The 57,671-nt window shown below is 45.4% G+C and carries 53 protein-coding genes and 1 pseudogene (2 of these 54 only partly in view); 27 read left to right on the top strand and 27 right to left on the bottom strand.

Annotation, left to right across the window (positions count from 1 at the left end; translation table 11 throughout):
• Positions 1–57: the 5' end (the start) of a D-TA family PLP-dependent enzyme gene (locus K339_RS0131335; protein ID WP_028527121.1), read on the bottom strand. It extends 1,053 nt beyond the left edge of the window; the window shows 57 of its 1,110 coding nt (coding positions 1–57); it begins with the start codon at positions 55–57; the stop codon falls past the left edge of the window.
• 262 nt (positions 58–319) lie between these two features.
• Between K339_RS0131335 and K339_RS0131330 the strand changes: the two genes are divergently transcribed.
• Complete coding sequence (locus tag K339_RS0131330; RefSeq protein WP_028527120.1) at positions 320–1,318, top strand: ribonucleoside-diphosphate reductase small subunit; 999 nt, start codon at positions 320–322, stop codon at positions 1,316–1,318.
• Between the two features lie 136 nt (positions 1,319–1,454).
• Here the strand turns inward: K339_RS0131330 and K339_RS0131325 are convergent, their stop codons facing one another.
• Positions 1,455–2,069 (bottom strand): deoxynucleoside kinase, encoded by a 615-nt coding sequence (locus tag K339_RS0131325; RefSeq protein ID WP_028527119.1) that lies wholly within the window; start codon positions 2,067–2,069, stop codon positions 1,455–1,457.
• 250 nt (positions 2,070–2,319) lie between these two features.
• Between K339_RS0131325 and trhO the strand changes: the two genes are divergently transcribed.
• The 13 genes from trhO (at position 2,320) to K339_RS0131260 (ending at position 12,466) form a co-directional block, all read left to right on the top strand.
• Complete coding sequence (trhO, locus tag K339_RS0131320) at positions 2,320–3,294, top strand: oxygen-dependent tRNA uridine(34) hydroxylase TrhO (RefSeq protein WP_028527118.1); 975 nt, start codon at positions 2,320–2,322, stop codon at positions 3,292–3,294.
• 124 nt (positions 3,295–3,418) lie between these two features.
• Complete coding sequence (locus K339_RS0131315) at positions 3,419–3,739, top strand: nucleotidyltransferase domain-containing protein (RefSeq protein ID WP_028527117.1); 321 nt, start codon at positions 3,419–3,421, stop codon at positions 3,737–3,739.
• Positions 3,740–3,791: 52 nt separating this feature from the next.
• Complete coding sequence (locus tag K339_RS0131310; protein ID WP_028527116.1) at positions 3,792–4,499, top strand: SIMPL domain-containing protein; 708 nt, start codon at positions 3,792–3,794, stop codon at positions 4,497–4,499.
• Positions 4,500–4,622: 123 nt separating this feature from the next.
• Positions 4,623–4,967: a protein-tyrosine-phosphatase gene (locus K339_RS0131305; protein WP_028527115.1), complete on the top strand. Its 345-nt coding sequence runs from the start codon at positions 4,623–4,625 to the stop codon at positions 4,965–4,967.
• 24 nt (positions 4,968–4,991) lie between these two features.
• Positions 4,992–6,089 carry a helix-turn-helix domain-containing protein gene (locus K339_RS0131300; RefSeq protein ID WP_028527114.1) on the top strand — a complete coding sequence of 366 codons (1,098 nt, stop codon included), beginning with the start codon at positions 4,992–4,994 and terminating at the stop codon, positions 6,087–6,089.
• A 101-nt stretch (positions 6,090–6,190) separates the two neighbouring features.
• Positions 6,191–6,631, top strand: a complete 441-nt coding sequence (locus tag K339_RS0131295) for a hypothetical protein (protein WP_028527113.1) — start codon at positions 6,191–6,193, stop codon at positions 6,629–6,631.
• Positions 6,632–6,642: 11 nt separating this feature from the next.
• Positions 6,643–7,407 carry a helix-turn-helix domain-containing protein gene (locus K339_RS0131290; RefSeq protein ID WP_028527112.1) on the top strand — a complete coding sequence of 255 codons (765 nt, stop codon included), beginning with the start codon at positions 6,643–6,645 and terminating at the stop codon, positions 7,405–7,407.
• 40 nt (positions 7,408–7,447) lie between these two features.
• Positions 7,448–8,971, top strand: a complete 1,524-nt coding sequence (locus K339_RS35525; RefSeq protein WP_051398394.1) for a capsule assembly Wzi family protein — start codon at positions 7,448–7,450, stop codon at positions 8,969–8,971.
• A gap of 73 nt (positions 8,972–9,044) precedes the next feature.
• Entirely contained in the window at positions 9,045–9,485 is a 441-nt protein-coding gene (locus K339_RS0131280) for a DinB family protein (protein WP_028527111.1), read from the top strand.
• A 56-nt stretch (positions 9,486–9,541) separates the two neighbouring features.
• A complete protein-coding gene (locus K339_RS0131275) occupies positions 9,542–10,429 on the top strand; it encodes a heme-dependent oxidative N-demethylase family protein (protein ID WP_229598855.1) in 888 nt (295 codons plus the stop codon).
• Positions 10,430–10,453: 24 nt separating this feature from the next.
• Entirely contained in the window at positions 10,454–10,891 is a 438-nt protein-coding gene (locus K339_RS0131270; protein ID WP_028527109.1) for a hypothetical protein, read from the top strand.
• Positions 10,892–10,966: 75 nt separating this feature from the next.
• Positions 10,967–12,070, top strand: coding sequence for an agenet domain-containing protein (locus K339_RS0131265; RefSeq protein WP_028527108.1), 1,104 nt, complete (start codon positions 10,967–10,969; stop codon positions 12,068–12,070).
• A 21-nt stretch (positions 12,071–12,091) separates the two neighbouring features.
• Complete coding sequence (locus K339_RS0131260; RefSeq protein ID WP_051398393.1) at positions 12,092–12,466, top strand: hypothetical protein; 375 nt, start codon at positions 12,092–12,094, stop codon at positions 12,464–12,466.
• 20 nt (positions 12,467–12,486) lie between these two features.
• Here the strand turns inward: K339_RS0131260 and K339_RS37975 are convergent.
• From K339_RS37975 to K339_RS0131195, 13 genes and pseudogenes are all read right to left on the bottom strand, one after another.
• A pseudogene (locus K339_RS37975) lies at positions 12,487–12,618 on the bottom strand (tRNA 2-methylthio-N6-isopentenyl adenosine(37) hydroxylase MiaE); the annotation flags it as partial.
• Positions 12,614–16,168, bottom strand: a complete 3,555-nt coding sequence (locus K339_RS0131250) for a carboxypeptidase-like regulatory domain-containing protein (protein WP_028527106.1) — start codon at positions 16,166–16,168, stop codon at positions 12,614–12,616. The pseudogene K339_RS37975 and the gene K339_RS0131250, both read right to left, overlap by 5 nt.
• Positions 16,169–16,244: 76 nt before the next feature.
• Positions 16,245–17,186, bottom strand: coding sequence for a threonine ammonia-lyase (locus K339_RS0131245; RefSeq protein ID WP_037302382.1), 942 nt, complete (start codon positions 17,184–17,186; stop codon positions 16,245–16,247).
• Between the two features lie 95 nt (positions 17,187–17,281).
• Positions 17,282–18,847 carry a GH3 family acyl-acid amido synthetase gene (locus K339_RS0131240; protein WP_028527104.1) on the bottom strand — a complete coding sequence of 522 codons (1,566 nt, stop codon included), beginning with the start codon at positions 18,845–18,847 and terminating at the stop codon, positions 17,282–17,284.
• A gap of 46 nt (positions 18,848–18,893) precedes the next feature.
• On the bottom strand, positions 18,894–19,670 hold the full coding sequence (gene surE / locus K339_RS0131235; RefSeq protein ID WP_028527103.1) for a 5'/3'-nucleotidase SurE: 777 nt from the start codon (positions 19,668–19,670) through the stop codon (positions 18,894–18,896).
• A gap of 65 nt (positions 19,671–19,735) precedes the next feature.
• Positions 19,736–22,024 (bottom strand): glycosyl hydrolase family 95 catalytic domain-containing protein, encoded by a 2,289-nt coding sequence (locus tag K339_RS0131230; RefSeq protein ID WP_028527102.1) that lies wholly within the window; start codon positions 22,022–22,024, stop codon positions 19,736–19,738.
• A 167-nt stretch (positions 22,025–22,191) separates the two neighbouring features.
• On the bottom strand, positions 22,192–22,713 hold the full coding sequence (locus tag K339_RS0131225; RefSeq protein WP_028527101.1) for a hypothetical protein: 522 nt from the start codon (positions 22,711–22,713) through the stop codon (positions 22,192–22,194).
• 41 nt (positions 22,714–22,754) lie between these two features.
• Positions 22,755–23,768, bottom strand: a complete 1,014-nt coding sequence (locus tag K339_RS0131220) for a hypothetical protein (protein WP_028527100.1) — start codon at positions 23,766–23,768, stop codon at positions 22,755–22,757.
• A 23-nt stretch (positions 23,769–23,791) separates the two neighbouring features.
• Positions 23,792–24,259, bottom strand: coding sequence for a hypothetical protein (locus K339_RS0131215; RefSeq protein WP_028527099.1), 468 nt, complete (start codon positions 24,257–24,259; stop codon positions 23,792–23,794).
• 23 nt (positions 24,260–24,282) lie between these two features.
• Positions 24,283–25,485, bottom strand: a complete 1,203-nt coding sequence (locus K339_RS0131210) for a hypothetical protein (protein WP_028527098.1) — start codon at positions 25,483–25,485, stop codon at positions 24,283–24,285.
• A 144-nt stretch (positions 25,486–25,629) separates the two neighbouring features.
• Positions 25,630–26,268 (bottom strand): response regulator, encoded by a 639-nt coding sequence (locus tag K339_RS0131205; RefSeq protein ID WP_028527097.1) that lies wholly within the window; start codon positions 26,266–26,268, stop codon positions 25,630–25,632.
• Between the two features lie 63 nt (positions 26,269–26,331).
• On the bottom strand, positions 26,332–28,536 hold the full coding sequence (locus K339_RS0131200) for an ATP-binding protein (RefSeq protein WP_028527096.1): 2,205 nt from the start codon (positions 28,534–28,536) through the stop codon (positions 26,332–26,334).
• Positions 28,537–28,601: 65 nt separating this feature from the next.
• On the bottom strand, positions 28,602–30,047 hold the full coding sequence (locus tag K339_RS0131195; RefSeq protein WP_028527095.1) for a sulfatase: 1,446 nt from the start codon (positions 30,045–30,047) through the stop codon (positions 28,602–28,604).
• 174 nt (positions 30,048–30,221) lie between these two features.
• On the opposite strand from K339_RS0131195, the gene K339_RS0131190 reads away from it, so the two are divergent.
• Positions 30,222–32,339, top strand: coding sequence for an alpha-amylase family protein (locus K339_RS0131190; RefSeq protein WP_028527094.1), 2,118 nt, complete (start codon positions 30,222–30,224; stop codon positions 32,337–32,339).
• 410 nt (positions 32,340–32,749) lie between these two features.
• Entirely contained in the window at positions 32,750–34,267 is a 1,518-nt protein-coding gene (locus tag K339_RS0131185; protein ID WP_037302380.1) for a sulfatase family protein, read from the top strand.
• A gap of 143 nt (positions 34,268–34,410) precedes the next feature.
• Here K339_RS0131185 and K339_RS0131180 read toward each other — a convergent pair whose 3' ends face one another.
• From K339_RS0131180 to K339_RS0131160, 5 genes are all read right to left on the bottom strand, one after another.
• Complete coding sequence (locus K339_RS0131180; protein WP_028527092.1) at positions 34,411–35,817, bottom strand: NAD(P)(+) transhydrogenase (Re/Si-specific) subunit beta; 1,407 nt, start codon at positions 35,815–35,817, stop codon at positions 34,411–34,413.
• A gap of 120 nt (positions 35,818–35,937) precedes the next feature.
• Positions 35,938–36,246 carry an NAD(P) transhydrogenase subunit alpha part 2 gene (locus K339_RS0131175; RefSeq protein ID WP_028527091.1) on the bottom strand — a complete coding sequence of 103 codons (309 nt, stop codon included), beginning with the start codon at positions 36,244–36,246 and terminating at the stop codon, positions 35,938–35,940.
• Between the two features lie 15 nt (positions 36,247–36,261).
• The gene (locus K339_RS0131170; RefSeq protein ID WP_028527090.1) at positions 36,262–37,389 is read right to left on the bottom strand and encodes a Re/Si-specific NAD(P)(+) transhydrogenase subunit alpha; all 1,128 of its coding nucleotides are present in this window, start codon (positions 37,387–37,389) and stop codon (positions 36,262–36,264) included.
• A 183-nt stretch (positions 37,390–37,572) separates the two neighbouring features.
• Positions 37,573–40,005, bottom strand: a complete 2,433-nt coding sequence (locus K339_RS0131165; RefSeq protein WP_028527089.1) for an outer membrane beta-barrel family protein — start codon at positions 40,003–40,005, stop codon at positions 37,573–37,575.
• 27 nt (positions 40,006–40,032) lie between these two features.
• On the bottom strand, positions 40,033–41,451 hold the full coding sequence (locus tag K339_RS0131160) for a S41 family peptidase (protein WP_028527088.1): 1,419 nt from the start codon (positions 41,449–41,451) through the stop codon (positions 40,033–40,035).
• Positions 41,452–41,474: 23 nt separating this feature from the next.
• Between K339_RS0131160 and K339_RS37405 the strand changes: the two genes are divergently transcribed.
• The 4 genes from K339_RS37405 to K339_RS0131145 all read left to right on the top strand — a co-directional run bounded on the left by K339_RS37405 (position 41,475) and on the right by K339_RS0131145 (position 44,732).
• A complete protein-coding gene (locus tag K339_RS37405; protein ID WP_157607838.1) occupies positions 41,475–41,669 on the top strand; it encodes a hypothetical protein in 195 nt (64 codons plus the stop codon).
• Between the two features lie 120 nt (positions 41,670–41,789).
• Positions 41,790–42,935: a sensor histidine kinase gene (locus K339_RS0131155; protein WP_028527087.1), complete on the top strand. Its 1,146-nt coding sequence runs from the start codon at positions 41,790–41,792 to the stop codon at positions 42,933–42,935.
• The gene (locus K339_RS0131150) at positions 42,907–43,959 is read left to right on the top strand and encodes a sensor histidine kinase (protein ID WP_028527086.1); all 1,053 of its coding nucleotides are present in this window, start codon (positions 42,907–42,909) and stop codon (positions 43,957–43,959) included. The genes K339_RS0131155 and K339_RS0131150 overlap by 29 nt, the downstream gene beginning before the upstream one ends.
• On the top strand, positions 43,956–44,732 hold the full coding sequence (locus K339_RS0131145) for a LytR/AlgR family response regulator transcription factor (RefSeq protein WP_028527085.1): 777 nt from the start codon (positions 43,956–43,958) through the stop codon (positions 44,730–44,732). Before K339_RS0131150 ends, K339_RS0131145 begins: the two co-directional genes overlap by 4 nt.
• Positions 44,733–44,791: 59 nt before the next feature.
• Here the strand turns inward: K339_RS0131145 and hslU are convergent, their stop codons facing one another.
• A complete protein-coding gene (hslU, locus tag K339_RS0131140; protein WP_028527084.1) occupies positions 44,792–46,228 on the bottom strand; it encodes an ATP-dependent protease ATPase subunit HslU in 1,437 nt (478 codons plus the stop codon).
• Between the two features lie 138 nt (positions 46,229–46,366).
• Between hslU and K339_RS0131135 the strand changes: the two genes are divergently transcribed.
• From K339_RS0131135 to K339_RS0131120, 4 genes are all read left to right on the top strand, one after another.
• Positions 46,367–46,657 (top strand): hypothetical protein, encoded by a 291-nt coding sequence (locus K339_RS0131135; protein WP_028527083.1) that lies wholly within the window; start codon positions 46,367–46,369, stop codon positions 46,655–46,657.
• Between the two features lie 83 nt (positions 46,658–46,740).
• Positions 46,741–47,193, top strand: coding sequence for a hypothetical protein (locus K339_RS0131130; RefSeq protein ID WP_028527082.1), 453 nt, complete (start codon positions 46,741–46,743; stop codon positions 47,191–47,193).
• 25 nt (positions 47,194–47,218) lie between these two features.
• Entirely contained in the window at positions 47,219–47,476 is a 258-nt protein-coding gene (locus K339_RS0131125; protein WP_028527081.1) for a hypothetical protein, read from the top strand.
• Between the two features lie 28 nt (positions 47,477–47,504).
• Positions 47,505–47,690 carry a hypothetical protein gene (locus tag K339_RS0131120; protein WP_028527080.1) on the top strand — a complete coding sequence of 62 codons (186 nt, stop codon included), beginning with the start codon at positions 47,505–47,507 and terminating at the stop codon, positions 47,688–47,690.
• Between the two features lie 12 nt (positions 47,691–47,702).
• Here the strand turns inward: K339_RS0131120 and cdaA are convergent, their stop codons facing one another.
• Both cdaA and K339_RS0131110 read right to left on the bottom strand, forming a co-directional pair.
• A complete protein-coding gene (gene cdaA, locus K339_RS0131115) occupies positions 47,703–48,503 on the bottom strand; it encodes a diadenylate cyclase CdaA (RefSeq protein WP_028527079.1) in 801 nt (266 codons plus the stop codon).
• 31 nt (positions 48,504–48,534) lie between these two features.
• Positions 48,535–49,170, bottom strand: a complete 636-nt coding sequence (locus K339_RS0131110) for a DedA family protein (RefSeq protein ID WP_028527078.1) — start codon at positions 49,168–49,170, stop codon at positions 48,535–48,537.
• Positions 49,171–49,285: 115 nt separating this feature from the next.
• Here K339_RS0131110 and K339_RS0131105 point away from each other — a divergent pair, with 115 nt between their 5' ends.
• Positions 49,286–50,515 (top strand): voltage-gated chloride channel family protein, encoded by a 1,230-nt coding sequence (locus K339_RS0131105; protein WP_051398392.1) that lies wholly within the window; start codon positions 49,286–49,288, stop codon positions 50,513–50,515.
• 154 nt (positions 50,516–50,669) lie between these two features.
• Here the strand turns inward: K339_RS0131105 and K339_RS0131100 are convergent, their stop codons facing one another.
• The 4 genes from K339_RS0131100 to K339_RS35520 form a co-directional block, all read right to left on the bottom strand.
• Complete coding sequence (locus K339_RS0131100; protein ID WP_169731922.1) at positions 50,670–51,551, bottom strand: DUF4249 family protein; 882 nt, start codon at positions 51,549–51,551, stop codon at positions 50,670–50,672.
• A gap of 49 nt (positions 51,552–51,600) precedes the next feature.
• A complete protein-coding gene (locus K339_RS0131095; protein ID WP_028527075.1) occupies positions 51,601–54,351 on the bottom strand; it encodes a carboxypeptidase-like regulatory domain-containing protein in 2,751 nt (916 codons plus the stop codon).
• Between the two features lie 143 nt (positions 54,352–54,494).
• A complete protein-coding gene (locus tag K339_RS0131090) occupies positions 54,495–54,986 on the bottom strand; it encodes a hypothetical protein (protein WP_157607835.1) in 492 nt (163 codons plus the stop codon).
• Positions 54,987–55,080: 94 nt separating this feature from the next.
• Complete coding sequence (locus K339_RS35520) at positions 55,081–55,731, bottom strand: PepSY-like domain-containing protein (RefSeq protein WP_051398390.1); 651 nt, start codon at positions 55,729–55,731, stop codon at positions 55,081–55,083.
• Positions 55,732–55,946: 215 nt separating this feature from the next.
• Between K339_RS35520 and K339_RS0131080 the strand changes: the two genes are divergently transcribed.
• A complete protein-coding gene (locus K339_RS0131080) occupies positions 55,947–56,543 on the top strand; it encodes an RNA polymerase sigma factor (protein ID WP_028527073.1) in 597 nt (198 codons plus the stop codon).
• An 80-nt stretch (positions 56,544–56,623) separates the two neighbouring features.
• On the top strand, positions 56,624–57,671 hold the 5' portion of the coding sequence (locus K339_RS0131075; RefSeq protein WP_028527072.1) for a hypothetical protein. Its footprint extends 656 nt past the window's final position; only the first 1,048 of its 1,704 coding nucleotides appear in the window; it begins with the start codon at positions 56,624–56,626; its stop codon lies beyond the right edge, outside the window.

Here is a 57,671-nt window from a genome sequence, read left to right as displayed (position 1 = left end):
CAACAACGACGGCGAATCTGCTTGCTCCTCGTTTTGGAGCTTATACCATGGAGACATAAAGGTTAATTTGGGTGAATTGTCCAAAAATACGATGGTTCGTTCAGACTTTCCAAACGCTTATACGTAGGTCGCATAAAAATATCAAGAATTTACTTTTCGGAACTATCTCAAATGAAACAAGTTAGCACCAACAGAGGTTGTATTTTTTTACTTACTTGAAAAGGAGGTGCGCTACGTCAATGACACAGTCCGTCAAAGTTGGTAAATTTGTTACGCTAAAATCCCCCAATACACTTTAACATCTAGCTATATTAATATTATGTCACAATCCGAAGTCACCAACGCTGTAGAGCCCCTGTTGGTTGAAGACCCCCACCGCTTTGTACTTTTTCCTATCAAACACCACGATATTTGGCAATTTTACAAAAACCACGTAGCAACGTTTTGGGTGGCCGAAGAGATTGACCTTGCCTCTGACCTTCAACACTGGGAAAACCTCAACGACGGCGAGAGACACTTCATTTCGCACGTTTTGGCTTTCTTTGCGGCATCCGATGGTATCGTTAACGAAAACTTGGCCGTCAACTTCCTAAGTGAGGTACAATACGCTGAGGCTAAGTGCTTTTATGGATTCCAAATTGCGATGGAAAACATCCACTCCGAAACGTATTCATTACTCATCGACAGCTATATCAAAGACCCCGCCGAAAAAGACCGTATGCTCCGCGCCATTGACACGATTCCGTGCGTGCAGAAAAAAGCCGACTGGGCTTTGCGTTGGATTTCTAACGGTTCGTTTGCCGAGCGCCTTATTGCTTTTGCAGCCGTAGAAGGTATCTTTTTCTCAGGTTCTTTTTGCTCGATTTTCTGGCTTAAAAAACGTGGTTTGATGCCTGGTTTGACGTTCTCAAACGAACTTATCTCACGGGACGAAGGCTTACACCGCGACTTTGCCTGCTTGCTCTATACCGACCACATTGTCAACAAGTTACCCGAAGAAAATATTTACAGCATCATCCGCGATGCCGTAGCGATTGAGCAAGAATTCGTTACAGACGCCTTGCCTGTATCGCTCATTGGGATGAACGCGACCTTGATGAATCAGTACATCGAATTTGTGGCCGACCACCTTTTGGTATCGTTGGGATTGAAGAAAATCTATAATTCAACCAATCCATTTGACTTCATGGACATGATTTCGCTCCAAGGGAAAACCAACTTCTTTGAGAAGAAAGTAGGCGAATACCAAAAACCTGGCGTGAAAAACTCTAGCAAAGAGCGTGATGTTCAAACCATTAGCTTCGATGCTGATTTCTAGTTTGAAAACCTCCTGACACTGCAACAAAAAAGGAAGCCTAGGCTTCCTTTTTTGTTTACTGAGTATGTCGTCGGTCGGGTTGTGAGCAACCCGACTCACCCGTGCAGAGGGTTGCTCACAACCCGATCGACCTGCTCTACCTATACCCTAGTGTACGGTTCATTTGAGAGATAATGTACTCAAAATCCTCGGGGTTACTTTCAAAATCTAGGTCATTGACGTCGATCGTCAGTAAGGTTCCGTCGATGTAAGTATCGGCAAAATTTTCGTACAATCCGTTAAGATTGAGCAAGTATTCATCGCTGATGGTTTGTTCAAATTCGCGTCCACGCTTCTGAATCTGACGGCGGAGTTTGGGCAAATCAGCCTTCAAATACACAATAATATCGGGGGCTTTGATGGCGTTGGTGATGGTTTCGTACATCATCAAATAGTTCTGATAATCACGGGTTTCCATCAAGCCAGAATCGGCCAAATTTTTCGCAAAAATAAATGCATCTTCGTAAATCGTACGGTCTTGAATCACCGTCTGATAGTGCATCGAGCGAATCTTTTGGGCTTGCGAAAAACGACTGTTAAGAAAAAACACCTGAAGATTGAACGACCAGCGCGCCATGTCTTCATAAAAATCGGCCAAGTAAGGGTTTCCTTCTACGGCTTCGTACAAAACTCCCCACTTATAGTGTTCTGAGAGCTTGCGAGCGAGCGTAGTTTTACCTGCTCCGATGTTTCCAGTAATTGCAATGTGCATGATAGGGTAGAGTTAAACCGTTATGATAAAGTTTTAAGGGGTGGTATCGATTTTTAGGCGAAAACTTTCATAAAAAGTATGCGAATATAGTCAGACTTTTATACTTTTTCTGACTCATGCTCTTACTTCTCGGCCAGCTCCTAAGTTTTTTGTAATTTTGCAGGAACGTTATTTGCTGATTTTCAATTTCTAACTATACCACAGAAAAAATAGAACTCAGCTTTATGTTGTACTTCTTATTATGAGTCAAATGAAACCTTACAGTGTTCTTTTATACTATCAATATGTGCCCATCGAAGACCCACAGGTCTATCGCGATGCGCAACACGAATTTTGTGTCAACAACAACCTCCTCGGACGCATCATCATCGCTCCTGAGGGGCTTAATGGTACGGTATCGGGCCTCATCGAAGATTGCGAAGCCTACATGCAGTGGGTGAAAGCCGACCCACGTTTTGCGAGTATCGACTTCAAAGTGGAATACCACGAAAATCATACGTTCCAAAAACTGCACGTACGCCTCAAAGAAGAGATTGTCAACTCTGACTTGCCCGTGGATCCACTCAAACAAACGGGGGTACACCTAGAGCCAGATGATTTTAAGCAAATGCTCAAAGAAGACCCTGATTTGGTGGTAATCGACATGCGCTCCAACTACGAGCACAGCGTTGGGAAGTTCAAAGGGGCGATTACGTTTGATATGGAAAACTTGCGCGAATTGCCGCAACATATTCAAGAAATTGAGCATTTGAAAGGTCAAGGTAAAAAGATTGTTACTTACTGTACGGGCGGTATCAAGTGCGAAAAAGCCAGCGCTTACCTCCTCGACCAAGGGTTTGACAACGTTTATCAGCTCCACGGCGGCATCATCAAATACGGACTAGAAGCAGGCGGGGAAGATTTTGAGGGAAAATGCTACGTGTTCGATAACCGCCTCACGGTGGATGTGAACCAAGTCAATCCAAAAGTAATTTCGACTTGCTACGTTTGTGGTACACCTTCCGACCGCATGATCAACTGCGCCAACAACGAGTGCAATATCCACGTACCGATGTGCGAAGACTGCGGTTGGAAAATGGAAGGGGCGTGTTCGGAGGCTTGTAAATGTGTGCCCAACAAACGAGTTTACGACGGTACAGGCTACTACCCCCGCAAAAGCGACCATTACACGCCACTTCAAGGGCTCAAAAGCTTTAAAAAGTCCACAAAAAAGGCCGAAGCTTAGGAGCTTGTTTATGTTGCTCGTCCCGACATCCAGCCATGCTCGTCCCGACATCCAGTCGGGACGCCCACGGCATAAAGTCTCCGACTTAAAACACAAATAGCTGATATACAACAGTTTTTATTCGATGACAACTACGGATGCAAACGTATTTGGGTTAACCGAGCGCGACCTACAAACACTACGCAATGTATTTGCGGCCTATCCTGAGGTAGAAGAAGTCCGGATTTTTGGAAGCAGGGCCAAAGGAAATTACCACAAAGGCAGTGATGTGGATTTGGCCGTGATGAATGAAGGTGTTAGTGTCAAAAGCATTCGTGCCATTACCGCTTTATTATCCGAAAGCTCATTGCCCTACCGAGTCGATTTAGTCAATTTTCCTGCACTTTCATATCCAGATTTCATTGAACATATCAATAGAGTTGGCAGGTTGATTTATAGAAAATGAAGAGCTAAAACGCATTTTTAATCAAATGAGGTTCCAATATAACTTACTCACCATGAAAAAATTACTATCACCTTTGTTGTGCTTATTGTCAGTCTGTACGCTTACATTAGCACAAACAAAAAATTTCATTGACCTTCCATACATTGAGGTGAGTGAGAGCAAAGACACATTGGTAACTCCCAATCTAATTTACTTAAAAGTTGTGATTTCTGAAAAAGATAGTCGCGACAAAATATCCCTCGAAGAACAAGAGAAAAAAATGGTTGCATCGTTAAAAGGACTGGGAATCAGTATTGAAAATGATTTAACAACAAGTGATATAATTAGTAATTACAAATCGTACCTTTTTAGACCAAAAGAGATTCTAAAACTCAAAGAATATCTATTAAAAGTTACCACTGCTGATATGGCCAGCAAAGTAATTATTAAGTTTGAAGAACTGGGAATTTCAAATATTTCTATCGACCAAGTAGAACACTCAGATATTGAAACCATAAAAAATATTTGTAGAATAAAAGCTATTGAAAAATCACGAATAAGAGCCACTTCTTTGACCAAAGCTATTTCACAGTCCATTGGAAACGCTATTCACATTACAGATAATGAAACAAATACCGACAACATACTTCAAGGAAGGGTAAACGGGATTAGCATACGTGGTTCTTCTGAACTCTATCAAGCTCAGTATAATGCTCCCAACATCGAATTTGAAAAAATAAAAATAAGTGCCTCTGTAACCGTGAAATATGTATTAAAGTAAACCTATGCAAAATTAAACGAAAACAATTATCACATCTTCTAACCCCATGCCTTTAGGCTGGGGATATCCACAATGAGAGTGCTTCGGGAGCTTCTTTTTTAGGCAAAATAAAAATTTTAAGCGATGACCGAAAAGCCCAACGTGCTCGTTATCTGTGGCAAAAATAAAAAACGGAGTAAAACCGCAGGGCATCTGTTTCTGAACGACAACCGTATTCGCATCCGTTCGGCAGGATTAAGTCCCAAAAGCAACCGAAAAATCTCCGAAAATGATTTACATTGGGCTGATTTAGTGTTAGTGATGGAATACGAACATAAATCAAAAATTAAGGAGCTTTACAGGCATTTGGAACTTCCTACCATCGAGGTGCTGGCCATTGCCGACGAATACGAGTACATGGACGAAGAACTCATAGAAATCCTGAGCGACAGAATCAATGATACCCTAAAGCGTATATATGCGATTTAGGCAAACAGCCATTTATGTCAACCAATGAAATTCAGCATAAGCGATTTTAGCATTTTGATGGGGGGTGGTATTGCGCTTTTGGTGGCCATAGGCGTTTGGTTGAGAAACAAACAGCAGTCGTCCGCCGCTAACTATTTTCTCATCGCTTTTTTGCTCAACTGTTTTATTAGCATTTTTCTCAAAAACCTGTATTTCAATCGGTTATTTGAGCACTTCCCTCATTTGCTCAAACTCAACCACCCGCTCGGATTACTGCGTCCCGTCACCTTTTACCTGTATTTTTACTTTTTATTTCGCCCGCAAGTGAGGTGGCAAAAAATCCAGTGGCTTCACTTTGCTCCTACGCTTCTGGTGCTGGTTTATACCTTGCCTTTTTATTCCCTAAATGCCCGCGACAAAGTGCTTGTTTTCCAGCAAGCCCTCCCCGACCCTGCCCCCAATTTTTGGGCATTTGCGGGCATTACTGTGTCGTTGGCCGTAGGTTATTTTTTTCTATCGGTATATGAGTGGTGGCGTTTTCGACCAATCTCCGCACAAATCTCTTTGCCCAAAATCGTTTCCACCCGACGTTGGCTACTACTGTTGCTCGTGGGTTATGCCCTTTATCTACTTTCGTCGGTGCTTATTTGGCTCCTACCCTATCCCCAATACGAATATTTTTCCTACCAAATCATCTCCCTTTTTTTGATGGCAGGTTGCATCAAACTCCTCAGTCAGTCCGACTTACCTACGTACCAAATAATTCCTCCGAAGTATGCTAAGTCTAACCTCGTTGGTTCCCAAAAAACACAATTACAACAGGAACTTCACCGATTAATGCGGGACGAAAAGCTGTTTTTGAACGAAAACCTGCGTCTAAAAGAAATGGCACAAAAAATGGGCATCAACGAAAACCAACTTTCTCAGCTTATAAACGAAGGCGAAGGAATGAGTTTCAACGATTTTGTCAATAAATTCCGCGTTGAAGCCGCCCAAGAGTTACTGGGTTCGGAGCAATTTTACAAAACGACGATTGAAGCCGTAGGGTACGATGTTGGGTTTGGGACGAGGGCTTCTTTTTACAACGCTTTTAAGAAATTTACGGGACAAAGCCCCAGCGAATTTCGTCGAAAAAGCAGCTAAATATTGTCCAATCTTACCATTTTTGACGATTATAGGCATTTTTAGACCTACTCTTGCCAAAAAATTCACCAAGTTTCAAAAACCAACAAGAGTAGTCTCCCATGAAACAATCACTTTATTTTTCGCTTAAAACAATCGTCGCTGCCTTTATCTTTGCAGTATTGAGTCCTTCAGCCAACGCCCAATCGGTCTGGATCATGGATTTTGTGGAAGTCAAAAATGGCAAAGAAGCCGAAGTGGCGTATTTTATTCGTCAAAATTGGCAGGTTTTCCGCGTAGAGGCCCTGAAACAAGGCATCATTACGTCTTATAAAGTGCTAAAAACTACTCCTGATTCGACGGCGGCATTTCGCTATATTCTGATGACAGAATACGCCGACAGTACTGCTGTAAGGCTCAGTGAAGAACGTTTTCGACCTATTTTGAAAGCATTACGCCCCAACGGCCCCCTGTTTTTAAACGAAAGCCGTCCCAAAGATTTTTGGCAAATTCCGATTTCAAAACAGGCAGTAACGTTTATTCATTCAAACGAAAAAAAGTAGCCAAGTAACCCATGAAATTCGACACACATGCCCCAACTGCCCGACTCCAGCCGTACATTAAGTATTTTGTGGTGTCGGAAAACGACCAAGAAAGCGACTACAAAGTCTTTCCGTCGTCGGGGCTTGTGATTGGATTTCAGTACCGAGGCCAGCTTACTTCTTACCAAAACGGCACTGTCCAATCGCTTGCTTCGGCGGGAATTACGGGGATGTCCGACAGTTACAAAATTTTCAAAAATTCCGCTCATATCGGCACTATTTTGGTTTATTTTACCGAGACGGGTTTTGCCCATTTTGCCTCTCAACCCACGCACGCACTTTTCAATTTGAGCCTGTCGTTGGAGCATATTTTTGACAAAAACACCATCCAAGAAGTTGAGGAAAAATTGGCAGCAGCCACCACCGACAAACAACGCCTCCGAGTCGTGGAGCAGTTCTTTCTTTCCCAACTCAAAGACATCGAAACCGATAAACTTATCGTGGAGGCGGTTAGGCTAATTTACGAAAGCAAAGGAAGCATTCGGGTAAAAGAACTCAACGAACGGCTGTTTATCAGCGCCAGTCCGTTTGAGAAACGTTTCCGAAAAGTTGTGGGTACGACGCCCAAAAAATTTGCGTCGATTGTACGTTTTAACACCGTTTTAGCTCAATTTGACCAACAAAAATCGCTGACCGATATTTGCTACGAAAACCATTTTTTTGACCAAGCTCACTTCATCAAAGACTTCAAACAATTTACGGGAGATACACCCGAAAACTTCAAACGCTTCTTGTAGAAAAACGATTTTTCACAATCACAGGCCCACCCATTATCGAATGAAAATTTTGTACATTTATGCTTTTGATTACACCAGCATCCTGCCTCAACTCAGTCGGTTTATGTATCATCGCTTTATCTGTACACTCTTTTCATTCCTCTGTTTTGGGTTAACTTCAAACGCCCAAGAAGACTCCACTCGTTTTTTTGTGGAAACAGGTGGAGTGGCCGCTACCTCACAGCACACACCGTTTTGGCTTCGTTCTAACCAATTTGGAAGCGTTCCTCTCTCTAATCCATTTGTGTTTGTGAAAACAGGGGCGCAAGCTTTTATCGGAACAAAACCCCGCAAAGCCCAACTTCACCTACAAGGCGAAATTATAGCCAATGTAGGGCGTACTTCTTCCGTCATTTTACCCGTGGCATCTGCCACCTTTCGTCATCGCCAATTTGAAGCCTATGTAGGTCGTCGCAAAGAATTTTTTGGGTTGGGAGACACCCTACTTTCCTCTGGTTCTTACGCTTGGTCGGGCAATGCCCTGCCCATCCCCAAAGTACATATTGGCACCAAGGGGTTTGTCTCAGTCCCTTTTACCAAAGACATACTGGCTTTTCATGCCACATTTTCTCACGGTTGGTTTGGTCGCCAAGATTCGGTTCATAATTACTACTTACATCAAAAAAGTTTTCACGGTCGAATCGGGAAACCCACATGGAAAGTCAACTTTTTCTTAGGGTTGCTCCATTATGTACAGTGGGGTGGTACGCCAGTTCATCCCATACAAGGAGTCCTTACCGATGGCAAATATCCTTCGTCTTTCAAAGACTACCTTTATTTGACCATTGCCAAATCGCCCGAAGGCACCAGTTACTCCGAATTTGAAACGTTCAATCAAATTGGTAACCATTTGGGTTCTATTGATCTTGCTTTTTCGTACAAACAAAGCAATTGGGACGTATTATTGTACCACCAACACCCCTATGAAGATAAATCTGGTCTAGCTTTTACCAATTTCCCCGACGGGTTGTATGGGCTACGTCTCAAAAACGCCAAAGCAAAAACAGGGCGTGGGCTTCATATTTCTCAGGTGACCCTCGAATACCTCACTACGCTTGATAAAGGCAATAGTATGAATCCTGATTTGCGCAATAGGTACGAACCCGACCCTTATTTTAGACATGCCCAATATACAACCGACTGGACTTATAACCATTTCATCATTGGAACGCCCTTTTTTACCCGCTACTTTGACATGAACCCCACACTCATTGCCCCAGCTTACGTCAATAAATTGACAAGGGGCTACTACGTGGCCAACAATAGCGTAGAACTATTTCATGCGGGATTAGATGGCACCATTGGGCAGGTCACACGCTTCTCTACTCGAATTTCATACAGCAAAAACTTCCCAGAATACTTTAAGGACGTGTTTGCCAAAGCGAACCAATTTTCATACCTAGCTACTTTTATTTTCCCTTGGAAAAAATACGGACTCGAAACCAAAGCAACAATTGCATTCGATTATGGTCAACTCTTTGACAAAAACCTTGGAATAATGTTTTCGGTGAAGAAAGGCTGGTAGCCTAGACGGTACAATAATAGGTTTCAAGCCCTTATCTAAGAATTATTATATTTGTGAAGTAAACCTTACAAATATGCCTAAACAACTCCTGAACGACCTACTCTTACAAAATCAATTGACATGCAGTTTTGCCTTTCAGCAAATTACGCCCGAAAATGCACATTTACGTCTCAACCCCCAAACTGCTTCTGTTGGGTTCATTTATCGACATGTAGCCGAAACCATGAACCTATTTGGGTATTTTCTAGGAATGCCTAGCGAAGTAACCAACACCACCATGGGGCACACTGACGAAGGCCAGGGCAATGATGTAGAAGCAAGCCATGTACTGCTCCAAAAGGGGTTTAATATGTTGCAAAATTGTATCAATTCAACCCCTGACGAGGCTTGGAACGCCCCCATTGATACGCCCTTTTTTGGTACGGTTTCGCGCATGAGAATCTTTTCTCACGTACTTTTTCACAATGCCCATCATGCGGGACAAATTGCTTTAACACTGTCCAAAGGGGCTTAGATATTACAATCATGCTGCTGCCTTATTTTCCTTTCGAGGAACGTTACTCTTTTACCATGGGCACTTTTCCCCTCAAAGAAACCGACCCACTGGTAGAAGTAGATGAGCACTATGTGGCCGAAATAACCGAAAAACGGCACCTACTTGCTGAAGATCACGGTTATTATTTCAACGCGCTGCCCGAAACACATTTGGCGCAATGGGAAGTGCTCGACAAGGTGCTTCGGGCATTGGTAGCTTTCTACCCTCAGCATTTTCAGTTGACGATCAAAGACGACCGTTGGCATTGGCATAATCACCTTTTGGACGAACAGCAGTCTTTTGTATTTGAGGACAATAGTAGCCTTCCTTTCTTGCCCCTCGATTGGGTAGGCCGCCAAGTACAGGAAGATTTACTCCTGATGGCCAACGATGAAGCCGTCACGCTCAATGCGGGGCAATTGTGCTTTCCCAACGACTGGGATTTGGGTGAAAAGTTTGGCAAATCGTTTTTGGACATTCATACGCACATTCCTAAAGTACTGAGTCCTATGATGATGACGGCACAAAAGCTGATGGAACGCATTCTCCCTCATCGACCCGTGTGGCGTCTCAATTGGAATTTCAAAATCCACAACGCGTTAGATATGTCGTCGAAGTATTTTGTGGCTTCGCGAAAAGAGCTGGCAGAAGTAGGCCCTACCCTCACCCTCGACACCCTCGGCGAACGGTTGTACTTACGCGTGGAACGCCAAACGTTGACTCGCCTACCTCGTTCGGGCTATATTTTGTTTGGGATTCATACCTACCAGAATACGCTCGCCAACGAAGCCAAAGATCCCGACCGCGCACGACGGATGTACCAAGTCCTGGAAAGCGCTCCGCGTGAAGTCATTCAGTACAAAGCCATTCCGTTTTTTGAAGAGGCATTGATGAAGTATTTAAAACGAAACGAAACCTTATAGGTTTCAAAAACCTATAAGGTTTATATGAAAGAATCTCATTACATTTTAGAAAAGGGCATCGCTGAACTCGATGCAGATACCCTCTTGATTGATGACAACGCCAAGCGTGAATGGAGCTATGAACTGGTCATCGTTGTTTCGTTGGGGGTCATGGGAACAGCCAAACTCCACAAAGGAATAGAAAGAAGCAACTATTTCGATATTGCTTTAGGAGTTATTTTTTTTGCAGTTACGGCCTTGACCTTGTGGAATTACCGATTTAGAACTACCTACCAGAAGGAAATCTTACTTTCGGAAATAAAAGAAGTAGTTTTTACTAAAAGAAAAACAAAATGGCTTGGTGCTAGTATTGTTTTAAAAACAGGTAAGTACCGCCTTATATCTCTCGATGAAAATTTTGACGGAGAACGCTTTATTCAAATGCTGCAACAGCGGGGAATAAAAGTAAGGCTTGGGCGTTAAAGCGAGCTGTATTAAACCATAAACGTAAACGAAACCTTATAGGTTTCAAAAACCTATAAGGTTTGGACCGACCCAATGAAAAAGCTTTTTTTTAACCTTTATTTCCTCTTTTTTCTACTAACACTCTCAAGCGCTGCCCAGCCTAAATCAAGTTTTGAGCCGCAACGTACGTGGGTATGTATGATTGGCGTTTTGGAATGGGCAGATGCCAATAGCTTTGCCTCTTTTGAGAAAAAAGGACGCGTCGATGCCAAAATCATTCAATTTTTCCAAAAGCAAGGCGTACCTTCCGAACAAATCCTCTACCTCAAAGACCAACAAGCTACCACCAAAGCCATTCGGGCAGCGATGGCACCGTTTTTACGTCAGGCCAAACCCAACGACGTTCTTTTTTTCTACTACTGCGGTCATGGCTATAAAAACGACGCCAAAAAAGTGTGCTTTGCTAGCTACCAAGGTACCGACTGGTCGGTCGAAGAAATGGTACGAACCGTTAACGATAATTTTGCGGGAAATACCGCCTTCTTTACCGCCGATTGTTGTAATTCAGGAGGATTATCGCAGGAGGTTCGTAAATTTCCCCAACGTAATTATGTCGCGCTCAACTCCGTCGTTCCCACCAATGTCTCGACGGGCAACTGGACTTTTTCCAATGCTTTGTTGTACGGTCTGAAAGGAGAATCGTTTGTGGATACCGACCAAAATGGTAACATTACGTTGGGTGAACTCGCCAACTACATCGACGAAGAAATGGCCGTCGTAGAAGGGCAAAAAGCCGCTTATTTTGTTCCCGAAACTTTGCGCACTTGGGCCATCAGCAGCAACGTCCCTCCCAAAAAAGACAAACGCATTGGTCAGCGCATCCAAGTGGATTATGACGGCACCGATTGGCTGGGATTTGTCGTGGATAGCGACGCGGGAAAGAAGTTCAACGTTCGTTTTTACAGTTATACCAACAACGAAACCGATTGGGTAGCATCCTCGCGTTTAAAACCATTTGTTTGTCCCAAAAGCTATCCCCTAGGTTCGTCCGTTGAGGTGTATTATGACGACGATAAAAAATGGTATCCCGCCAAAGTTTTAAAAACGTATTCGTGTTTACACTATATTCATTACAACGATTACGGCAGCGAATGGGACGAATGGGTGTCTCCTACCAATATCCGACTCAAAAAATAAACCAATTAACTATCACCTCTCATGTACAAATCCCTCTTTCTCGTCCTTATTTGTGCAGGTCTTTTGACCTCTTGCGGAAACTCTGAGGAGTTGGAACGCCTTCGCAAAGAAAACACCGACTTGAAGGCACAACTTGACTTGATCAATGCCGCTAAAAAGCCCAAGTACATCCTAAAGCTAAAATTGAAACAGGCTAGCTTTTCGTTGAGTGTAAAAAAACACATTCGTAATGCGGTGAATGCGATTGAGTTTGAACTACCAGTTGACAAAGATTTTTACGACAGCGTATCGGAAGGCACCGAAATCGTGGACAAGTTTCGCTTTGGCTCGCTGGTATTGTACGGTACCCTCGGCGACTGGGAAATGACCGTTCGGGGCAAAGAAATCCGCGAATAAAGTAGCAGCTATTTCTGATTTTTTTGAATGTCTGCCCACTCTTCGGCGACGACGGGGGGCATTACTTCGACCAGTTTTTCTTTTACGGGAAAATGAACAATCATCGAAATACAGGCCGAGGCGGCTTTTTGCTCACAATAGGCATGGTCAATATTGAACTCGAATTAACTGAACACCCACCACTGGACGACCGTCGGCCGTAATGCCCTGTATCACCACACGCACCGTCCGCACTACGTCTGACAGCGGAAAACGCAGCTGACTGCGTCCCTGCCCGTCGGTTTGCATGAGGGGTTTCCAGTATAAAACATCCCGATAATCAAGCTTAGACGTAGTGCCGATTGCTGCCTCTGCCTCGTAGCGAGGCACGTAAAATTCGCGCTGTACCGACGGATAACTGATGAATTCAATTGGCGTCATTCCTTCGTTCGTTTTAGAATTTTTCTGCATCGACCGAGCACGTTTGGTGTAAAAAGCAATGACCCCATTGCCCGCTCGAACCCCATAAGTACCAGTGGTACCCGCATTTTTTAACACTTCGATGCGTTCGATGTCTCCTGCATTATAGTACAGCAAAGCGGTTCCGTCGCGGTCCTCTATGGGCACGCCATCTATCAAGTACAAGGGTTGCATGCCGCTTTTGAAACTATTTACCCCCCGCATAAATACCTTGTAGCTACGCGCTTGGGATACCCCTTCTCGTTGAACGATCACACCTGTCAACCGACCCTGAATCATTTCGTACAGATTTTGAAAAACGGGTGATTTGTCGTCGAACACAACAACAGCATCGGCCGCATTGTGCAAACTGCGCAGTTGAACATCCTCGGGTCTTTCCTCATATTTACGCGCTCGAACCGTCACTTCCTGCAAGACTTGAGCTGTTTTATCACGGTAAAAGTCAGCGTTGGCCTCCTGTCGAATCCGAGCCGCTTTCGATTCCTCCCGCAACGCCAACCAATCGAGAGCCGCAGTTATGCGCCCAGATTCCCATTGATTATTCGACGTTTCCAAGACTAAAATGGCTTCTTTGGCAGAAAGTTTTCTTGACTTTTCATCCGTAATTTGTACCATTAACTGTAAAGTATCCGTCACCGCCATTCCTACGAGACGGAAGCGCCCCTGTTCGTCAGCACCTGCCGTTCCTACAAAGGATTTGCCAACACCTGTCGATACTACCGTGAGCTTCGCACCAGCTATAGGTTGATTTTTAGCGTTTAGGATGCGTCCTTTGAGCGATACGCCACCGAACTGTTCTGTTTCGGGCGTACCGCTAACACGTCGCCAGCCCTGCGTCAACAGTAAATCATCCAGTGCTTGAAGGGTTTCAGCGGAGCGATTCTTCAGGTACTGGTTGGGTGTTTCGATACGTCCTCGCAGCTCTCCCGTCAGCAACAAGTGGGTGTGAATGTTAGCTTCAGCGGTATCATCAAATACTTGGTCGGCGTCAGTAATCGAGGCTGATAAAGCGGCCAGCACTGGTGATCCATTATCACTCAAATTGATACTCAAGATGGCCTGCTCGCGTGGCTGATAGCGGTTTTTGTTAAAACTCATCACTACACGTACTGGCGCGGTGGATTCGGGGACAAATACCAATCGTTCGGCCTGGGCTTTACCGATAGCATCATACAGGGTGATTTGCGCAAGCCCTGCTGGCCAAGTCGTTATGGGCAAATTTATCTTCGCCACTCCGTTTTGCAAAAGAATTTTTCGCTGGTCAATCACCCGACCCTGCTGCTGAACCACCACATAGACAGAGTCGGTTACGGTCCGTTTTGAACTCCTTATGGTCAACATTAGACGGGTAGTGTCGCTGGTTGCATCAGCCGAAAGCAACAGCCCTTCCATTTCTGGCTTGGGCAATGATACACGCTGCGGCTGGTTGTTATATATTACATTGGCATAATAAGTCCGCTGTGCCTTGGGCTCCAGCAACACGCTTGTCATCCCCTGCTGATTGGTTTTAAACCCAACGACTTCAACGCCCAAATCGTCAACAATACGTCCCCCAATGGCCAAGCCGTGTCCGTTGGGTTGTAGAATTTTTACGCCCAAACGCGCTGGTAATCCCGCAATCCACCGACCACCTTCGGGCAAAATCTGAACGTCTAATAGCTTGGGAATAGAATCATTAGGCATGGATCCGTTGCTATTCCGAAGCAGGTTATAGACCGTCACCGACCGCTCAAACGCTGGGCGGTGTTGCGCATCATCTTCGTCGGTGTATGCGCGTAGGTGGTACGTCCCCGTCGTGAGGGTATCCGACAAGCGAAAATCGCCGCTGCCGCGCCCTTCCACGATGCGCACCCACTGGTGCTGCACCAGTTTTCCTGTGGGCGTAAGCAAGTCAACATGGATAGCCGTTTCGCCACTGGCCCGCTGATGATTGGCCGCGTCGAGTAAATACGTACTCATCCAGAGCCTATCTCCAGTGGCATAAAAGGGTTTGTCAATGTGTACAAACAAGGTAGGAGCCAGCAACTTAAACCGTTCACTGAAAGCCGCCGTAATGCGTTTTAGGCTGGAATCAGGCAGTGCAATTTTTCCCTGTATTGCCAACGGATCGTTTGTAAGCGACTCCTTCGCATTCGCATCGGGTTGCCAATCGGCGGGCAGCATCGTCGAAAGTCGATCATCTCCCATCGAACCTTGTGCCACCATTCCTTCAGGCTTCGTAATCACCCCATTGGTAGCCAGTTGTAGGTATCCGCTGGGGAGCGATATTTCGGTGTATTCGTAACGGGCATCGGGATAAGGTGAAAAGTTGGAAGAGGCATTCCTGTAAAACACAATGAGCTTCATGGACGAAACCAATCGGCGTTCGGTCGATAACTTTCCAGGTTGAATCAACGTAGCAGCCTTGACTGGAATCAAACGCTTGTATTCGCTAATGGCGGCGGCGAGCGTAATGGACTTACGATCTGCGGGCATTGGTTTAGTAACATCCTCCTGAAAAACCATAAAGCCCGACTGCTCAAACGTATTATCGACCAAACTGGCCATTAAATGCCGAATAGAGCCTTGGTAGGCCGCTAACCGATTGCGTCGAACCCGATTGGCTTGCCGTTCGCTTTCTGGTTTTAGTTCTTCAAAACGCGCAGTACCCGCCGAATACGTCTTTCCCGAGGCCGCAGCATCAAAATGTTGCAAATCATACACCAATCGGTAGTCAAGTGCCTGATTTTCAATAACTAACGGCTCGTTGGCCGTCGCATACAGGTGGTTATTCTCTTCGTTAAAATACAGTACATCACTGTTGACAAGCTGGCACTGCCCACCAAACGGCTCCCCAAGAAGCTCCTTTTTAAACTGACGTAGCTGTTGTTCTCGTTGCTTTTGGTTACCACGTACTATTACCGTTTCTAAGGTTTGCGCGCTTGCTTTTAGCCGAAAATCAGCTTTTTGGGGAGAGGCATTGTCAAATCTAAACGTCCGTTTTTCGGGTTCGTACCCAATAAAAGAAGCCACAATTTCAACCGTACCCAGCGGAATACCGACAAGGGTAAATGCTCCTTTTTCGTCAGTCACTGCCCCTCGCGTACTACCATTCACATAGACATTGGCAAAGGGCATGGGTTTGCCCGTCGTAGCATCTCCTACGTAGCCACTGAGTGTGGCGGTGGTTTGCCCGTGAGCAAAAAGGATTGATTTTAGAAGTAGGACAACAGTAGTCCAAACAACAAAGAGCGAGCAACGCATGGTGGTAAAATGGCTGGTTATTTATGAAAACCAGTGAAGTAGTGTAACTACTCGCTCTTTTTTGAAATCCCTTCTCTCAAAACGGTAATTTCCCCAAGTCAACGTTGCCACCCGTGAGGATAATGCCTACTTTTTTGCCCGCAAAGCGTTCTTTGTTACGAAGCAAGGCCGCAAAAGGTACGGCGCAAGAAGGTTCAATGACAATTTTCATCCGTTCCCAAATCAACCGCATGGCAGCGATGATTTCGGGGTCGGACGTAAGAAGAATATCTTTGACGTGTAAACGAATGATTTCTAACGTCTTATCGCCTAAGTTCGTCAATAAACCGTCGGCAATAGTATTGATGTACGGCGCTTTTTCAATTCTGCCCGATTTGAACGACAAAACGGCATCACCTGCCCCTTCGGGCTCACCCGCAACTACCTCCGCCGTGGGGCAAAGATAATGTGCCGCCAAAGCTGTACCACTGAGGAGCCCGCCGCCGCCCACGGGTGCCATCACGGTATCAAACGCCCCGTGGTCTTCGATAAGTTCTTTCGTAGCAGTGGCTTGTCCTGCAATAACGCGATAGTCGTTGAAGGGGTGAATCATTGTCGCACCGTATTTGGCAATCACTTCGTCCACGGTGCTTTCGCGGGCTTCGAGCGTGGGTTCACATTCGATTACTTCGGCACCGTAGCCACGTACGGCGTCTTTTTTGACTTGGGGAGCCGTGCGAGGCATCACAATGTACGCCTTCGTTCCTACCAGCCCTGCCGCATACGCAATCGCCTGGGCGTGATTGCCCGACGAATGCGTTGTCACCCCGTTTTTTAACTCCGTTGGACTTAATGATAATACCGCATTTACCCCTCCACGGGCTTTAAAGGCGCCAATTTTTTGAAAATTTTCGCACTTAAAATAAATCTCAGCCCCGCTCATTCGGTTAATCGTTTGGCACGTAAGCACGGGCGTGCGGTGTACGTGCGGACGAATGCGCTCGTGAGCGGCTTGGATAATGCTAAGGGTAGGTATCATGTTCAAATGGTGTATACTTAGGAGTTGCTATCTTTTTATATGTATTATTGGCAATACCTTAGGATAACAGGTCGGGTTGTAAGCAACCCTCCACACTATCCACTCACTGCTAATCCTTGCTTTTGGAGGTAGCTTTCCCAGTCGGTTAGTAAGTTTTTCTTCAATACGCGTGGGACTTTGTTTTGTCCTCCCATTTTCCCTTTGGCTTCGAGCCAACCGTAAAACGTACTGGAAGGAACGACCGTCACCAATACATCTTTCAACGCATGACGACGCTCTACCACGTAGTCATCGTTCAAAACTTTAAGGTGTCCATCTATTTTTTCGCGCAACACTTCGGGCGCTACGTGATCGTCGGTGCCGATGTACCAATGGTGCGCAAACAACGAATCGGAACGAACACCCGCCACCGTAAATTCTTTGATGGTAATGTCGAGTTCTTCGGCGGTGAGCTCAATGGCCTTGTTCATGTTTTCGACCGAAAGGTGTTCACCACAAAGGCTCAAGTAATGCTTTGTACGACCCGTTACGGCGATTTCGGCGCGTTCTTTGTTGACAAACTTTACCGTATCGCCAATCAAATAACGCCACGCCCCCGAGCAAGTAGAAAGCAAAAGTGCGTAGTCCACGCCCTCTTCCACTTCGTCAATCATCAGCGTTTCGGGGTTGCAGATAAGCTCACCGTCTTCGTTGAAGTTTTTATCGTTGAAAGGCACAAATTCGTAGAAAATGCCATTGTCGAGCACCAAGCGCATCCCATCTGCGTGCGGGCGGTTTTGGAAAGCGATAAAGCCTTCCGAAGCCAAATAGGTATCAATGTAAATCAACGGCCGAGCCAAAAGCTTCTCAAAACCAGCACGGTAAGGTTCAAACGATACCCCTCCGTGACCAAAAACGGTGAGATTGGGCCAAATATCGTGGATGGTATCGAGGTTATACCGCTCGATGATTTTTTCCATGATAATTTGAAGCCACGCGGGTACGCCTGCCATGAAGCCTATGTCCCAGCTCGGGGCTTCTTCCACAATCTTTTCGAGCTTGCGCGACCAATCGCGTTCACGGGCAATCTCCCGCCCTGGCTTGTAGTAGCGTTCAAACCAAAAAGGAATGTTTTTGGCGTTGATACCGCTTACATCTCCCTCAAAACGGCCTTCGTCGATGGCCGTCAGGTCGATGCTTCCGCCGACGAGGAAGAAACTTTTTTCGTACAAATCGCTCGGAATTTCTTCGTAGCGACCCAGCGAAAAAATTTGGCGCAAACTCGTATTACGAAACGACTTGGCCATGGCTTTCGTCACGGGAATGTATTTTGAAGCAGCTTCGGACGTTCCTGAGCTCAACGCAAAATACTTGACCCGTCCAGGCCAGCAAACGTTTTTCTCGCCTTCACGCGCTTTATCCCACCACTCACGGTAGATTTTCTCGTAGTTGTGAACGGGAACAAATTCCTTATATTTTTCGTAAAAAGTTTTGCTTTCGTCAAAAACGGCTGCGTTGAGAATGTCCTCAAACTGGTATTTTTCACCAAACTGCGTATAACGAGCCTTGGCAAGCAGCTTGCTGAGGGTTTTCCGCTGTATGTTAGCAAAATCTACATTTTCTTTCTGAATACGAGTTGAGAGCTTGATTCCTCCTTTTAACAAGTTTCCCAAAAGTGCCATGCTATCAGGGGTTTTTAGTGTTGTGTATCTTTCTTTATAGGTTAGACTAGAATTGCCATTGCTGCATGAGCTTCATGGTTTCGTAGGCTGTTAAATCATATTGGCACGGAACTACCGACACGTAGTTGTTTTCTAATGCCCACTCACAGGTATCTTCTTGACCTGCGTCGAAATTTACGAAATTGCCCGATAGCCAAAAATAGCTACGGCCGTGTGGGTCTTTTCTTTTGTCAAATTCTTCTTGCCATTTGCCGTTGGTTTGGCGACAAATACGCACTCCCTTCAATGTTTCTTCCGATTTTTTCGGGAAATTAACGTTGAGCGCTACCCCTTTTGGTAGTCCGTTTGTAAGGACGTTGCTCGCGATTTGCTTAATAAACGGCTTTACGTGAGAAAAATCAGCATCGGCCGCAAAGTCGCAAAGCGAAAAACCAATCGACGGGATTCCTTCGATGGCTCCTTCAATCGCCGCCGACATTGTCCCTGAGTACAAGACACTTATTGACGTATTTGAACCGTGATTGATACCACTTACGACCAAGTCAGGCGTACGATCTTTGAGGACATAGTGCTTGCCTAGTTTCACACAATCGGCAGGGGTGCCGCTGCATTCGTAGGCTTTTACGCCTTCAAAAATGGGAGTAGCATGTAGTCGAAGCGGCTCTCCGATGGTGATGGCGTGTCCCATGCCCGACTGAGGGCTATCGGGGGCTACAACCACCACTTCTCCTAACTCCTGCATTACTTCTACTAACGTCCTGATTCCTAATGAGGTAATACCGTCGTCATTGCTGACCAATATAAGTGGTTTTGGGGAATACATATTCAATAATCGCTCGTTTAAAGGCTGGCAAAGTTACGGACAAATCGTCATATTTTTATGCTGGCCTATTCGTAGCCATTTTTCAATACTATCTTTCCCCCTTTTTGTGCTACTATTTCAATTTCGGTTTCGTCAATTTGTTTCACAATCATTCCTTGTTGCATCTTGACAAGATGCGTTTTGAAAGGTAATTTCAGACGAGCCACCCCGCCTTTTTCTGAATACAGCTGAATTTCGTCCACATTTCCGCCCGTCCGAGTAGCACTTACCAAAAACGCCCCCTCCGCGCGTAGGTCACGAAAAGACGCTTCCGCCCAGTCGGCAGGAACGGCAGGAAAAACGTTGATGACTCCCGAATAACTCTGCAAAAGCATTTCTTGAACGCCCGCCGCAAACGCAAAATTCCCTTCCAACGTAAACGGACGATAGGTAAATTTGGACAAACCCGATTTGGTTTGATCACCATTGGCGTGAAACGAGTTGGGCAAACAAAAAGCCGAGGCAAACGTTCGGAGGGTTTTCGCCGCTCCTGCGCCGTCTTTGGCACGGGCTTTCAGGCTTCCTAGCCAAGCGTAAGAGTATCCACACCACCAATCGGGGCCAATGGAGTCGAGTAAGGCTATGCTTTTTTGGATGATTTTTTGGTCGCGTTCGCCCTTTTCCCACTGAATATCCCCCAACGGATGAATCGCCATCATGTGCGAAAAATGGCGGTGCGATTGCGAATACGGCATCGACGGCGACACCTTCAATTCCAAGCTATCTGACAAGGCATAATCGGCCATTTGTTTATTCAATTTTTTCCAACGGGCCATGTCCTGCGTCAAATTGAGCTCGGTAGCCAATTCTTCGGCTTTGCCAAACGCAAAGCGCATCAACGACAAATCGTAATTGGTATTTTCCGAAAACCAAGCCGTCACTCGGTTGTCGTTGATTTCGGGGCTAGAACCTATCGGCAGTTGGCGTTTCCAATCGTCGTTGAGAATGGTATTTTTTTCGAGGAAAGTGGCAACTTGTTTGAACCACGGATACGCCCGTTCTTGCAAAAAACGGCGATCCATGCTGTAGCGCCACTGAAGATAAAAATGCTGCGACAACCAAGCCGACACCGTTGGAGAAAACGAATACTGAATCCAACCTCCCATGGGCACGCCCGTAAGCGTGGTTACGCCTGGGACGTTGATACCATCCGTTTGAAAAAACCATTTGGTGTATTCACGGTACGCCGCGCGGTTAGCGTCGAGGTGGTCGAGGTAGCCCATCGCTTCATCGAGGTGGTTGGCGGCATAGCTTGGCCAGTAACTCAGCTGGGTGTTGAGGTCATGGTGAAAATCCCCTTTCCAGGGCGGAAGGCGACCATTGTCGGCCGTCCACACAGCTTGCAGCGAAATCGGTGGCGCTCCTTTGCGGGCTGTACTTCCAAACTTGTATTGTTCGAGGTAGTATTGTTTTTCGAGCAACGGGTCGGGCAATTTGAGGCTCGATTTTCCCCAAAAATTTTTCCACCAACTCAAGTGCGGAAGCATCGCTTTTTCGTATGGCATAGCGGTGGCCGTCAGCTCGTTGGCAGGTGTTTTGGGGTTGTTGGGGTAGTGCGCCGAAATACTCCACACACCTTCCCACGTATTAGCGGCTATTTCTTTCCAACGAACGCTCACTTCGTATTCAAATTCTCCCCAGCCCTTTTGACGGTACGTAGCCGACTTTGAGTTTTGTTTTACTTTTCCTTGCTTGTACCCCAAACGCGCCAAGTCATCACCCGCTACCGAACCGCCAGCTGTTTTGTCCACTTCGCCTTCGTATTTGGGAGCCAACAGCTGAATATCAACCTCTTTGACGCCCTCCAATCGAAAATACCCAAATGGTAAATTGGCATGAACGAAGGAGGTAAGGCGCGCTCCATTGGCCCATTTAACTTCTGCCACGGCGCGCTGAATGTCCACCCGTGCGCTTGTCACCGCTCCCCATTCTTTTGAAGCTATTTCGAGGGCTGCTCCAGGGATTTTGCTGGGAGCAGGTTCTTTTTCGTAGGGTACGTCCCCGTATTGTTGAACCGTTTTGTAGTTATTTTTTTTGATTTGCTCTTGCACCCACTTGTAAGTAAACTCGGGCTTTTTCATGCCTTCCATGGGGCGTAAATCCCAAAGTTCGGCATGGTCGAGTGAAAAACGTAGCTTATCGTCTTTTTGCCAAATCAGCTCTCCCACAAAGCCGTTACCCAACGGCAGTGCTTCGTCCCAACGCGTCGGAAGTTTATCAAAAACAAGGTCGTGACTGGCCGACACTTGCGCCGAAATAGTGGTGTGTAGGCTACCCATAAAGAACAGTAGCAGCCCTAAAAAGCGTTTGGACATGGGTCAGAGTTTATACTAAAAGTGACTTCAACGCCCCAATTTACCAAGCAATGCCCATATTTCTACATTAGAAAAATATTAAAGCCTCAAAAGCGCCTCCACGAGGTTTTGAGAAACCTCGGTTTTCGGTTAGGAGTAACCGAAAGCACACGCTTTACTACTACTGATCAATCTCTCGGATTTTTGGTCAAGCTATTATTGACAGCGTTTGAGTCGTCGTTTTTGGTGTTGTTATCACTCAATATATCGGGTTCGTACACAATCATAGCCTTGTAGTGGGGAGGGAACTCCTCACTGGGTTTAAAAACAGGCCGTTCGTACGAAAAACTAAAAGAAGCACTGGCATTGAGGTTTTGGAATGGAAATAATTTTACCATTTTTCGATTGGAGCCACTGTATTCCTCCCAGAGTTGAACGTTCTGCTGATTGATTCCACTTTCGTAATTCATCAAACCAAGGTTTTTGACCGTCACTACCACCTGTATTTTGTCACCCGTAGTAGGTTTTAGGTACCTAAAAGAAATATCGGTCACGGCAGGATCAATAGACCCCAATCTGCCTGTACTAGCCCCACGAACCACCGCCGCACTGGCATCAGCAAGCTTGGGCTGTATGCGTCCTGTTTGAGAAAATGTAGGAATTGAAAATGCAAAAAGCACTATGAGTACGTGAATGAATGAGGGTTTCATGGGAGTATGTAGTAAAAAGTTAAAAATAAATGAGTTAGTAATTATTTTGAGAGGTACATCGCCGCATCGGGATAACCATCGCTGTTGGCATCAAATCCTGTCACTTTTAGCCTGACTTTGAGGAAACCATTTGTGCCTGTTGTGCCAAGGTGTTCCACCACATACAGCAACCCATAGCAAGTGCGGTTTCCCATTTCGGTTTTGACTGCGAAGGTTTTTCCTGTGAGCTTGGTACGGCTCTCGAAGTAGCTTTTAAAGCCTTGGGTTTGCTGTACAATCGCTGCCAATTGATTGTTGTTTTGAATACGTTCAAACTGCACAGGCGAAATCGTCGTCAACGCAATTTCACTTTCATTGACTTTGGGCCATGTTTTAGGAGGGACATTGGCATCCTTGTAATTCGGGCCTCGAAAATAATAGTTGGCCGCCAGCTCATTTTTGACATAACTCGGCGTAAGTAACGCATACATAGGCAATTGACTATTGAAATAATCCGTAGCGGCAAAAATGAGATCGACCGACTGTGTTTCTGTAGCGACCGTTATACCGTCGAGAATTTGGCCACGCATCATATCCAGATAACATCCAAATTGTTCATGGTTTTGGTTACCCAAATTGGCCGACCCATCTGGATTGTAAAGATGATTTTCGGGGACAAAGGCAACTGCATTTACATTATCCAAAGCAGGCGACACAGCTTCCACCAAAGTGGGTGATTGAGCCATTGGAGTGGCCGTAGAAGTCACCAAAACCTCAACTGGTACGACTTCGGGCTCCAGTGTTGTGGTAGAATCACCCGTTTTTTTTCGCTTACGATGCAGCTGCCGTATGGGATCAAACAGTGCAATGATGGATTTGACGTTTGTGGCCGTTGCATAGACTTGCTGCCCAGCATTATGAAGCTGATTGCTAACTTCTTGGGCAACATACGCCGTTTTTGTGGCTTGTTGATTTACTTTTTCTGCCCCCAAAACAAGCTTATTGGGCGACTGCGTCTGGGCGAAAAGGGAGGTGCTAATCAATAACACCAAACCCGTTTGAACAATCGTTTTCATAGAAATTAAAAGCTAAGAGGTTGTTATGAACGAGGGACTAAGCTGCGTGGTTTGACCGTAAATCGAATAGAGCGACTGCAATTACCGTCACCTCCAGTAGCAGATTTTCCAGTGACAAGCAGTTGTACATTGTACGTTTCATTTCCATTCTGAAAAATGTACTTCTGGACATTCTGGGTGGAGGTAACGTTGTAAATTACCTTATTATGACTTGTAGTAATATACATGGTATAATACGCTTGACAGTCAGAACGTAGCGGCAGTATGGGCATACTAAACCTCACTACTTGGGTAGGACTGGGCGGCAATTCCATGTTGCGCGACACCATTATTCCTACAGACCCATAAATTGCTTTTGTTCCTGTCATCACGTCAGCAGAGACAGCATCGGAGAAGCAATTGCAAATACGACTGTCGGGCGACTGGGCCAAAGCCGTAGCTCCCAAAAAAACGTTTAAAAGCACACAGCTGAAAAATTGAAAGCGTTTCATTTGAATTGGGTCTTTAGGGTTAATTAGCGTAAAACAGCTTCAAATGGGCGGTTATTTCCGTCAAAACGTACCAGAGGGCTACCCGTTTGGGCAAACACAACCCGTTCTTGATCACTGCTTTTTGCCACAATACGAAGCAAGTCCACATTCCAGTTGTCGCCGCCAATTCCTCCTCCAAAGGTGGTTTGCAGCATCACACATTTAATTTGACCCAATGGAGCCGCTCGGCGCAACGAAAGCAAAACAGCTTCTTTGTAATTATCCATCCAACGAACACGTTTATTGACCGTAGGATATATATCCGTTGAGCCATCTGTGTATTTTACTATCACATTTACGTTGTCATTGCCACCGCGCAAATCGTCGCCTCCCGTCCCGATTTCAATGAGTAATTGACGTACCAGCCCATCATTGGCCAAAGGAGTGGAAGAAATAGCTGGTGGACGAGCAACGGTGTATTTTTTATCCACAAAATAGGTCAGCCATTTATTATCGGGGCGTTCTTGATAGTAGTAATTTTGTGCAGCAGGGTTTACCCGTAACGTCATGGTTTGGTTGGGGTAATTGGGGTCATAGATAAAGATTTTGAAGTCTTCTTTATAGTCCCCCAAATCTCCTTTGTAACGCCCTAAATCATACCCAATGGCCAATACTTGATGGTGCGGACCTACGCCACCGTTGCCATCTTTGAATAAGCCCAACGGCACAGGGCTGCCCGAACGCATCATTTCGACCAATTCTTGCACTCTTCCTCCGTTGCTTCCCTGCAATCCCCAATTAAAGAACTCATTGGTTCGCCAGCCAAACGGATTAAGAATCAACTCCGCCCATTTGTCGGCGTTAGAGCCTCCATTTGAGTTAAGCAGGGTAGAGTTGTTTTGGCGGGTTAGAATATACTGATGCAACGTCGTACCTGACGCGGGGCGGTGCGTTTGTGCAGGAATGGGTTCGTTTGTTTTGTAGTAATCAAGTGCCGAATAAACCATGCCACCGCATAGTCCGCCAAAACGAGGGCCATTGAGACCCGCAATTTGAATTTGGGTCTGAAATTCGTTGGAAAATTTGAAGCCGTGTTTGGTAGGATCGAATGTCGTACGTTTCATATTAGCAAACGTTCCAACGGGAAGTTTAAGGGCTGTCGATTGAATGACAGACTCTTGGGCAACAGCGGCCTCCGTGTTCATCAAAAGACCTAATGCGAGCGAAATGATTGTTAGCTTTTTCATGATAATCAATAAGTTGCGTTGAATTGTTGGGTCAAAGGTAGTGGGTCAACGCACGCTCGTCAATTACCTTTTCGGGTGATTTTTAAAAGCAAAAAGCCGTCAGGGATAGATACCCTGACGGCTTTTTGCGCCCATAAGCGTAGGCTATACCGCTACTATTTTTTCTTTTAGGGCCTTTGCCACCGCCTCAGTGCCACAAGAAACGTGGAGTTTGGTATAAATATTTTTCAAGTGTTTTTTAACCGTATCCAAAGAGATAAAGCATTCAGCAGCAATCATTTTGTAACCGTACCCTTTAATAAGCAATTGAAGAATTTCCTTTTCTCGTTCCGACAAATTATAATCGGGTGCGGGTTTGGCTTCTTTTCGGAAGTACTGAAAAATTTTACTCGCTACCTGCGGACTCATCGGCGAACCTCCTTCCATGGCTTCTTGCAAAGCCGCTATCAAACGGGCAGGTGGGGTATGTTTAAGCAAATATCCATCCGCCCCTGCACAGATACACTCAAAAATCTGCTCGTCGTCATCAAACACCGTAAACATAATGATTTTGGTATGTGGGCGGGTTGCCTTAATGGCTTTCAGCCCCTCTACACCACTCCGACCTGGCATGTCAATGTCCATAATCACCAAATCGGGCTGGCACAATTGTACCTCTTCAGCTGCGCGTAAGCAGTTGTCAAACGCCGCCTTGACGTTGAAAAACAACCCGTCGTTGAGCAGCAGTTGCAGCGACTGACGAAGTTGATTGTTGTCTTCAAAAATGAGTAAAGATGTTGCCATACACAAAAATAGTAAGCTTTGTTGGCTTTGTAAAGTACCCGTTTGGGTGATTTCCGCTGGAGGTTATACTTTCATCACCAGCTCAATGGTGGTCCCTTGCTGGGGCTGAGATTGAATTTTGAGGTTACTTTTGAGCAATTCGGCGCGGTAGTGCATGTTATTGATTCCATTTCCTTTCCGTACTGTCTGTCCATCAAACCCAATGCCATTGTCTTGTACCAACAAAGACAACTCGTTTTCCGCCAATGTAAGTCGCACCACGGCTTTTGTTGCCTTAGAATATTTGACCATGTTATTGATTGCTTCTTTGTACAGCAAATAAAAATCCCGTCGCTTATTCATGGGAAGTTTAAAATGGCTTGACTCGTCAGGAAACTCCAAGTGATAGAAAATATTGGCTCCATCGAGCATATCCGACGCATAGCGCCGCATACGAATCAGGATTTTTTGAAGGTCGTCGTATTCAGGATTAATATTCCACACAATATCCCCCAAACTTTCACTGATTTGCTGAATACTCTCGCCCGCTTGTTGCAAGTATTCTTGGGCTTGTAGGGGTGTTGAGAGGGTGCGTTTAGTGAGTTCATTCAAGATATTCACATTGGTCAGCGAAGAGCCTATCTCATCGTGTAAATCTTTCGAGATATTGTTCCGAATGGCCAACAATGCTTCTTTTTCTTGCAGTTGCTTTCGGAGTTGATACCTATTAAACAAAATCCAAGCCAGCAAAGCCATAAAAAGAAACGCCCCGCCCCCTACCAACTGAAACAGCCGCTGGCGCTGGAGTTGTCGCTCTTGTAGTTCTTTATCCTTTTGAGTAAGTTCCAACCGCTGACGTGCCAACTGGAGCTCTTGTTCTTTATTTTTGGTAATCAAGAGTTGTTTTTCAAACAACTCTTTTTGCTGGCGAAGCGCCGCCTCTCGAAGCTTTTGTTGCTGAATTAGTAGCTGTATTTGATCTTCTTTACGTTGTGCCTCCAGTCGATTTCCCGCAATCAGGGCTTTTTGTTTATCGATTTCTAATTGGCGAATGAGTTTTTCGGTACTAAGTTTCGCTATCTCAAAATCTTTCCGCTCCGACTCATACTTAATTTGCAATTCGGAGATATTGTTTTTCACCAACACCCCCTCTAAACTGTCTTTGAGAAAATGGTAGTTGAGCGAATAATCAAATGCCCTTTTAAAGTCGTTTGTACGGGCATAAAATGCTGACTTACTAAGATAAACATCTCGCAAAACCTCTTTTCGTTGAAGCAAATCAGCCAACTGGGTAGCTTCAACATAGTATTGGTTCATTTTTAGGGTGTCCCCCATTTTAGCCGAAATTTCGGCGGCAATACGGCTCTTGGCTGCCACACTGACTAGGTCATTTGTGCTACGACTAAGGTCAATAGCCCGTTGAATAGCCTTTAATGCCTCGGCGTATTTTTGTTGACGATCAAACAACAATGCCAAATTTTGATGCCCTTGAATCAGGTGTTTTGTTTGCCCATTGATTTCTGCATACTTCATGGCCTTCTGACGATACAGCACGGCCGAGTCGAGCTGATTATAAGAAGCATACATCGTACTCAAGTTTCCCGCTACCGTCGCAAGCCCCGAAACGTTGTTATTTTTGGTATGCACACGCAATGCCTCTTTAGCATATTTGATGGCATCGGTTTGGTTCCCAAGCCGAAAAAAGGTATTGGCTAAGTTGCCTGCAGAATTGGCCCATCCGTGCAAATTGCCCAAGTTTTCATGTAGTTTCATAGCTTTTAGGTACCAGCCAGCTTCTAGGTCGCGCTGATTTTGTTTTCCCGCCACCATACCTAAATCATTGTATAACACGGCTGTATATTGAGATTGCTCTTTTTCAAAATACGTAGAAAGCGCTTTTTGATAAAACTGCGCAGCCTTAACCAAGTCATTATTATACATCCAGTATTTCCCTTGTTGAACCTGGGCCATCCCAAACATAAATGGATCGTTGAGCTGAGTCGCAATACGGCTTCCGATGTCCCAATATTGGCGTACATCGGTATTCGGCGTATGCTCCACCAACAAAAAAGCGATTTTCAAATTAGCCCACCCCTCTCCGCGAAGCATCGTCGTTTTTTGGCTTAAATCCAAAGCCTGCTTTGCCAACTGTAACGCTTGTGACATTTCTTCGGAGGCATCCGCAGCAGCAAGCAACCGATAGATTTTGATTGAGTCGGCATTGGTATATGATTGCGCATTTAGCGCAAATGAGAACGCGAGCCACCAAACCAATAAAAGGTATTTCATAGTAGAAGAAGTTTTGATTTGAGCTCTAAACAAAGATACTAAAATCCATGCTTACTCTCCTACCTCTACAACCGATTCTCGCCTTTCCAAGCCGTGATTGAGTTGCGAAAGGGCTTCTCGGCGTCGTAGTTGGGATTCGGTGATGGAAACATCGCTCCTATCGCTGCCTGCCAGCGTTGGAGTTTTTGGCGTAACTGCTGAACTAGCTGTGGTTTTTCGTTTACTAAATTATGTTGTTCCGAAACATCCTCACGGACGTTGTACAACTCCCACCGATTTTCTCCCAAAAACTCAATCAATTTGTAGTCTCCTTCCATTGCAGCTCCCGTAGGTGGGCGTTGAGGCGTATGATAATGGGGATAATGCCAGTATAAAGTACGCGTTTCCTTGGGAGATTTCCCTTTCAAAGTGGACACAAAACTCCGTCCATCCACGTCTTTTTTCTTGGTCAACTGCGCCAATTCGAGGAGCGTAGGCACATAATCAATACTAGCCACAACGTCTTGCAGCGTAGAACGCGGCGCAGTCACTGCAGGATAACGCACTAGCAACGGCACTCGAATCCCCCCTTCGTAATAGAACCCTTTCCCTTCGCGTAGAGGCGCGTTTCCGTCCACTTCTACCAAACCCCCATTGTCCGACGTGAACACTACAATCGTATTTTCACGCATTCCCAACTCGTCCAGTTTTTTTAAGATTCGGCCTACACTTTCGTCCAAACTCTGAATCATGGCGGCATAGATTGGATTAGTCTTGCTGACACCCAACGTCTTTTTCTTTTCCTCGTATTTTTTAACGTAATCGGGTTTTCCTTGCAGAGGGGTATGTACTTGGTAGTAACTCATATTAAGGAAAAAAGGCTGTGTGCTATTGGCGTGTTTTTCAATCAACTTTAGCGCATGATCCGTCAAAAAATCGGTAAGATAGTCGCCTTCTTTTCCACCTTCTGGTAAAAACTTCACGGAATAATCGGCAGTGGGCGTCACGTTTTTGTAGGGATAAAAATACGACCCAGGTTGTCCTTTCGAATGCCCCCCGATATTGACATCAAAACCTCGATTATGGGGCCAAAACTCTTCGGTTTCGCCCAAATGCCACTTGCCCACGTGGTAAGTGGCATAGCCATTTTTGTGTAAAATTTCGGGTAAGATTTCCTCCTCTTTAGGAAGTTCGTAGCGCATTTTGGCCGTTTGAAACTTGGCGTAAGGATACACCACCCCAGGTATCCAATCGGTGATTTTGAGACGAGCGGGATATTTTCCTGTCATGATGGAGGCTCTCGTAGGCGAGCAAACCGCACAAGCCGCATAAGCTCGCTGAAACTGCGCTCCCTCGGCCGCCAACTGATTGAGATTAGGGGTTTCGTGAAACGTATTACCGTAACATCCCAAATCGGCCCAACCGAGGTCGTCAGCCAACATAAAAACAATATTGGGCGCTTTGCGCGGTGCTTGAAAGGCACACAAAGCTAGTAGCGAAAGGGAAATGCTTACAAAAAATAGCTTTTTCATAAAAGAATCTTAAAACGACTACTCGGTCTGACTATCGTCTGACCGAATACAGAAAAAGACCACTCGGTCAGACGATAGTCAGACCGAGTGTGCATACGACATGCAATACATAAGCAAGAGTTAGGTAAACGTTACCCATAAAATGCTTTGAGAAATGATTAACCCCTCCTTTCAATGTTGAAATCATTTACTTTTTGCCTGTTTTTTATTTTATGTAGTGGTCTAAGCTTTGCCCAAAAAGCGAGCGCATGGCCAGCCGATTTGCCTTGGTGGAAGCGAAATAACCTGCGCGTCATCCAGACCAACTTACCTGCCTACGAAGCCGCTACCCTCACTGCCGACTCACTGCTGAAAGATTTGGAAGCGTGCTCTGCCAATACATTACTTATTAATGCGGGCGGGATTATGGCGTTTTATCCCACCAAATTGCCGTTTCATTACACCAATCCCTACATGAAAGGCAACATGCTGGGCGATGTTGTTGCCCGTTGTCATCAAAAAGGCATCAAGGTCATTGTTCGATTTGACTTTAGTCGCGTTCACGAAAGCATTTTCAAAGCCCATCCCGACTGGTGTTATATTTCTCCCAAAGGCGACCGCATCATCAATACCGATATGTATGTAGTGTCCATCAACGCGCCTTACGTTCAGGAGTGTGCTTTTAAAATTATTGAAGAGGTCATTGACAACTACCCCATCGACGGTATTTTTCTCAATATGCCTGGGTACCAAGTCAATAATCCGTACGAAGGTAAATACCACGGCATCGACCAAAACGAAGCGGATAAAAAGCGATTTGCGCAATATAGCAATGGCCTCACCTTACCCACCGAGGAAAACAAAGCGGACCCCGTTTTTCAAAAATACCTCGCTTTTAAAAAATTCACGGTCGAAGATTGGTCGGAGCGGTTGCACAAGCTTGTCAAATCCAAAAATGAGCAGATTGCCATCTGCACGTACATGGATCGCTTTGTCGATATTATTCGCCACGAATCACAGACCAATAGTTTGCCGTATTGGCCTTACTCGGCCTCTGATAACGTCGGAAATGCGGCTAACTCTTTCCCCAACCACATCATTAGCAACAGCAGCATTCAGCAAATCTCGTTTCAGTCGCGCTATAACGCCGTGGAACCAGAGGAAGTATCCATTCGGTTGTACGAAAATATTGCCAATGGCTCGGGCCTCGACATTAGTATGATGGGAGACATGCGCGGCTACGAAGACGAACGCAATTACGAGGTGATTAAGAAAATCTATGCGCACCACAAAAAATTTGAGCCTTATTTTGGGAAGTATGGTTCGGTCGCCAAAATAGCGGTGGTCGCGCCCGGCGCATGGCCCAGCGGCAATCCGATGCAAGAATACCGTGGCATTCAGCTTATGTTACGTGAAGCACATTTGCCTTTTGACCTTGTCGAAGACGCTCAAATTGAACACCTAGCGACCAAAATCAAGAACTACAAAGTGGTGATTTTACCCGACATTACGTACTTGAGTAAAGCCGCTGTTGAGGTATTAAAAGAAGCAGCCCAACAAGGAGTTCACCTCATTGCCACCAACCAAACGATGTTTGATAACCCTGCGGCTTTGCAGGAGCTGTTTGGCGCAAAAATCATCAACAAAGACCACGAAGGCAGTGGCTTTTACCTTGCTCCCGACAACAAGCAAATATTCCGACGTTTTGCAAAGCAAAAGATGTTGTTTTGGAAGTTTAGCCTAGGGCTTTACGACCTTTCAGGCAGCGACCAGCGGTTGTTACCCATTCTTTCCAAAGGTCGCCCTGGCCCGCCCGAAATCATTGGAGGTCACGAACCTACGGGGTATTTTGCGATGGGACTAAAACAACACGCGCGGAGCAAAGCCGTGATTTTACCCATCAACCTGGGCAAGCTTTATTACCTACACGGGTACGAAGAACACAAAAACATTCTCCTCGATGCCCTCGACCTCGTTTATCCCGAAGCAGGTGAATTATTACAAACCAATGCCCACGAACGCGTAGAGGTGATTTTGAAAGAATATACCAAAAACACGCCCGAAAACAGGAATAAAAACGTTTCCGATGGCCTGATTTTGCATTTGGTGAATATTACTGGTTTTAGCGGAAATACGTATTTTGCTCCCCTGCCCATTGCTAACCTAAGCTTTCGGATTCAAACGCCGTTCAAACCTTCCAAGGTTTTTTCGATGGTCAGCAAAGAACCCGTCGTTTATTCATGGAAAAATGGCCAACTTGAGCTAAAACTTTCTAAATTGACTGACTTTGAAGGAATTGTGATTGATAAGTAGCAAAGAGTAAAACCTCTTCGCGGCTCTTAAGACTTTGCGAAAAAACAGGTTAATCGCACTAAAAAAGTAGCCTCAGCAAGGATAAATCTTAGTGAAAGATGCCACCCCGATGGGGCTTTGGTTCTAATCGAATCCATTCTTCCTACTAAGATGTAGCTCCTCTGGATCAATGAATATTGACTATGTATTTTAAGTAGATTAACAAAAATTTTAGAGTAATTCAAAGTAGCCTCGGTAGAGGCGTAACATTTGTAGTAGTAGCAGAAGCATATTTTTTTGATTTTTGCTTCGTAGAAGCATAACAAACTACTAATACCCTAAAATTTATACGCAACTACTTAATGCGTTCAACCTAGCAGGGAAACAAGGGGCAAACCGAAAAAATAGCAAACCATAAACTTCAAACAATAATGAAAAAGACCGCCCTAATCGTCATTGCCTTTGGGCTGACACTCGGCATGGGATTGTTGTCGTTTAAGCCCAAAGATAAACGCCCCAACATCCTGATTCTGTTTTCGGACGACCACGCCTTGCAAGCCATCAGCGCTTACGGAAGTCCCTACATCAAAACGCCTAACATCGACCGCTTGGCCAAAGAGGGGGCCGTGTACCAAAATATGTTTTGTACCAACTCCTTGTGCGCCCCCAGCCGTGCTACGTTGTTGACAGGAAAGTATAGCCACAAAAATGGCCACCGCGACAACCTCACAAAGTTTGATGCAAGCCAACCGATGTACCCTAAGTACCTCCAAGCCGCTGGTTATCAAATGGGCTGGATTGGCAAATGGCATTTAGAAGCTACCCCTCAGTACTTCGATTATTGGTCGGTATTGCCTGGGCAAGGCGCTTATTACAACCCTGATTTTATCGAAATGGGCGGTAAAACGGTTCGCCAAGAAGGATACGCCACCGACGTTATTACCGAAAAAGCACTACATTGGCTCGACCAAGACCGCGACCCTTCAAAGCCGTTTTGTCTGGTGATTGGTCACAAATGTCCGCACCGAAATTGGCAACCTGACACGACCGATTTGCGCGCATTCGACCACGTAAAATTCCCCCTTCCTAAGAGTTTTTACGATTCGTACGAAGGTCGGATTGCCGCCAAACGCCAAGACATGACCGTGACCAAAACCATGCGTTTGAAGGAAGACCTCAAAGTGGACGCGGGCAGTGACCCTTTTGTGAAACGCATGAACCCCGCCCAACGCAAGGCGTGGCTCGCCTACTACGACCAAGTGTCGGCTGATTTTAAGAAACAAAATTTGTCGGGACGGGCACTTGACGAATGGAAATACCAGCGCTACATGCAAGATTATTTGGGAACACTTCTTTCGCTCGACCGTAACGTGGGAAAAGTATTGGATTACTTGGACAAAAAAGGCTTGACCGAAAATACGTTGGTGGTGTATTCGTCCGACCAAGGGTTTTATTTGGGCGAACATGGTTGGTTCGACAAGCGATTTATGTACGAAGAGTCGCACCACATGCCGATGCTCATTCGCTATCCCAAACGCATCAAAGCAGGGACTATCGACCGAGCGATTCATAACAATACCGATTTTGCCCCCACTATTTTACAAGAAGCAGGACTGAGTGTTCCTGCTGATATGCAGGGACAGTCGTTTTTCAGCAAAAAAGCGCGCAAATCAACCTATTACCACTATTACGAATACCCCGCCGAGCACAGCGTACAAACGCACTTTGGCATCCGTACCGACCGCTATAAACTGATTCGTTTTTATAAAGATGGCGAGTTTTGGGAGTTGTACGACCTCCAAAAAGACCCCGAAGAAATGAATAATTTGTACGACAAACCTGCCTATCAGAAGATTCAAAAACAGCTTACGATCGATCTAAAACAACTCATTCGCCAATACGACGATACTGAAGCGGCTGCAATTTTGGCAAAGGAAGAGAAAAAGTGAGTGAAAACTCTCCTCCTCCCGCTGTAATCTGATTCATTCTTTCTACTAAGTCCAACCTAGTTTACCTACTAAAAGCAAAACGCTCAGGTTTCCCCAAGCGCTTTAACAATTTCGTATTTCGTCATTTTTTTATTCGACATTTGCTAATCCATGCCCTTCAATTCTGCTACTACTTTAGTAATTGAGTCTTTGGCATCCCCAAACAACATCATACAGTTGGGGTAATAAAACAATTCGTTGTCGATACCAGCGTAACCCGCCGCCATCGAACGCTTGCTGACAATCACCGTTTTGGCTTTGTCGGCGTTCAAAATCGGCATTCCGTAAATCGGACTGGCAGGATTGCTGCGGGCAGCGGGGTTTACTACGTCATTGGCTCCTACGACAAACACCACGTCGGTCGTCGAAAACTGGTCGTTGATTTCTTCCATTTCCACCAACTTATCGTAGGCCACGTTCGATTCCGCCAAAAGCACGTTCATGTGCCCAGGCATCCGTCCTGCCACGGGGTGAATCGCGTATTTTACCTCCACGCCACGCTGTTCGAGCAAAGCTTCCAATTCGTGAATCACGTGCTGGGCCTGCGCTACCGCTAATCCGTAGCCCGGTACAATAATCACTTTTTGGGCGTAGTTCATCATGATAGCGACGTCAGAAGGCGTACTGCTTTTCACCGCTCCCCCCGTTGTGGCGCTTCCTCCACCTGCGGCGGCGGCACTACCTCCTCCGAATGAGCCAAAAATTACGTTTGTAAGAGAGCGGTTCATGGCATTACACATCAAAATCGTCAGTAACGTCCCTGCCGAACCTACCAAAATCCCTCCCGTAAGCATCACTTGGTTGTCGTACAAAAACCCACCAAAAGCCGCCGCTACGCCCGTAAAAGAGTTGAGAAGCGAAATCACCACAGGCATATCAGCTCCTCCAATTGGTAACACAAAAAGGACACCGTAGGCCAACGACAACGCAAAAACCGTATAAACCAAGGTCGTGCTTGGATGCCCCAACGCAATGTAAACGGTCAGCCCTAACGTTGCTATCAACAGCACCAAAGTAAGGATGTTTTGCGCAGGTAAGCGGAAGGTTTTTTTCATGATTTCCTGCAACTTGGCGTAGGCGATGATACTACCCGAAAACGACACGCTACCGATGACCAATCCTGCCACAATCGTCAAGACGGTGGCGGGAGAAGCATCGTCGTGCAGGTGTCCAAATTCGACCAACGAAATAAGTGCCGCACAAGCGCCCCCCATTCCGTTGAAAAGACTCACCATTTGCGGCATATCGGTCATTTTTACTTTTTTGGCCGAAATCCAACCGATGATGGTTCCGATGGCAATCCCGCCGAAAATCCAGCCGTAGTTGCCAATCGGCTCGCCGTCTTCGTTGGTATGCATAAAAATAGTACCCAAAATAGCAATCGCCATCCCTGCCGCTGCCAAGAAGTTGCCGTTACGGGCAGTTTTAGGCCCCGAAAGCATTTTTAATCCTACGATAAAAAATACCGAGCCCAAAAGGTAAATAAGGTATAACCAATATTGTTGTATCATTTCAGTTCACAGTTGAAGGTTTTCAGTTTACTGTTTGGGGTTTACTGTTTCAGGTTTTCAGATTAGGATTTTTAGTTTCAACCCGAGACCTAAAACCGTAAACTCAAAAACTGCAAACGGTTACTTTTTCTTTTTAAACATTTCTAACATACGATCGGTGACGACGAAACCGCCCACAACGTTGAGCGTTCCGAGAATAACCGCCAAAAAGCCGAGTATCAACGCTGGCCAATTGCCTGCTTCGGCATGACCCATGACGATGATCGCCCCGATGATAACCACCCCGTGGATGGCATTGGCACCCGACATTAGCGGGGTATGCAGGGCGGAGGGCACTTTGGAAATCACCTCTATCCCGACAAAAATGGAGAGGATAAGGATGTAGATAAGCTGTATGTTTTCGCCAATAAATGTGATGATTGCGTCCATAATTTGAAGATGACGTTATTTTAAAATTGATTTGGTAAAGGCGTGGACCAACTGACCTTGGTGTGTGATGAGGCTTCCTTTCGTGATTTCCTCCTCTAGTTCCCACTTAAAACCGTCTTTGTTGGCCAAATGCAACAACAACGTACTGATATTTTTGGCGTACAAGTCGCTGGCATTGGTGGCGAGTAGTGCAGGTAGATTTGACTCTCCAATAATCGTGACCCCGTTTTTTACGACCGTCTGATTGGCTTCGCTCAAGGCACAGTTCCCGCCCGATTCTACGGCCATATCCACAATCACACTGCCCGTTTTCATTGATTTCACCATTTCTTCCGTCACCAGAATAGGCGCTTTCTTACCCATCACCAAGGCCGTTGTGATGACGATGTCTGCGTCCTTGATGCGCTGTTTGATAAGGTCTTGTTGTTTTTGGAGAAACTCCGCCGACACTTCTTTGGCATAGCCTCCTTCCGACTTGTTGGCTTCCATGCCTTCTACGCTCAAAAACTTCCCGCCCAGCGACTCCACCTGTTCTTTGGTTTCGGGGCGAACGTCGGTGACTTCCACCACCGCGCCAAGGCGTTTGGCCGTCGCAATGGCCTGTAATCCTGCCACCCCAGCGCCAAAAATCAGTACCCGCGAGGGTTTGATGGTTCCTGCGGCCGTCATCATCAATGGAAAAATTTTCCCAAGGGCATTGGCCCCAAGCAAAACCGCTTTGTAGCCCGCGAGGTTGGCCTGCGAACTGAGCGCATCCATGCTTTGGGCTTTGGTCGTACGGGGAACGGCATCCATGCTGAAGGCCGAAATTTTCTTGGCATTGAGGGCTTGAACCAGTTCAGGCTGCGTGTAGGCGTACAGAAACGAAATGCTCACTGCACCTTCGCGCATTTGAGCCACTTCTTCCAGCGTAGGGGCGTTGACTTTTAGAACGACATCGGCATCGGCAAGGAGCGTTTTGACATCTGCTACTACTTGAGCGCCTGCTTTCTCGTAATCGGTGTTAAGTAGGGAAGATTTCTCGCCAGCATCACTTTGGACGGCGCAGGTAAAACCCGCTTTGAGAAGGGACTTAACAACGTCAGGTGTGACCGCAACCCGCTTTTCGTAGGTTTTGGTTTCTTTCAAAATAGCTATTTTCAAGGTTGAAGTAGTTTATTGGAATAAAACCCCAAAATATAGGACATTATCCACATAAACAATAAGATTCGCCAGTTTTCGGAAAATCTTTTTGTATCGACCAGCACTGCACTAAAAATGGCAACCGCTGCCTTTGCGCTTTGCAGAGGCAGCGGTTGAAAAAGAGACAATTAAAGGAATGCTGAGTTATTTGCGAATGCGAGCCGCATCCTCACTTACCCCCGATTTTCGCCCGCGAGCTTGGTACTTCGACTTCCCAAAGTTGTACGTCACCCGAAACGACGCATAGCGCTGCGGCTGCACGTTGGTAAACGTCATATCCGAATCATCCACTTGGATGTTTGCCCTAAAAATGCTTGTCCAAAAAATATCGTTGACGTTCAGTTGCGTATTCCAGCGGTTATTGGCAAAGCTTTTTTGGATGCCTAAATTAATTGCTCCCAACGAGCGCGCACGGTAGAAACTAGCACGGTCGGGAACATTGTACCAACCCGACACTTCGAGCGTATATCCTTTGGGCAACGTAAACATATTGGAAACCCAGAGCGAAGCCGATAGCCCAGCTACCGAATTGCTTTGGCTATTGAGGGTGACATTTTCGCCCCCGTAGGCAGTGCTGAGGTACATTTGATAGTTCCATTTGGGCATCAAAGTAGCCGAATGACTCACATCAAAAAATAGTCGATGGTTGTTGGTATTGACCTGTTGCCAAGTCGTAAGACTCGTGGTAGCATTGTACAATGGCAACTGAGTCACCCCGTTTTGATTGTAATTATAGCCTGTGACCAACATAAGTTTTTTATACGAATAGGTCACTTCCGATACATTCCGAATACGAGGATACAAGAACGGATTTCCCATCGCTACTGTGTAGGGGTCGATGAAAAAAGGAAAAGGATTGAGTTGCCAGACTGTAGGCCGTGAAATTTTACGCGACGAACTCCATACCAAATTGCTGTTGTCGTTGAGTTTATACTGTAGTGTTAGGTTAGGTAAAATATTCCAATAGTTGCGGTTTACAATCGCTCCTAATGTGACGGATTCCCCTTGGGTAACGGTATTTTCCGCCCGTAGCCCTGCCGTAAAACCTAGCTTTTTAAACTGCTTGCTCATTTGCATAAAAAACATCGTAATGTTTTCGTCGAACGTAAACTCATTACTTCGCCCAAAGTCTTTACGAAAATCAGCCGCTGTCAAAGGAGTCAAACGAGAAGCATCCGTCCGAATGAGCGTATCGTAGTCAATTTTGGCAAGGTTTTTTACGTAATTCATTTTAAAACCTGCCTCCAATTTCCATTCTTTCCCCACAACGTCCGTATAAATCGCGTTCAATGTTCTGAAAGTTGAGTTGGCGAGTTGGTCGTTTCGCTGAACTGAGATACCCCGCACTTGTTCGTTGTTTCGCACATATTCCGACACCATATTTTGCGTCCCAGGTTTCTGACTGCCTGCCACGGCCACTTCCACCATCAGTTCACGGCCTTTGTTGTTTTTGTAGGTATAGCCCGCTAGTCCCGTCAACGAACGGCTATTTTCCGTCATTTGGTTGTAGCTTATCATCAACGGTTGTTCATTTCCGCGCAGCACCGACTTGTTTTCCGCATACGTCGAACTGGGAGCCCTACCCATATCGCCCGTAAGTTTAATATCAAAGCTGTGACGCGGACTGACCACGTACTCTACTCCTACTAATCCGTTGAGGCTTTGGTTGGGGTTTTTAAGGTAGGCATACGACTCAAACACATCTTTATTTCCTTCTTTTCCCATTATACGTCGGTCGGTCAGTTCTTGGTACCAATTGGATGAACTCCAGCCTGTATTGAGCGAAAACGCCATTTTTCGGGTTTTGTACGACAGGTTTCCACCCGCGTCGCCCGTCGCAAAACGGTGTTGCAAATACGTCCCATAGATTGAACCTCGCCCACCCAAGTTTTGATCACGTTTGAGCTTGATGTTAATCACCGTCTGGAACGATGACTCGTACTTGGCAGGCGGCGTGGGCATGAGTTCAATCGTTTCGATTTGGTCGGGCGTCAGCGATTTTAGGTAGTTTTTTTCCTGTTCTTTGGTCATTCGTAGGTCTTTGCCGTCAATCAAAATTTTGGGTGATGTTCCTCTAAACGTAATTTTTCCGCTCATGTCCACCAACAACCCTGGCGAACGCCGCATTACTTCAAGGGCGTTGGTGGCAGTTTTGAACATTTTGCTATCCACATTCACAATGATGTTACCCATTTTTTGCTCAAAAACAGGCTTAGTCCCCTTCACCACGACTTCATTGAGTTGCTTTTGGTCGGCTTGTAAGAATAGCGTTCCTACATCCCAGTCACGTTGGTTTTCACTAATATGGATTGGCGCCGATACAAAACGCTGGTATTCAACGCTAGAAATGGCCAGCAAATAGTGCCCATCTGCAATATTTTGCAGCATAAAACGCCCTGATGTGTCAGTCACGCTCCCTTTTACGAGCGATGAATCTGACGATGATAGCAACGCAACACTCGCAAACTCCACCCCTTTTTGGGTGCTCAATTCCACCGTGCGTCCTTTGATGCTTCCTTTGTTTTGGGCAAAGCATAGCCCGCTGACCAGGGTCAGTACCACGAAAAGATGTTTCATGACTGTTAAGAAAAAAGGGTTAAAACTCTATTTTGATTGCCAGTAATTTTGAACAAATTTTATCCAATCTTTTTCCGAGCTTGGAATCTGAACATCGGGCAGAAAACCAACGTTGTCGATGGGGGCATAATCGACCCAACCTGTGCGGGTGGTGGGCAAGCGTAGTTCGAAGTTTTTGCACGGCAAGTCGTGTTCACGCACATTGCCATAGTCCATCATGCCACCCGTATGGTTGCCAAAAAGCGTCACTTTTTTACTTTGTTTGGCATAAAACACAAAGTACTCCGCGCTGCTGTAACAGTTTTCATTCATTAGCACTGCCACTTTTTGAGGGTACGGCAACACTTCCCCGTACGACATCGTATCGGCAGGATATTCCACCATTTCTCCCACTTTTAGTCGATTTTTAGCCAATGATTCCTGCCAAGGTTTCGCGTCTTTGGCCGAAATCCACCCTTGGGTCAGCGCTCGGTCAATCATCGCTTCTTCCGCTTTTAAATTGTCGGGAGTGCTTCTAAAATGTGAGTGAATATCTCGAAAAGTATTGGTATTGAGGTATTTTAAAATGGCAGGAAAAGACCCATTCATTCCGCCAAAGTTGTCACGAATATCTACAATCAAATGGGGGGAATTCCGTATCGTTGCATCGTGTGCTTTCAGGACACTATCTACCATTTCAAAGGAAATACCAAAAGAAGGGATTCGTACGTAAAAAGTTTGTTTATCAATTGCTTTTACGTGAAACTCCTCGTCGCCCTGCTGTACTTTAGCGAGCTCATCGGGGGTTGCCTTTTGTGGATATTCCCGTACCCAGTAGCCAGAATTAGGGACGTTGAGCAAGTTCCCTTCCAGCGGGAAGGTACGTTCAGAAGAAGTGAGGTCGCCTGCCCAGTAAATTCCTTTATAAGGGCTTGGGCCGCTGGCGGCGGCTTCAAATTTGACCATACCTAGTTGCCATTTTTTATTTTTAGCCGCCAACACCACCGCCGCCATTTTGTCGGGTTGCTGTGGATCACGCATGAGTGCCACGCGGTAACTTCCATCCGCGATTTCCCAAATTCCCTCCAATGGATGTAATTTGCCAGCGTGGGCATCAAAGTAGCTTTTCGCTTGCTGCTCGTCGGTGCTGATGGTACGAATGGGAACCGTTACTTCGGGCTCATTAAAAGAAACCTGAAAATGCCCATCTTTGAAAAAACGTTTGTAGGCCCGTACCAATTGGAAACAACGCTTATCGCCTGGCAAGTCATGGGCTGCCGTTCGCAAACTATCCAATAGTCGTTCGTAGCGTGGCCTTGTTTGAGCAGTTACTTTGTCTTGAAAACCTGCATAGTTGGCTTCTGTTTTCTGGATGTAGGTAGCCAACACCGCCGAACATTCACAGTTTTGGGCCCTACTTTCAATGGCAAAAAGTAAGAAAATACAGAGAAAGAATCGGTTTGCCATACGCTTTGGTTTGTTTAGAAATCATGCTTCAAAACTGCACGCATACGCTGTCGTTACCAAAGTTTTTTGACGAACCTCGCTTTCCTCTCGACGAAAACTCGACAAATGGGACATTCCCTATTACGACGACATCTTGCGGTTGTGAGCAACAACGTGTGGGCGGTTGCTCACAACCGCCCGAATACGACTCGTGCCTGCGGTTGCTCACAACCGACTGAGACTCCTGCGGTTGTGAGCAACCGCAGGCACATAAAGCAACCGCAAGCACATAGAGCAGACGCATATTGATAGAAACTAATGCACTTTGACGAAATTTGTCCAAATTTTTAGACGAACGTATGAATCGCCTCGACCAACCGAATCTACAACTATTTGATGTCGTTGAACAAGCCCTAGATTTCTATAATTCTAGGCTTTGGCTGCGTGTTTTGGCACATCTGTGTTACATTTACTTGAGCTATACATTTCTTGCCAACGATTTTTTCGTTGAAGATTTGAAATATGGCGTCTATTTTTATGTGTACTGGCTCACCAATTTAGTCGCGGCCTACGCCATTTTTTATTATTTATTTCCTACCTATTTCGTCACAGAACGCTATTGGCATTTTTTTTCGTCCATTGGCCTGTGGTACTTTACGGTTTTTAGTTACTTTACTCACGCTTTTCTCCAAGAAGTTTACAGTAACAACACCGTTGGTAGCTATTCAGCACCAAGAGAAGACAATCCTTTTCTTGCCTTTCTCGACATCTACAACCAGTACGGTTTGTGGGGGCACTTTAGAAGCATATCGTTTGCGTTTGTGATATTTTTTGAGTTCAAGTCTCATTTTGGCCTCATTATTTTGGTAAAATCTGTCAAGTACTTTATTGAAAATATCATCAAGCAAAAACACCTCAATGACCTTAACCACGACCTCGAATCTCGATTTTTACAAAGTCAGCTTAACCCTCACTTTTTATTCAATTCGCTCAACAATATCTATGGGCTCATTCTCAATCAAAAGCCCACCACCACCGCCGCCATCAGCCAACTACAAAGCCTTTTAAAAGAATCTTTCGATGATTCTAAAGGCAATAACGTACCGCTGCTTTCAGAAATCAATTACCTTAAAAACTACATCAGCCTCGAAAAAATTAGGCACGACCAAAACGTTCATATTGGTTTTAAGGTGGACGAAAACACGGTTAACAACCATTTCATTGCCCCACGGGTTTTGTTACCTTTTGTCGAAAACGCCTTCAAACATGGCCTAAGCGACAACCTCAAACACGCCCAAATTGACATCAGCATATCCCTAATAAACAACCAGTTACGTTTCGACATTTACAATTCAAAACCCGATTTAAAAGTATCGAAAACCAAAGTAGGCGGAATAGGTTTGGTCAATATCAAACGTCGTTTATCGCTACTCTACCCCTACCATTCGCTCCAAATCCACGATAACCCCAACAGCTATGAAGTCCACCTTAGATTACCTTTATGATAAACGAGCAGGCATTTTTGAGCTTTTGTTTTGGCTTTTTTGGTTTTTTAATAATACCATTTACGTCGGCTCTACCACCAATATGTTCACGTCGGGGGCCTTATTTTGGTCGTTCGGCAACATCATCGTTTTTTACATCACTTATCGATTGGCATTGTACTGTGTGCGTCGGCTGTTTGTACACTATAAGTATGTCATTTATTTATTTTTAGTATATGTGGTGGGTCATTTGGTCAAAACGGTCGTCAACGAAATCATCTGGCAAATTGCGCTAAACCACCTCGATTTTGGGACGTTCAACCAAGACTACCAAAAAATGATCAATATCGACGGCGGGGGGCTAATGCAGCGCTTGTCCGATTTTTTGCTCAACCCTATTATATTTTTGGTACAGGCATCCCGTTGGTTGCCCATTTCCTTGAAGATAATGATAGACTTGGCCTTAGAGCAACGCAAAAACAATGCGCTGAATAAAAACAAAATGGACTTGGAGATTAAGCTTCTAAAATCGCAGATTAACCCTCAATTTATCAATGAGTCGCTCGAAAACATCAAAAATGTGGTCAATACCGACCCCAAAAAGGCCGAACAAATGACACTCAAGCTTTCAAATATGATTCGCTATACCCTTTATGAAACGGATGTCGAGAAAGTAGCGCTTCAGAAGGAATTGGATTTTATGATTAATTACGTTGATTTGCAAGAAACGCGACTCTCGGAACACGTAAACGTCAATTTTCGGCTCAAAACCCATTTCCTCGACAGCCTGACGATTAGTCCATTGCTGATTTTTCCCCTTTTAGAAAAAGCCTTTAAATGTATAAAATCAAACTGCGAGGTGGACATCAAAACGCAAAATGCGGTGTTAGAGTTAAAAATTGAGTCGTACTACGTCTCCGACTGCCACCATTCGGGCATCGAAAATGTGCAAAAAAGATTGGCGTTCTTGTACCCCAACAAGCATCGATTGAAGGTAATCGAAAATGAAGGAATGTATAAAGTTGATTTAAAACTTGAGTTATGAAAAACCTCCGTTGCATTATTGTTGAAGACGAGCCCATTGCCCAGGAAATCATTGAAACTTTTGTCAAACGGCTTCCTTTTTTAGAGCTTGCGGGCAAGGCAAGCAACGCCTTTGAAGCTTACGAACTTCTATCGCAACATTCGATTGATTTGATTTTTTGCGACATCGAAATGCCCCAAATTTCGGGTTTGGAGTTTCTAAAATCGCTGTCGTATCGGCCACAAGTAATTATGACAACGGCTTTTCACCAGTATGCTCACGATGGTTTTGAACTGGATGTTACTGATTATCTGCTCAAACCTATCGCTTTTGAGCGTTTTCTAAGGGCCATCCAAAAAGTAAAAGAGCGGCGAGAAGCCAAAGAAATCCTCGAAAAACGCCGTCACGAACTACAAGAAGCGCCACCAGAAACCGAAGTCAAAACGCCCCCAACGCCTCGCGGGGAAGACAACGGGATTTTTGTCAAAGAAGATGGCAATTTGGTAAAGGTTCTATTTGATGAAATTCAGTACGTGGAAGCGATGAAGGATTACGTCAAGATTTATATCCGCGACCGTTTTATTGTGACTTACCTAACCATGAAAAAAATGGAAGAAAGCCTCCCAGAAAGCATCTTTGTTCGGGTACACAAATCGTACATTGCCAGCCTGCCAAAAATCAAAAGCATCAGCGGAAACATGTTGTCGTTTCATTCGCATACGCAGATTCCGATTGGGATGCAGTATCGGGATGGCTTATTGGCAAAATTAGAAGGGCAAATTGTTATTCGTTAAAATAACAAACCTCCCGAATGTTCATACTCCAAACAGGTAAACATTCGGGAGGTTTGGCACTACAATATATATTGACTCAAATCGCGGTTTTTAACCAAGTTAGCCAAACGCTCCTGCACCAACTCTTTGGTCACAATCACGTGGGCATTGGGTCCGATAACATCAGGAATGTCAAACATGAAGTCATTGAGCAAAGTGCTCATCACCGTCTGAAGACGACGCGCGCCAATGTTTTCCACTTCAGAATTGATGGTAAATGCCAATTTGGCCAACTCTAGCAATGCTTCATCTTGGAAAGTCAATTCGACACCTTCGGCTTCCATCAACGCAAAATATTGACGCGTGAGAGAATTTCGCGGCTCTTTCAAAATACGATAGAAATCATTTTCCGTCAAGCTTTGCAATTCGACCCGAATCGGGAAACGTCCCTGTAATTCTGGAATCAAATCTGACGGTTTAGACACGTGAAAAGCCCCCGCTGCCACAAACAAAATATGGTCGGTTTTGATAGGGCCATGCTTGGTATTAACCGTTGAGCCTTCGACAATCGGCAGCAAATCGCGCTGAACCCCCTCACGACTTACGTCGGGGCCTCCGCCTTTGCCGTTAGAATTGGCGATTTTGTCAATCTCATCAATAAAAATAATTCCCAAATTTTCGGCCTTCAGCAGCGCTTCTTCTTTCACTTCATCCATATCAATAAGCTTGGCCGCTTCTTCTTCCAACAATATCTTACGGGCATCGGCAATGCTCATTTTACGTTTTTTATTACGCTTAGGCATCATGTTACCGAGCATTTCTTGCAAATTCATCATCGACATATCGTCGATAGGCCCACCCATCACGCCAATATTAGGAGCCGACGAAGACTGCATGTCAATCTCGATTTTCCGATTTTCGAGTTCACCCGCCCGTAGCTTATCGCGAAAACGTACGCGTGTGCGCTCGTTGAGTTCGTGATCAGGCATCGACGAAACAGGCGGAGGAGGGTTAACGGCGTCGGTATCATCCGTAATCTCAAAACCTACGCTTGGGCGGGTGCTGTTTGTAGGGGAATTGTTGGGATACATCGGCGGAATCAGCACATCCAAGATAATTTCCTCTACGATGTCCTGCGCCTTTTGTTTTACTTCTTCTTTTTTGGCCGTTTTCACCATATTTACGGCTTGTTCTACCAAGTCGCGCACCATACTTTCGACATCGCGCCCCACGTATCCTACTTCTGTAAATTTAGAAGCTTCTACTTTCACAAAAGGTGCATCGGCGATTTTGGCCAAGCGGCGGGCAATTTCAGTTTTCCCGACCCCCGTCGCCCCAATCATCAAAATATTATTTGGAATAATTTCTTTTTGCATCTCGGGTGTGCTGTTCATCCGACGCCAGCGGTTTCGGAGTGCAATCGCTACGTTGCGCTTAGCATCGTGCTGTCCGATAATGTATTTGTCTAGTTCGGCGACTATTTCGCGGGGAGTTAGTTTATCTAATTGTGAGGACATCCGTTAATTTGACAATGTGAAAATAGATAAATTTGAGAATGTAATAAGGGCATTTTTTTTGCAAAACAAATGTAGAAACGTTGGCATTTTCAAATTTGACCTCTATTTTTGTACAAATTTGATAAACGAATCTTGAAGATGAAACGTAACTTTTTGAAAATAAGTGCTTTGTTGTTGACGGTTTCTTTAGCCTCTTGTAAGTATCAAAAGAACAATACCATCGAACAGACGGATTTGCGCGCTGGCGATGAATACGTTTACGGCGTACACCCCGATTCAGCGGCTCGTCAAACCAAGATTAAATATACGGCAAAACCAGAGTTGGAGCAACGTACCAACGCCATCCGTGAAAAATTGTTTGGTGGTGCAACTCCAGAAACTACGGCTCCTGCAGCCGCTCCTGCTGATACAGTTGTAGCAGCGAAATAATTTCTGCGGGATTTGTTATAAATTTGAAGCGACGCTTGAACAGGCGTCGCTTCTTTTGTTTCCATCAACCTTCTACTAAACCAATGAAACCATTTTCTCTCCTCTGCTTTTTTCTCACTGCATCATTGATTGGCTTTTCACAAACCGAAGAAGCTGCCGTGAAAGTACCTATCCAACAACTTTTTGAAGGAATGAAAAAAAGTGACTCCTCGATGGTACACCAAACATTACTTGCCAACGCCCGCCTTGAATCAATTGTCAAAGCCAAATCAGGCGACATCAGCGTTAAGTCTGATTCATTTGATGGATTTCTCAAAAGCATTGGCAAAGCTACACCTGGCGACCTTGACGAACGCCTTTCTGGAATGCAAATCCGTATTGATGGTGACTTGGCTACTGCCTGGACTCCGTACAAGTTTTATTACAAAGGCAACTTCAGCCACTGTGGTGTCAATGCGTTTCAATTAATAAAAACACCTGCTGGCTGGAAAATCCTCAGCATCATTGATACGCGCCGTAAAGAGGCCTGTGAGTAAATTTCAAAAAATAGAAGACACAATTATGCGCTACGTTGGAGACATCGCCACGACTGATTCGTACAAAATTTCGCTTTATACTTGGAATGAAAAATACATTGTCAAGATTGAAGCTGGGCCTTACGAACAAATGTATAAGGTAAATCAATTGGACTTTTTGGGGGATGAAGCTGCCCTGAGAGAAGTTTTCGCGGACGAAGTTTTTCTAAAAAGTGTATTTGCCCGTTTTCAACAAATGCACAGCGACTTCAACGACGTCCTTACCCGATTTGATTTAGTCTAGTAGTGGTTCATTCTCAAACTTTTTTTCCATGACTTTTGAAGAATACCTTGTCACCAAAAAAATTGACATAAAAACCTTTAGCCAACAAGAAGCGGAGCGTTTTCAGGAATGGGAGCAACTGTTCTCTCAAATTCACCCTGAGAGTTTTACCGCCCAAAAGAAGTTTCTTCTCAACGATGTCCGTCGGAAGTACTTATTAAAAAACGAAGGCTAAAAACGGCACCGCTTATTTTCTACCTACCTCAAACAAGTACTTTTTGAGGCGTTCTTCGACTTCAGAAGCCGAAATATTGCTAAGGAATTGGCCTTCTATGGCCAACGAAATACGTCCTGTTTCTTCCGAAACGACAATCACCGCCGCGTCGGTTACTTCACTCATGCCAAGTGCCGCGCGGTGGCGGAAACCCAAATTTCCAAAATCATCGCTATCCGAAACGGGTAAAATACAGCGAGCGGCTTTGATGCGCCCATCGGCCACGATGACGCCCCCGTCGTTCATGGGGCTGTATTGGTTAAAAAGCGAAAGAAAAAGGCGTTTTGACAACACACTGTCCACCTCTTCGCCCGTTTGGATGTATTTGTCGAGCTCATCGTTTTTCTTGAGTACTAGCAAGCCCCCCGTAAACTCAGCCGCCAGTGCCCGAACTGCCTCTATGATAGGCTTAATTTCATTGATTTTATCGGCCGAAGTTGGTTGACGAAAAAACCGTCCAATGAGACGATTATTGGCAAAAGCGGTTGATTTTCCTACAAACAACAAAAAACGACGAATCTCTTGTTGGAAAATAACAATCAAAGCCACCGCACCCACACCCATGAAATACTCCAGGATTTTGGTGAGCAATTCCAAACCAATGGCCCTGACGACCAAGTAAAAAAGGTAAATCAACAAATACCCTAAAAATACCCTACTCGCCAAACTTCCCCGCACCAAGTAGTAAATTTGATATAAAAGGAAAGCTACCAAGGCAATATCCAAGACGTCAACCCACTCAACGTTCAAAAAACCGATGTGAAAAACGAACATAATAACGACTAGCTATTTTGATATTGGCAATTTATTCGTCAGCAATTTCTTTTTTGGCGTTAAAATACCCTTTTACTACCGTAAACGTCGTAATTCCTAAAAAGAAAAAGATGATGTAATGTACGTAATCTATAATCCAAGGAAATTTTTCCCCAAAATAATATCCTCCACCTGTCAATCCAAAAATCCACAATCCCGCTCCCAACACATTAAACAACATAAAGCCACCAATGTTCATCCGCACCAATCCTGCCAAAATCGGCGCAAAAGTGCGCACAACGGGCAAAAATCGGCTAATCACCAACGTGCGGCTTCCGTACTTATCGAAATACTTACGGGTCGTGTTGATGTGTTGTTTCTTAAAGAACAGCGAATCGGGTCGATTTTGTATGCGATCCCCAAAAAAACGTCCAGTTAAGTAGCCCGTCAAAGAACCCACGATGGCGGCTAAAAACAGACACATCAGTAACAAAAAGATGGGAACGTCGAGGATTTTGAGCGCACAAAATACGCCTGCCAAAAAAACGAGGTAATCGCCTGGCAGAAAAAACGCAAAAAACAGCCCATTTTCGGCAAAAATAATAAGCGTTATGAGCACTAGCCCTCCCGTGCGGATAAGTTCCTCGGAGTTAAGGAGGTATTGGAAAAAGTCAAGGATAGAATTCATGTTCAAAATTACACAACTTATCTGTCACGACAAACCCTCTGCCTCTGGCATACTAATTTTCTAGGGTAATAATTCGCTTTTTCGTATTTTTCGTGCCAAAATAACCCATCGAACCATGAAAAATAACAAATCCGTCATCTTCCCCAGCGCTACTTTCCTTTTTGTGTTCAAATGGTTGGTAATGGCACTTATCGTGGGGATTTTGGCGGGTTCGGCTTCAGCTTTTTTTTTGGTATCACTCAACTGGGTCACCAACTGGCGAGAAACACATTCTTGGATTATCTGGTTTTTGCCCGTTGGTGGATTTATCGTCGGAGCAGTCTATTATTATTGGGGGCAAGATGTAGTAAAAGGCAACAACCAACTCATCGAAGAGTTTCACAGTCCAACCCAGATTGTTCCACCCAAAATGGCTCCGCTTGTACTATTTGGAACGCTAGTCACGCACTTGTTTGGCGGTTCGGCGGGGCGCGAAGGTACGGCCGTTCAAATGGGGGGAGCTATTGCCGACCAGTTTACCAAACTCTTCCGATTTTCGGACGATGACCGCCGCATTTTACTGATTATTGGAATCAGTGCGGGGTTTGCCTCGGTATTTGGGACACCGCTGGCGGGCAGTGTTTTTGCCCTCGAAGTTCTGATTGTGGGTCGAATGCGCTACGAAGCGCTCTTGCCTAGCCTTCTCACGGCAATAATCGCTGACTATACCTGCCACGCATGGCAAGTAGCTCATACGCATTATAACATCCCCAACGTACCTCATATCCACGCAGGTACGCTACTTTGGGCCATTTTTGCGGGCATTTTATTTGGTCTAACGTCCCTTTCTTTTTCTAAAATCGTACACTTTTGGGGAGATTTTTTCAAACGCACGATTGCCTATCCCCCGCTGCGTCCTGTGGTTGGCGGAGCCGTATTAGCGGTTTGTATTTTGCTTTTGGGAACAACTCGGCACATTGGTTTGGGAGTTCCGACCATTGTCGCATCTTTTACCGAACCGCTTGCTCCTTACGATTTTGTACTCAAACTTTTGTTGACCACCTTCACCCTCGGCGCAGGTTTTAAGGGCGGAGAAGTCACTCCCCTTTTCTTCATTGGTGCTACGTTGGGTAATGCGCTTTCGGCCTTCGTTCCGTTGCCGATGGCCTTGCTGGCGGGGATGGGTTTCGTTTCTGTTTTCGCAGGTGCTACCAATACGCCCATTGCCTGTACATTGATGGGGATGGAGCTTTTTGGGGCCGAATGCGGCGTTTTTATTGCCTTATCGAGTGTGGTAGCTTACCTTTTTTCGGGTCATTCAAGCATTTATAGCGCTCAAGTATTTCAGAAAGAAAAACACGATTAATGTGAGGGAGGTCAAAGTGTGGGAGGGTGCTCACACCCTCCCTTCTGTGCCTCAGGTTGCTCACAACCTGAGTTTTCGCCAAAAAATTAAACTGTGGAGGTTGTAAGATACGCTAATCAGGGAGGTTGTGAGCAACCTCCTGCACGCTCCTTCACTACAACTGATACACATTGACAATCAGCGTATCGGCATTTACGCCCGTAAAGACACCGAGGCCGTTGGTGATTGCCGTTGGGGGTGTACTAATATTTTGAGTCGTTGTTCCTGTTGATTTATAGAGCGCTGCATAATCAGCATTCAACCGATACAAAACCGCGTAATGCTTGCCAAAATACTGAAATGTCTGCGGCATAATGCTACTCGAACTCGCCGTCGTTGGTTCGTTGTTGAAGCGACGGGCAAACGGGCTTTGGGTAGTTTCGGCGGGTAAAATCGTAATAGGCGTTGGGTTTGTTTCAGTATTGATAAACGCCACAAAATGATAATCGCTGGCGGGATTGTTCCACGTTGCCTCAATTGGGCTACGGTCTTCCCCCGAAGGCGGACGAAAACCACCCGTCGTGCCGCTACTAAGGTCGATTTGGGTTCGATAAATTACGTTTCGGCTCAAGGCAAAACCCGTGGGGCGTGTCGGAATGCTGGTAATCGCCGAAACAGGAAGCCCTTTGTACTCAAAATCCAAGGTATAGGTCAAGCCAAAAGTTACCAATTCCGTCGCAGCCGATTCGTACATTCCTTCGCTGACCTCTTTTAAGGTAAAAACTTTCCCATTGCTTACATGGATTTTAATCGTTTGACCCGTTATGAGTCTGGCAACCGAATCAGCATCGTCGCCCGAAGCCGCGTAGGAAGTTACCGTTGTCAATTTTAAACTTACAGGTTTTCCTGGCGCCAAAAAAGCCTCCACTACGGGTTTTTGGTTAGAAAAGACCACCTGATTCGTGTCCGTACAAGACGCCAAGCCAAATACTCCTAAGAGCAGCCCCATCAGCGCTGTTTGTTGAAATTTCTTAAAAAAAGTTGCTATATAGTTCATCGAAAAATTCATGTTGAGGTTTACAAAAAAAACAGTCTCATCTCGCCTTTTAGCGGAGTTTCCACGAGAAAGTGACGTTTGGTGTGAATCCCAAATAATTGACATTGGTGGTTTGAAGCACACTTTCGCCGTTTTCGGTAATGACTTCAAAACGTTTGTACCACACATTTTTGCGGTTGTATAGGTTAAATACCGAAAGCCCGATGCTTCCCCAACGCGCATTGTAGGTTGCCGAAATATCGAGGCGATTGTAGGACGAAAAACGAGTCGCGTTTTTATCCGACGGCATTGTAAAACTGCGCACTGAACCGTCCAATAACTTAACTTGGTAAGCCCCCACAATAGAAGTATAAGGACGGCCTGTCGAGAATATCTGAGTCAGGGAAAAGTCGATGTTTTTCCAACGATACGCTCCAATAAACTTAAACTGATGACGCACGTCTTGGTCGGAATGGTAAGGTAAATCTGAAAACGCCGACACGTTTCGAAGCGCTTCCGAGAGTGTATAACCTATCCAGCCGTTGAAATCCCCAAACTTGCGTTGCACCAACACATCCACGCCGCGTACCACTTCATTTCCGTTAAAAAACGTTTCCTGAACGCTCAACCCTTGGCGGATTTGGGGCACAAAACGCAGGGTATATTCGGTGATACCCGTGTTGTTTTTTTGGTAAAACTCCACGTCCACCAAGTACTGCTTGTACTCATAACTTCCGCCCACAATGAGGTGATCCGACTGCGTGATAGGAAGCGTTCCGCCATTGGCCAACAACCAATAACTACGGTTTCCCTGCGTCAAATCTTCGCGGTTGATTTGTTTGGCAAACTGAAAATAACGCCCCGTCGCCATTTTGAGCTTTATTTTATCGGTCAGTGCGTACGTTGCGCTTAATCGAGGCTCAAAATAGAGCTTATTGGTCACGTTAAAATGATTGATACGTAAGCCTGGCTTCAACAACAACTTGGTATTAAACAACCGCATTTGGTCTTGCAAATAAAACGCCGTGATGAGGCCACGGTCGCTTTTGCTCAATACATTGACGGTGTCGTTTTGGATGTATTGATAATCAATGGTATTGGCCGTTGAGTGGATTCCAAACTCCAGCTGATTGTGCGGCGTCAATTTGTATTCAAAGTCTATTTTGGCCGTAAAATCCTTCAAATCATTGGTTTCAACTTGTCCAATATTCTGTTTGCGCGTGATTGCCACGGAGGTATCCGTTGCAGGAATGGTACTTACGACGGTGCGGGTATTATCTCGATTACTGTAAAAATTAGAGTAGCTTACGAGCATATTGCTGTACAATTTGTCGTTCCAGCGCCGCGACCATTTAAAACTACTTCCCAAATTCCCCCAAGCCGAAATGTCATTGGAAGAAGTGGAAGCACCCAAGTCGCCACCACGACCAAAATTAAACGAAGACGCCGAGGAGTTATCCATTTTATCCGTTCCGTTGTACAAACTCCAGGTCAAAATATCCTTTTTGGAAAGGTTCCACGTCAGTTTAGCGTTTAGGTCATAGAAATACGACTGCGCCGTTTGGTTTTGGAGGGCATTATTCCCAAATCGTCCACCTGGCCCGCCTGGGGGGCGTCCAAACCCCGTTTGTGCCACCGTTGTTTGGCGTTCTGAGGTAAACGTGTTGAAGATTTTTTCGTACAACGGCCCTTTGTAAGAACGCCGCCCTGCTACCAACAGCGTCATTTTTTTACTCAACGGCGTTTCGATATAGGCATTGGCGCTCAACAAGCTCAAATCAGCACCTGCGTTGATTTTGTTTTTGTTTCCTTCCTTCCCCGTGATTTCAGCCACGGCCGAAATGCGCCCGCCAAATTTGGCATCAAAACCTCCTTTGTAAAGCTGAATATCTTTGAGAGCGTTATAATTGAAGGCCGAGAAAAAGCCAAAAAGGTGATCGACGTGATACACCGTAAAGCCATCGTACAGCACCAGAGTTTGGTCGGGAGTGCCTCCGCGCACGTACAAGCCCGATGAAGATTCGTTGGAAGCACTGACCCCAGGCATCAATTGAAACGCCCGAAAGGGGTCACGTTCGCCGATGTTGGGTAGTTTTGCCAAATTTTTGGGGGTCATTTTAATCATTCCCACAATTTCATTGGCTTTCAACACTTCCGTTTTTTCCCCCATGACCATGACTTCTTCGAGTTCCTGCTCGCCAGGTTCAATCTCAATAATAAAGTTGTCGAGCGGCGTTTTGGGGGATAAAAACACCGTTGCGTTTTTGTACCCCACGTAGCTCACCAACAGCGTCACCGTATCGGAAGGTACTTTAAGCAACGTAAAATACCCGTCCACGTTGGTCTGAGCCCCAATTTTTGTCCCCAGCACCGCCACCGACGCAAAGGGCATGTTTTCGGACGTTCCTTTTTCTACAATGCGCCCCACGAGCGTAAAATCCGCGCGAGTCGGTACGCCACGGTAGCGCGTATCAAATTCTTTTCGGGCTTCTTTGGGAAGTTCGGGAGAGTTTTTGGGAACAATTTTAACCGTATTGGCCTCCGTGATGTAAAAGGTAAGCTCTTTGGTATCGCGCAGTACGCCTTTCAAACCTTCGAGAAATTTGGTATTATCAAACCAATACGATACGCGGTACTTCTTGACCAATTCTTCGTCGTAATCGACCTTGACATTGTACTTTTTCTTCAAATCAGTCAACACAAACAGCAAAGGCTTGTTGTTATAAAATTCGTCTTTGATAACAAGCTCTGCCTCCGCAGGCCCCTGCGCCCATCCAGCAAACGTCCCCAGCAAGAGAAGAACGAGTAATAATTGTTTCATAAAGTATGGATTATAGTTCAAAAAGCCGACAACGACGGCGGTAACGTCGTTCGGTAGTTTATTACTTTCGAGTACGTTTCCTGCCGTCGTTGCGTGGCATTAATTTTCTATGTGTAGATATATCGTCAAAATCTGACGACGGTTTAAACTGCTTTGGCAGCCGCGATGGTCACCGTCACTTGGGCAGAAACCCCCGTTGTGGCATCGGTATCAGTATAAGTTTCTTGGAGTTTTATGGCTCCATTGCCAATCTGCCCAATAGTTTCACCGACCGATAACATATCAAATGACCCGCTGCCTAAGGCTTTGAGCTCGATAGAATCGTAGGTTTCGGTATAAGATTGCATGGTACCTGTGCTATCGCGTTGCGAAATTTTCAAGACAATATTGACGATGTTGGCCGATTTTTTGGCCACCGACATCTCAATCGTTATATTTTCTTTGATACTTGTATTGGTTAAGTCAATGCTCTGGGCTACGCCATTGATTGACTCAGTGTAGGTAGTCCCGTTGTACGACCCAATTACTTGGTCGGCAGGATCAGGTTCGACGGTTGTTTTAGAACAACTGAACAACATAGCAGCACTCAATAGTGCGAAAATGCTTCCTAAGAAGAGGTTTGAGAATCTTTTCATAAACTTCAGGTGTGTGTAATAGGTGTGTACTTCTAACTAGACATTATTAAGAAAAACAACCCAAGCTTGTGGCTTGGGTTGCGAAAGAGCTAAACTAGCGGCCTTTTTTTCCTTTTTTACCGCGTTGTGGGTGCGCTGGAGGCGTTGTTTCTTGCGTAAACGTACCTGCTGCCGTAAACTGTACTACTTTACGGGATGCTTTTTTCTCTTCGTCGGTGCCCGATGTAAGTTCAACCACAACAAAGAAATCCCCTGCGTCATTTGTTCCTGCTTTCACGGCAGTATAGGTGGCGTAGTTCGACGCGATGTAGGTCGTAATGGCCGCTGGAAGACTAGCAATTTCTACACTTGTCAACTTTGCTTTTTTACCATACTTTTCAAGCACTTTGTTGAAAGTACCATCTGCGTTAAAAAGTACGCCAGTGTGCGTTCCGTCAGCGAGTTTCAGCCCTACCACAATTTGTCCTGCTGCGTCTTTTCCTGCAAACTGGATTTCCGCTCCCGCGTAGTTAGTGGTAATGTAAGAACTCACGGCTGCTGGCAAATCTGCTTCTTCGATTTCGGTTAGTTTGCCTTTACACTTTTGTTTGGTTACAGTGTCGGTTGTGGCCGCAGCGCGAGCTGCCGAAAGCTGCACTACTTCTGTCAAATCTTCCGTTGTCGAATTGGCATTGATGTCTTCACGGTTGCAGCTCACCAAAAATAGTCCTACTAACGCGAACACTAAAAACAAGGTCTTTTTCATGGTTTGTTTTTGTTAAGTTGAAAAATTGATAATTGGAAATTGATTTCAGTAGCCATTACGTAGGGTTTTTGCAGGGCGTGGCAAAAAAGTTTTAAATTTTTTTAAGAAAAAAAAAGTGTAATTTGTTGCAACACTAGGCCACATAATAGCGTACAGGCGTGTATGTATCAGGCAGATATTGAAGCCGCTAACAACCATCCAAATCCGTTACTACCTTGTTTTTTCGAAAAAAAATCAACTTTACCGAAGATGACCTGGAGGAAGTCATCCAAGCGTGTCGGAGCAACGATAGCCGCGCGCAGAGGGTGCTTTTTCAGCAATTTTTCGGTTATGCCAAGGGAATCAGCTTGCGGTATTCGTCGTCGATGGAAGAAGCCGAAGAAATTTTGAACGAAAGTTTCTTAAAAGTCTTCCAGCACATCGACCGCTACGACCTCACCCAGCCTTTCAAGGCTTGGTTGCGGACGATTGTGGTCAACACCGCGATTAGCTATTACCGAAAGCATCAAAAATTTCATGGCGAGATTGGGCTAGATAATATTAACGAGCCATCAAACGATGAATCGGTCATTGACCAAATATCTGCCGAGGAGATTTTGGCTTTGGTGCAACAGTTGAAACCGATTTATCGTACTGTCTTTACGATGCACGTGGTGGACGGCTATCAGCTTCGTGAGATTGCAGATGTGCTCAATTTTAATGAAGCCACCGTACGCTCACATTTTTCACGAGCCCGTACCCGTTTGCAAGAGTTAATCAAGCAATCATACCCGCTTTTTAGCGAGGGGAAAGTAGAACAGAAGTTTAAGTGAGTACCCCAAATTACTGAATTAAACGGCGATTTTCAGCCAAAAAACAATAAACTAAGTGTGACAACACGCTACCAACAACAATGAAACCCGATAAATTTGACGAAGCTATACGCCAAAAGTTGGAAGGGATTCAGCCCAGTTTTCAAGAAGACGACTGGTCGAAGTTTGCCGCTTACCAAGCAACCCATACTTCACAGCCCTTTTTCCAACGCTTTAGTGCGCGCACTGCATGGTACACTGCTGCTAGTGTAGCGGCGGCCATGATGGTATTTGCCAATGTCTATCAGTATCGAACCAACAAAAAACTGGACCAAGAAGTAGTCGAGCTTAAAGCAAATATTGCCAAGCAAAAAGACGCTCCCGTTCGAGTGACTACCCGCGTAGATACTGTTTATATTACCAAATACATCGAAGTAAAATCTTCTAAACTCAATACCTATGATTCATCTGTACCTTCTTTAAATGACGAAAGCCCCGACGAAACAATAGGCCAAGAGCCCGCCGTGGCCGAACGCCTCAAAAATGTTGGCAAGATTATTCGTCAAAGTCCTAACGAACGTATCAGCAACGCATTTGAACATACGCCTAAAGAAGCGAATGCCTCCAACGACGTGCCAGAAGAAGCAGAAAACAATGTTATTGACAAAAATGGCACTGAGAAAGGCGCTGCTCGCCCACGAGAAAATGAGCTGAGTACAAAACCAACGTCCACGGCTAATACAACCCGACCAATTCGTGAAAGCGAGACAAACAATAGTCGTGACAACAAACGAGGCAACGCGATGTCGAAGAACAATCTGCGAGGCAGCAACCCCCATCAAGTTGCTTCACAAGCGTCTGTTTCGCAAAAAAACAGCTCGTCGATTTGGCAAAAATCAACCCTCAAAAATACTTCACAACCAGAGGCTTACGAAACAACAAAAACCCTTACTGGAGAAGCCCAGCGAATGACAACCGAAGGGGTGATTTTGGAGAATGAGCCCGAGGCAATCGCCTTGCTAGAACCTCATACCGAAATCGAAGAATTAGCGGGCATCCCCCCCGCAGAAGCCAAGGTAGAGCGGTATGCCTATACGAAGTTATCAAATCCTTCCAATTCAGCGACCTCAGCTTCGGCAGCTACCACTG

The sequence above is a fragment of the Runella limosa DSM 17973 genome, from assembly GCF_000482465.1.
GTDB classification, from domain to species: Bacteria; Bacteroidota; Bacteroidia; order Cytophagales; family Spirosomataceae; genus Runella; species Runella limosa.
Note: the sequence above shows the minus strand (reverse complement) of the source record. Positions and strands in the feature narration are given on the sequence as shown.

Bases quoted from the DNA above. Each gene is read 5' to 3' on its own strand.
- K339_RS0131175 (WP_028527091.1), bottom strand. From the start codon at position 36,246: ATGGACGCAATCATCACATTTATTGGCGAAAACATACAGCTTATCTAC.
- K339_RS0131090 (WP_157607835.1), bottom strand. From the start codon at position 54,986: ATGAAAAGATTCTCAAACCTCTTCTTAGGAAGCATTTTCGCACTATTG.
- K339_RS0131135 (WP_028527083.1), top strand. From the start codon at position 46,367: ATGAAACGTAACTTTTTGAAAATAAGTGCTTTGTTGTTGACGGTTTCT.
- K339_RS0131160 (WP_028527088.1), bottom strand. From the start codon at position 41,451: ATGGCAAACCGATTCTTTCTCTGTATTTTCTTACTTTTTGCCATTGAA.
- K339_RS0131325 (WP_028527119.1), bottom strand. From the start codon at position 2,069: ATGCACATTGCAATTACTGGAAACATCGGAGCAGGTAAAACTACGCTC.
- K339_RS0131260 (WP_051398393.1), top strand. From the start codon at position 12,092: ATGTACAAATCCCTCTTTCTCGTCCTTATTTGTGCAGGTCTTTTGACC.
- K339_RS0131280 (WP_028527111.1), top strand. From the start codon at position 9,045: ATGCCTAAACAACTCCTGAACGACCTACTCTTACAAAATCAATTGACA.
- trhO (WP_028527118.1), top strand. From the start codon at position 2,320: ATGAAACCTTACAGTGTTCTTTTATACTATCAATATGTGCCCATCGAA.
- K339_RS0131155 (WP_028527087.1), top strand. From the start codon at position 41,790: ATGAATCGCCTCGACCAACCGAATCTACAACTATTTGATGTCGTTGAA.
- K339_RS0131330 (WP_028527120.1), top strand. From the start codon at position 320: ATGTCACAATCCGAAGTCACCAACGCTGTAGAGCCCCTGTTGGTTGAA.
- K339_RS0131210 (WP_028527098.1), bottom strand. From the start codon at position 25,485: ATGAAAAAGCTAACAATCATTTCGCTCGCATTAGGTCTTTTGATGAAC.
- K339_RS0131220 (WP_028527100.1), bottom strand. From the start codon at position 23,768: ATGAAAACGATTGTTCAAACGGGTTTGGTGTTATTGATTAGCACCTCC.
- K339_RS0131185 (WP_037302380.1), top strand. From the start codon at position 32,750: ATGAAAAAGACCGCCCTAATCGTCATTGCCTTTGGGCTGACACTCGGC.
- K339_RS0131100 (WP_169731922.1), bottom strand. From the start codon at position 51,551: ATGAACTATATAGCAACTTTTTTTAAGAAATTTCAACAAACAGCGCTG.
- K339_RS37405 (WP_157607838.1), top strand. From the start codon at position 41,475: ATGCTTCAAAACTGCACGCATACGCTGTCGTTACCAAAGTTTTTTGAC.
- K339_RS0131250 (WP_028527106.1), bottom strand. From the start codon at position 16,168: ATGCGTTGCTCGCTCTTTGTTGTTTGGACTACTGTTGTCCTACTTCTA.
- K339_RS35525 (WP_051398394.1), top strand. From the start codon at position 7,448: ATGAAAATTTTGTACATTTATGCTTTTGATTACACCAGCATCCTGCCT.
- K339_RS0131205 (WP_028527097.1), bottom strand. From the start codon at position 26,268: ATGGCAACATCTTTACTCATTTTTGAAGACAACAATCAACTTCGTCAG.
- K339_RS0131165 (WP_028527089.1), bottom strand. From the start codon at position 40,005: ATGAAACATCTTTTCGTGGTACTGACCCTGGTCAGCGGGCTATGCTTT.
- K339_RS0131180 (WP_028527092.1), bottom strand. From the start codon at position 35,817: ATGATACAACAATATTGGTTATACCTTATTTACCTTTTGGGCTCGGTA.
- K339_RS0131300 (WP_028527114.1), top strand. From the start codon at position 4,992: ATGAAATTCAGCATAAGCGATTTTAGCATTTTGATGGGGGGTGGTATT.
- K339_RS0131120 (WP_028527080.1), top strand. From the start codon at position 47,505: ATGACTTTTGAAGAATACCTTGTCACCAAAAAAATTGACATAAAAACC.
- K339_RS0131315 (WP_028527117.1), top strand. From the start codon at position 3,419: ATGACAACTACGGATGCAAACGTATTTGGGTTAACCGAGCGCGACCTA.
- K339_RS0131245 (WP_037302382.1), bottom strand. From the start codon at position 17,186: ATGATACCTACCCTTAGCATTATCCAAGCCGCTCACGAGCGCATTCGT.
- K339_RS0131190 (WP_028527094.1), top strand. From the start codon at position 30,222: ATGTTGAAATCATTTACTTTTTGCCTGTTTTTTATTTTATGTAGTGGT.
- K339_RS0131290 (WP_028527112.1), top strand. From the start codon at position 6,643: ATGAAATTCGACACACATGCCCCAACTGCCCGACTCCAGCCGTACATT.
- K339_RS0131305 (WP_028527115.1), top strand. From the start codon at position 4,623: ATGACCGAAAAGCCCAACGTGCTCGTTATCTGTGGCAAAAATAAAAAA.
- K339_RS0131215 (WP_028527099.1), bottom strand. From the start codon at position 24,259: ATGAAACGCTTTCAATTTTTCAGCTGTGTGCTTTTAAACGTTTTTTTG.
- K339_RS0131150 (WP_028527086.1), top strand. From the start codon at position 42,907: ATGAAGTCCACCTTAGATTACCTTTATGATAAACGAGCAGGCATTTTT.
- K339_RS0131275 (WP_229598855.1), top strand. From the start codon at position 9,542: ATGGGCACTTTTCCCCTCAAAGAAACCGACCCACTGGTAGAAGTAGAT.
- K339_RS0131130 (WP_028527082.1), top strand. From the start codon at position 46,741: ATGAAACCATTTTCTCTCCTCTGCTTTTTTCTCACTGCATCATTGATT.
- hslU (WP_028527084.1), bottom strand. From the start codon at position 46,228: ATGTCCTCACAATTAGATAAACTAACTCCCCGCGAAATAGTCGCCGAA.
- K339_RS0131095 (WP_028527075.1), bottom strand. From the start codon at position 54,351: ATGAAACAATTATTACTCGTTCTTCTCTTGCTGGGGACGTTTGCTGGA.
- cdaA (WP_028527079.1), bottom strand. From the start codon at position 48,503: ATGTTCGTTTTTCACATCGGTTTTTTGAACGTTGAGTGGGTTGACGTC.
- K339_RS0131295 (WP_028527113.1), top strand. From the start codon at position 6,191: ATGAAACAATCACTTTATTTTTCGCTTAAAACAATCGTCGCTGCCTTT.
- K339_RS0131270 (WP_028527109.1), top strand. From the start codon at position 10,454: ATGAAAGAATCTCATTACATTTTAGAAAAGGGCATCGCTGAACTCGAT.
- K339_RS0131265 (WP_028527108.1), top strand. From the start codon at position 10,967: ATGAAAAAGCTTTTTTTTAACCTTTATTTCCTCTTTTTTCTACTAACA.
- K339_RS0131225 (WP_028527101.1), bottom strand. From the start codon at position 22,713: ATGAAACCCTCATTCATTCACGTACTCATAGTGCTTTTTGCATTTTCA.
- K339_RS0131240 (WP_028527104.1), bottom strand. From the start codon at position 18,847: ATGGCACTTTTGGGAAACTTGTTAAAAGGAGGAATCAAGCTCTCAACT.
- K339_RS0131145 (WP_028527085.1), top strand. From the start codon at position 43,956: ATGAAAAACCTCCGTTGCATTATTGTTGAAGACGAGCCCATTGCCCAG.
- K339_RS0131195 (WP_028527095.1), bottom strand. From the start codon at position 30,047: ATGAAAAAGCTATTTTTTGTAAGCATTTCCCTTTCGCTACTAGCTTTG.
- K339_RS0131105 (WP_051398392.1), top strand. From the start codon at position 49,286: ATGAAAAATAACAAATCCGTCATCTTCCCCAGCGCTACTTTCCTTTTT.
- K339_RS35520 (WP_051398390.1), bottom strand. From the start codon at position 55,731: ATGAAAAAGACCTTGTTTTTAGTGTTCGCGTTAGTAGGACTATTTTTG.
- K339_RS0131125 (WP_028527081.1), top strand. From the start codon at position 47,219: ATGCGCTACGTTGGAGACATCGCCACGACTGATTCGTACAAAATTTCG.
- K339_RS0131110 (WP_028527078.1), bottom strand. From the start codon at position 49,170: ATGAATTCTATCCTTGACTTTTTCCAATACCTCCTTAACTCCGAGGAA.
- K339_RS0131230 (WP_028527102.1), bottom strand. From the start codon at position 22,024: ATGTCCAAACGCTTTTTAGGGCTGCTACTGTTCTTTATGGGTAGCCTA.
- K339_RS0131200 (WP_028527096.1), bottom strand. From the start codon at position 28,536: ATGAAATACCTTTTATTGGTTTGGTGGCTCGCGTTCTCATTTGCGCTA.
- K339_RS0131310 (WP_028527116.1), top strand. From the start codon at position 3,792: ATGAAAAAATTACTATCACCTTTGTTGTGCTTATTGTCAGTCTGTACG.
- surE (WP_028527103.1), bottom strand. From the start codon at position 19,670: ATGTATTCCCCAAAACCACTTATATTGGTCAGCAATGACGACGGTATT.